General features: G+C 61.5%; 51 protein-coding genes, 1 other RNA gene, 1 pseudogene and 1 riboswitch (1 of these 54 cut by a window edge). Of the genes and pseudogenes, 32 read left to right on the forward strand and 21 right to left on the reverse strand.

What is annotated here, in order from left to right; all coding sequences use genetic code 11:
• The 10 genes from Q4P21_RS00375 to ssrA all read left to right on the forward strand — a co-directional run.
• Positions 1-363: hypothetical protein (locus Q4P21_RS00375; protein WP_303386888.1), on the forward strand; the 363-nt coding region annotated here is incomplete at its 5' end.
• Positions 364-419: 56 nt separating this feature from the next.
• Positions 420-1538, forward strand: a complete 1119-nt coding sequence (prfB, locus tag Q4P21_RS00380) for a peptide chain release factor 2 (protein WP_303386889.1) — start codon at positions 420-422, stop codon at positions 1536-1538.
• Between the two features lie 110 nt (positions 1539-1648).
• Positions 1649-2509 (forward strand): VanW family protein, encoded by an 861-nt coding sequence (locus Q4P21_RS00385; RefSeq protein WP_303386890.1) that lies wholly within the window; start codon positions 1649-1651, stop codon positions 2507-2509.
• A 143-nt stretch (positions 2510-2652) separates the two neighbouring features.
• Complete coding sequence (gene ftsE, locus Q4P21_RS00390) at positions 2653-3600, forward strand: cell division ATP-binding protein FtsE (protein WP_303386943.1); 948 nt, start codon at positions 2653-2655, stop codon at positions 3598-3600.
• A complete protein-coding gene (gene ftsX / locus Q4P21_RS00395; protein WP_303386891.1) occupies positions 3597-4511 on the forward strand; it encodes a permease-like cell division protein FtsX in 915 nt (304 codons plus the stop codon). Before ftsE ends, ftsX begins: the two co-directional genes overlap by 4 nt.
• Before the next feature lie 89 nt (positions 4512-4600).
• Complete coding sequence (locus Q4P21_RS00400; RefSeq protein WP_303386892.1) at positions 4601-6121, forward strand: M23 family metallopeptidase; 1521 nt, start codon at positions 4601-4603, stop codon at positions 6119-6121.
• 118 nt (positions 6122-6239) lie between these two features.
• Entirely contained in the window at positions 6240-6713 is a 474-nt protein-coding gene (gene smpB, locus Q4P21_RS00405) for an SsrA-binding protein SmpB (protein WP_207344054.1), read from the forward strand.
• A 3-nt stretch (positions 6714-6716) separates the two neighbouring features.
• Positions 6717-7598 carry a cytochrome c oxidase assembly protein gene (locus Q4P21_RS00410; protein WP_303386893.1) on the forward strand — a complete coding sequence of 294 codons (882 nt, stop codon included), beginning with the start codon at positions 6717-6719 and terminating at the stop codon, positions 7596-7598.
• Between the two features lie 15 nt (positions 7599-7613).
• Positions 7614-8888: a glycoside hydrolase family 3 N-terminal domain-containing protein gene (locus tag Q4P21_RS00415; protein WP_303386894.1), complete on the forward strand. Its 1275-nt coding sequence runs from the start codon at positions 7614-7616 to the stop codon at positions 8886-8888.
• 116 nt (positions 8889-9004) lie between these two features.
• Positions 9005-9371, forward strand: a transfer-messenger RNA (tmRNA) gene (gene ssrA, locus Q4P21_RS00420).
• 271 nt (positions 9372-9642) lie between these two features.
• Here the strand turns inward: ssrA and Q4P21_RS00425 are convergent.
• From Q4P21_RS00425 to Q4P21_RS00435, 3 genes are all read right to left on the reverse strand, one after another.
• Entirely contained in the window at positions 9643-10350 is a 708-nt protein-coding gene (locus Q4P21_RS00425; RefSeq protein ID WP_303386895.1) for a hypothetical protein, read from the reverse strand.
• Positions 10347-11081: a hypothetical protein gene (locus Q4P21_RS00430; RefSeq protein ID WP_303386896.1), complete on the reverse strand. Its 735-nt coding sequence runs from the start codon at positions 11079-11081 to the stop codon at positions 10347-10349. Before Q4P21_RS00430 ends, Q4P21_RS00425 begins: the two co-directional genes overlap by 4 nt.
• 66 nt (positions 11082-11147) lie before the next feature.
• Positions 11148-11540, reverse strand: coding sequence for a hypothetical protein (locus Q4P21_RS00435; RefSeq protein ID WP_303386897.1), 393 nt, complete (start codon positions 11538-11540; stop codon positions 11148-11150).
• Positions 11541-11831: 291 nt separating this feature from the next.
• Between Q4P21_RS00435 and Q4P21_RS00440 the strand changes: the two genes are divergently transcribed.
• From Q4P21_RS00440 to Q4P21_RS00450, 3 genes are all read left to right on the forward strand, one after another.
• A complete protein-coding gene (locus tag Q4P21_RS00440; RefSeq protein ID WP_203313340.1) occupies positions 11832-12131 on the forward strand; it encodes a DUF4193 domain-containing protein in 300 nt (99 codons plus the stop codon).
• An 84-nt stretch (positions 12132-12215) separates the two neighbouring features.
• Positions 12216-13865 (forward strand): AMP-binding protein, encoded by a 1650-nt coding sequence (locus Q4P21_RS00445; protein ID WP_369598832.1) that lies wholly within the window; start codon positions 12216-12218, stop codon positions 13863-13865.
• Between the two features lie 15 nt (positions 13866-13880).
• On the forward strand, positions 13881-14282 hold the full coding sequence (locus tag Q4P21_RS00450) for a YrdB family protein (RefSeq protein WP_303386899.1): 402 nt from the start codon (positions 13881-13883) through the stop codon (positions 14280-14282).
• Positions 14283-14332: 50 nt separating this feature from the next.
• Here Q4P21_RS00450 and Q4P21_RS00455 read toward each other — a convergent pair whose 3' ends face one another.
• From Q4P21_RS00455 to Q4P21_RS00490, 8 genes are all read right to left on the reverse strand, one after another.
• A complete protein-coding gene (locus Q4P21_RS00455; protein WP_303386900.1) occupies positions 14333-15100 on the reverse strand; it encodes a metal-dependent transcriptional regulator in 768 nt (255 codons plus the stop codon).
• A gap of 17 nt (positions 15101-15117) precedes the next feature.
• Positions 15118-16371, reverse strand: a complete 1254-nt coding sequence (locus Q4P21_RS00460; protein ID WP_303386901.1) for an Nramp family divalent metal transporter — start codon at positions 16369-16371, stop codon at positions 15118-15120.
• A gap of 120 nt (positions 16372-16491) precedes the next feature.
• Positions 16492-17262: a class I SAM-dependent methyltransferase gene (locus Q4P21_RS00465; protein WP_303386902.1), complete on the reverse strand. Its 771-nt coding sequence runs from the start codon at positions 17260-17262 to the stop codon at positions 16492-16494.
• 279 nt (positions 17263-17541) lie between these two features.
• Complete coding sequence (locus tag Q4P21_RS00470) at positions 17542-18957, reverse strand: aminotransferase class V-fold PLP-dependent enzyme (protein WP_303386903.1); 1416 nt, start codon at positions 18955-18957, stop codon at positions 17542-17544.
• A 42-nt stretch (positions 18958-18999) separates the two neighbouring features.
• Positions 19000-19113: riboswitch (SAM riboswitch) on the reverse strand.
• A 146-nt stretch (positions 19114-19259) separates the two neighbouring features.
• Positions 19260-20075 carry a histidinol-phosphatase gene (hisN, locus tag Q4P21_RS00475; RefSeq protein WP_303386904.1) on the reverse strand — a complete coding sequence of 272 codons (816 nt, stop codon included), beginning with the start codon at positions 20073-20075 and terminating at the stop codon, positions 19260-19262.
• An 86-nt stretch (positions 20076-20161) separates the two neighbouring features.
• A complete protein-coding gene (rsgA, locus tag Q4P21_RS00480) occupies positions 20162-21280 on the reverse strand; it encodes a ribosome small subunit-dependent GTPase A (RefSeq protein ID WP_303386905.1) in 1119 nt (372 codons plus the stop codon).
• Positions 21281-21284: 4 nt separating this feature from the next.
• A complete protein-coding gene (gene aroA, locus Q4P21_RS00485) occupies positions 21285-22604 on the reverse strand; it encodes a 3-phosphoshikimate 1-carboxyvinyltransferase (RefSeq protein WP_303386906.1) in 1320 nt (439 codons plus the stop codon).
• 6 nt (positions 22605-22610) lie between these two features.
• Positions 22611-23126: a DoxX family protein gene (locus Q4P21_RS00490; RefSeq protein WP_207344068.1), complete on the reverse strand. Its 516-nt coding sequence runs from the start codon at positions 23124-23126 to the stop codon at positions 22611-22613.
• A 327-nt stretch (positions 23127-23453) separates the two neighbouring features.
• Between Q4P21_RS00490 and Q4P21_RS00495 the strand changes: the two genes are divergently transcribed.
• On the forward strand, positions 23454-24164 hold the full coding sequence (locus tag Q4P21_RS00495; protein WP_303386907.1) for a sigma-70 family RNA polymerase sigma factor: 711 nt from the start codon (positions 23454-23456) through the stop codon (positions 24162-24164).
• 2 nt (positions 24165-24166) lie between these two features.
• Positions 24167-24427 (forward strand): mycothiol system anti-sigma-R factor, encoded by a 261-nt coding sequence (gene rsrA, locus Q4P21_RS00500; protein WP_303386908.1) that lies wholly within the window; start codon positions 24167-24169, stop codon positions 24425-24427.
• Between the two features lie 11 nt (positions 24428-24438).
• Here the strand turns inward: rsrA and Q4P21_RS00505 are convergent, their stop codons facing one another.
• The 4 genes from Q4P21_RS00505 to Q4P21_RS00520 all read right to left on the reverse strand — a co-directional run bounded on the left by Q4P21_RS00505 (position 24439) and on the right by Q4P21_RS00520 (position 30249).
• Complete coding sequence (locus Q4P21_RS00505; protein ID WP_303386909.1) at positions 24439-24963, reverse strand: group III truncated hemoglobin; 525 nt, start codon at positions 24961-24963, stop codon at positions 24439-24441.
• On the reverse strand, positions 24964-25431 hold the full coding sequence (locus Q4P21_RS00510) for a hypothetical protein (RefSeq protein WP_303386910.1): 468 nt from the start codon (positions 25429-25431) through the stop codon (positions 24964-24966).
• A 328-nt stretch (positions 25432-25759) separates the two neighbouring features.
• Entirely contained in the window at positions 25760-26404 is a 645-nt protein-coding gene (locus Q4P21_RS00515; RefSeq protein ID WP_303386911.1) for a GDSL-type esterase/lipase family protein, read from the reverse strand.
• 38 nt (positions 26405-26442) lie between these two features.
• Complete coding sequence (locus Q4P21_RS00520; protein ID WP_303386912.1) at positions 26443-30249, reverse strand: multifunctional oxoglutarate decarboxylase/oxoglutarate dehydrogenase thiamine pyrophosphate-binding subunit/dihydrolipoyllysine-residue succinyltransferase subunit; 3807 nt, start codon at positions 30247-30249, stop codon at positions 26443-26445.
• A gap of 333 nt (positions 30250-30582) precedes the next feature.
• Here Q4P21_RS00520 and Q4P21_RS00525 point away from each other — a divergent pair, with 333 nt between their 5' ends.
• The 10 genes from Q4P21_RS00525 to Q4P21_RS00570 all read left to right on the forward strand — a co-directional run bounded on the left by Q4P21_RS00525 (position 30583) and on the right by Q4P21_RS00570 (position 40942).
• Positions 30583-32082, forward strand: coding sequence for a GuaB1 family IMP dehydrogenase-related protein (locus tag Q4P21_RS00525; protein WP_303386913.1), 1500 nt, complete (start codon positions 30583-30585; stop codon positions 32080-32082).
• A gap of 114 nt (positions 32083-32196) precedes the next feature.
• Positions 32197-32796 carry a gluconokinase gene (locus Q4P21_RS00530; RefSeq protein WP_303386914.1) on the forward strand — a complete coding sequence of 200 codons (600 nt, stop codon included), beginning with the start codon at positions 32197-32199 and terminating at the stop codon, positions 32794-32796.
• Positions 32759-33328 carry a redox-sensitive transcriptional activator SoxR gene (gene soxR / locus Q4P21_RS00535; protein WP_369598833.1) on the forward strand — a complete coding sequence of 190 codons (570 nt, stop codon included), beginning with the start codon at positions 32759-32761 and terminating at the stop codon, positions 33326-33328. Before Q4P21_RS00530 ends, soxR begins: the two co-directional genes overlap by 38 nt.
• 135 nt (positions 33329-33463) lie before the next feature.
• A complete protein-coding gene (locus Q4P21_RS00540) occupies positions 33464-33982 on the forward strand; it encodes a flavin reductase family protein (RefSeq protein ID WP_303386916.1) in 519 nt (172 codons plus the stop codon).
• Between the two features lie 321 nt (positions 33983-34303).
• Positions 34304-35665 carry a hemolysin family protein gene (locus Q4P21_RS00545; RefSeq protein ID WP_303386917.1) on the forward strand — a complete coding sequence of 454 codons (1362 nt, stop codon included), beginning with the start codon at positions 34304-34306 and terminating at the stop codon, positions 35663-35665.
• Complete coding sequence (locus tag Q4P21_RS00550; protein WP_303386918.1) at positions 35662-36720, forward strand: hemolysin family protein; 1059 nt, start codon at positions 35662-35664, stop codon at positions 36718-36720. Before Q4P21_RS00545 ends, Q4P21_RS00550 begins: the two co-directional genes overlap by 4 nt.
• 76 nt (positions 36721-36796) lie before the next feature.
• Entirely contained in the window at positions 36797-37738 is a 942-nt protein-coding gene (locus Q4P21_RS00555; RefSeq protein ID WP_303386919.1) for a metal ABC transporter solute-binding protein, Zn/Mn family, read from the forward strand.
• Positions 37735-38565, forward strand: a complete 831-nt coding sequence (locus tag Q4P21_RS00560; protein WP_303386920.1) for a metal ABC transporter ATP-binding protein — start codon at positions 37735-37737, stop codon at positions 38563-38565. Before Q4P21_RS00555 ends, Q4P21_RS00560 begins: the two co-directional genes overlap by 4 nt.
• The gene (locus Q4P21_RS00565; RefSeq protein ID WP_303386921.1) at positions 38562-39437 is read left to right on the forward strand and encodes a metal ABC transporter permease; all 876 of its coding nucleotides are present in this window, start codon (positions 38562-38564) and stop codon (positions 39435-39437) included. Before Q4P21_RS00560 ends, Q4P21_RS00565 begins: the two co-directional genes overlap by 4 nt.
• 74 nt (positions 39438-39511) lie before the next feature.
• Entirely contained in the window at positions 39512-40942 is a 1431-nt protein-coding gene (locus tag Q4P21_RS00570) for a lipase maturation factor family protein (protein ID WP_303386922.1), read from the forward strand.
• On the opposite strand, the gene Q4P21_RS00575 is transcribed toward Q4P21_RS00570, so the two are convergent.
• Positions 40911-41351 (reverse strand): Fur family transcriptional regulator, encoded by a 441-nt coding sequence (locus Q4P21_RS00575; protein WP_303386923.1) that lies wholly within the window; start codon positions 41349-41351, stop codon positions 40911-40913. The genes Q4P21_RS00570 and Q4P21_RS00575 overlap by 32 nt on opposite strands.
• A 112-nt stretch (positions 41352-41463) precedes the next feature.
• Between Q4P21_RS00575 and Q4P21_RS00580 the strand changes: the two genes are divergently transcribed.
• Entirely contained in the window at positions 41464-42120 is a 657-nt protein-coding gene (locus Q4P21_RS00580; RefSeq protein WP_303386924.1) for an MBL fold metallo-hydrolase, read from the forward strand.
• Positions 42121-42156: 36 nt separating this feature from the next.
• Here the strand turns inward: Q4P21_RS00580 and Q4P21_RS00585 are convergent, their stop codons facing one another.
• Positions 42157-43299, reverse strand: a complete 1143-nt coding sequence (locus tag Q4P21_RS00585) for a PLP-dependent cysteine synthase family protein (RefSeq protein ID WP_303386925.1) — start codon at positions 43297-43299, stop codon at positions 42157-42159.
• Positions 43300-43385: 86 nt separating this feature from the next.
• Between Q4P21_RS00585 and Q4P21_RS00590 the strand changes: the two are divergent.
• The 4 genes and pseudogenes from Q4P21_RS00590 to Q4P21_RS00605 all read left to right on the forward strand — a co-directional run.
• A pseudogene (locus tag Q4P21_RS00590) lies at positions 43386-44153 on the forward strand (sulfurtransferase); the annotation flags it as partial.
• Between the two features lie 63 nt (positions 44154-44216).
• Positions 44217-45266 carry an NAD(P)-dependent alcohol dehydrogenase gene (locus tag Q4P21_RS00595; RefSeq protein WP_303386944.1) on the forward strand — a complete coding sequence of 350 codons (1050 nt, stop codon included), beginning with the start codon at positions 44217-44219 and terminating at the stop codon, positions 45264-45266.
• Between the two features lie 67 nt (positions 45267-45333).
• The gene (locus tag Q4P21_RS00600) at positions 45334-45762 is read left to right on the forward strand and encodes an HIT family protein (protein WP_303386926.1); all 429 of its coding nucleotides are present in this window, start codon (positions 45334-45336) and stop codon (positions 45760-45762) included.
• A 243-nt stretch (positions 45763-46005) separates the two neighbouring features.
• Complete coding sequence (locus Q4P21_RS00605; protein ID WP_303386927.1) at positions 46006-48000, forward strand: BCCT family transporter; 1995 nt, start codon at positions 46006-46008, stop codon at positions 47998-48000.
• A gap of 102 nt (positions 48001-48102) precedes the next feature.
• On the opposite strand, the gene Q4P21_RS00610 is transcribed toward Q4P21_RS00605, so the two are convergent.
• The 3 genes from Q4P21_RS00610 to Q4P21_RS00620 form a co-directional block, all read right to left on the reverse strand.
• Positions 48103-49158 (reverse strand): 2,3-butanediol dehydrogenase, encoded by a 1056-nt coding sequence (locus Q4P21_RS00610; RefSeq protein ID WP_303386928.1) that lies wholly within the window; start codon positions 49156-49158, stop codon positions 48103-48105.
• A gap of 320 nt (positions 49159-49478) precedes the next feature.
• Entirely contained in the window at positions 49479-53453 is a 3975-nt protein-coding gene (gene hrpA, locus Q4P21_RS00615; protein ID WP_303386929.1) for an ATP-dependent RNA helicase HrpA, read from the reverse strand.
• A gap of 136 nt (positions 53454-53589) precedes the next feature.
• The gene (locus tag Q4P21_RS00620; RefSeq protein ID WP_303386930.1) at positions 53590-54546 is read right to left on the reverse strand and encodes a hypothetical protein; all 957 of its coding nucleotides are present in this window, start codon (positions 54544-54546) and stop codon (positions 53590-53592) included.
• A gap of 210 nt (positions 54547-54756) precedes the next feature.
• Between Q4P21_RS00620 and Q4P21_RS00625 the strand changes: the two genes are divergently transcribed.
• Together Q4P21_RS00625 and Q4P21_RS00630 are read left to right on the forward strand one after the other, a co-directional pair.
• Entirely contained in the window at positions 54757-55026 is a 270-nt protein-coding gene (locus Q4P21_RS00625) for a hypothetical protein (protein ID WP_303386931.1), read from the forward strand.
• Positions 55027-55207: 181 nt separating this feature from the next.
• The gene (locus tag Q4P21_RS00630) at positions 55208-57166 is read left to right on the forward strand and encodes an HNH endonuclease signature motif containing protein (protein WP_303386932.1); all 1959 of its coding nucleotides are present in this window, start codon (positions 55208-55210) and stop codon (positions 57164-57166) included.
• Positions 57167-57195: 29 nt separating this feature from the next.
• On the opposite strand, the gene Q4P21_RS00635 is transcribed toward Q4P21_RS00630, so the two are convergent.
• On the reverse strand, positions 57196-57671 hold the 3' portion of the coding sequence (locus Q4P21_RS00635) for a bifunctional 2-polyprenyl-6-hydroxyphenol methylase/3-demethylubiquinol 3-O-methyltransferase UbiG (RefSeq protein ID WP_303386933.1). Its footprint extends 169 nt past the window's final position; 476 of the gene's 645 nt are visible here — the last part of the coding sequence; its start codon lies off the right edge, out of view — the gene reads right to left on this strand; its stop codon occupies positions 57196-57198.

Raw genomic sequence — 57671 nt, forward strand, 5'->3', positions numbered from 1 at the left:
ACGGTGGTGGCGGCCGCCGGGAGCCTCTACCTCGGCCAAAAGCGGCTGCTCTCCGTTGCCGACAGTGCCGCGCTCGCAGCCGCAGACACTTTTGAACTCAACGGCGGCAGCGCCGGAAGTGACCCCGGAACACTGCTCACCCACGAAGGAGTCTTCGCGGCGGCCCAAGTCTATTTGTCTGGCATTGAAACCCACGAAGCGCTGGGGAACATTGTGCTGAACCCGTCCACCGGAGCCGGGGACGGGCGAACAGCGCACGTGAGCATGAGCGCCGTCGTGCATCCCCTGTTCATCAACTTTTTGGTGCCAAGTGGCATCCCCATCACCGTGACGAGCACAGCCCGGGCCAATCTGGTGTTGTGAACGGTCCGGGTGGCCCCGCAGCCACCACGCCCGCTCATGCCGTAGGCTTGAATATCATGGCAGAGATTGACTTTCCCGCAGAACTCCGGGCGCTTCGCGCCACTTACACTTCGATCGAGCAAGTCTCCGAGGTGGAAAAGCTCATGGAGGACATCGAGGATCTGTCCGACCAGGCAGGCTCGCCCAATTTGTGGGACGATCCCGCCGCCGCACAAAAAGTTACCTCCAAGCTCAGCCACGCCCAGTCCAAGCTGGAGAAACTGCGCACGCTGGAGTCGCGGATTGACGACCTTGAGGTGCTCGTGGAGTTGGCGCAGGAAGAGGGCGACGCCGACGCCCTGGCCGAAGCTGCCAAGGAACTTCCGGGATTGCAAAAATCGCTGCAGGACTTGGAGATCGTGACGCTGCTGGCGGGGGAGTACGACGAACGCGAGGCCGTCATCACCATCCGTTCCGGCGCAGGAGGGGTGGATGCTGCCGACTTCGCGCAGATGCTGCTGCGCATGTACCTGCGCTGGGCCGAACGCCACGGCTACCCAACCTCCGTCCTGGACACGTCCTACGCCGAAGAAGCCGGGCTGAAGTCCGCCACATTCGAAGTCAAAGCCCCTTACGCCTTCGGCACGTTGAGCGTCGAAGCCGGCACCCACCGCCTGGTGCGCATCAGCCCCTTCGACAACCAAGGCCGCCGCCAGACGTCCTTTGCCGCGGTGGAAGTCATCCCGCTCATTGAGTCAACAGACAGCATTGACATCCCGGACAACGACATCCGCGTTGACGTGTTCCGCTCCTCCGGCCCCGGCGGGCAGTCCGTGAACACCACGGACTCCGCCGTACGCTTGACCCACCTTCCCACCGGCACCGTGGTGTCGATGCAGAACGAAAAATCGCAGATCCAGAACCGTGCCGCAGCCATGCGCGTGCTGCAGTCGCGACTGCTTTTGTTGAAGAAGGCAGAGGAAGACGCCACGAAGAAGGCCATGGCAGGGGATGTGAAGGCATCGTGGGGCGACCAGATGCGCTCGTACGTCCTCAATCCGTACCAAATGGTCAAGGACCTGCGCACCGAACACGAGGTGGGCAACGCCGCGTCCGTGCTCGACGGGGAAATCGATGACTTCATTGACGCCGGCATCCGCTGGCGTGCAGACCAGCGCAACGCGGCGAAGGACTAACCCCCGCGTAGCCAGCGCAGCACGCGAGCAACAAGCTACCGGGGGCCGTCGGGGACAGGCCGTTGTCTGCCGGGGCAATCCCAATGATTGCCGTTAAAGGAGGTAGTTGGGTGGGCCGGAAATTGTTTGGGGACATTTCCCCGCTGACCTATGCCATCGCCGTCAAGCGCCAAATCCTGCAGCGAAAGCTGAACGACGTCTTGAAGCGAACACGACTTTCGCAAACACGTGACACTCTTGATCTCCCCGTTGTTGTGTACCGGCACAATTCCTTGATTCGCCGCAAACTTGGTGACGTTGACCTAGCATTGCAGGAAAACAAGGCCGTCAGTTTGGGTTTGGCCGCCCCTCACATTGACGGCATCCTCATCCGACCCGGTGAAACTTTTTCGTTCTGGAAGCTGGTGGGTCCCTGCACGGCGGACAAGGGGTATCGAACTGGTTTGACCATCAACAACAACGGGCCTGCTTCAGGGATTGGCGGCGGCCTGTGCCAATTCACGAATCTGCTGCATTGGATGGTGCTCCACAGCCCCTTGGATATTGTTGAGCACCACCACCACGGTGAAATTGACCTGTTTCCTGACTTCAACCGGCAAATCCCTTTTGGCACGGGAACTTCTGTTGTGTACAACTACTTGGACTACCGTGTACACAACTCCACGGACAACACGTTCCAATTCCGTATTGCGCTCACACAGGAGCACCTGCGCGGGGAATTGCGGGCAATGGTGGCGCTGGGAGTGAAGTACCACATCAAGGAGGGTGAGTCATACTTCCAAGAAGTGGGAGACACGGTCTACCGGCACAACACGGTTTATCGCAGCGTCAGGGACAAGCGCACCGGCAACGAGATTGCGAATGAACTCATTGTGCAGAATAACGCCAGAGTTTTGTATGACCGCAAACTGATCAATGCCCCCATTCGCCAGGAGCAGGGCGACACATCCGATGGCCCCGCTTTGGGCTAACGCCGCCCTTAGACACACCAGCACGGAAGCGGCATTCAGGGGCCGCTACGCGTATAGTCATTAAGCTGGTGGTTTCTTCCCCCGAGCCCCTGCCCGGCCGTCAGCTTCCCGGCGCGATCCGCTGGACGGGCAATGAAAAAGTCATGATTCGTTTTGAAAATGTGAGCATTGCCTACGACCGCAAGTCCCAACCTGCGCTCGATGACGTTTCCATCGATATCCAACGCGGCGAGTTTGTCTTCCTCGTTGGCTCCTCGGGGTCAGGGAAGTCGACCATGCTGCGGTTGGTGCTACGTGAGTACAAGACCCCGCACGGTCAGATTTATGTTGCCGGCCAGAATGTGGCCAACGTGCCTAGCTGGCGCGTACCCAAGTTCCGCCGCGGCATAGGCGTGGTTTTCCAGGACTTCCGCCTGATCCAGACCAAGACTGTTTTTGCCAACGTCGCCTACGCCATGCAGGTGGTTGGGACGTCCCGGGCTGCCATCCGTGCCGAGGTTCCGCGCGTCCTTGAACTTGTGGGCCTGGCAGGCAAAGGCCACCGCAAGCCGACGGAACTCTCCGGCGGCGAGCAGCAGCGCGTCGCCATTGCCCGCGCCATCGTCAACCAGCCCGCCATTCTGCTGGCCGACGAGCCTACCGGAAACCTGGACCCGATCACCAGCGCCGGCATCATGGACATTCTGGAGGAGATCAACCAAAATGGAACCACCGTGGTCATGGCCACCCACGACGATGACATTGTCGACTCCATGCGCAAGCGCGTCATTGAGCTGCGCCACGGCAAAGTTGTGCGCGATGAGGCCATGGCCCAGTACACCTCGCTGATCCCGATTGTGCCGGCGGCCAGTTGGCAGTCCGCCGTCGGTCCCGCAGAGAAGCCCAATGCCGAAAAGCCCGACGCCGAACTTCAGACCGGCCGTGAACGTGCCGACAGCGTCCTGGGAGTCAGTGACGGGCCATCAAGTGAGACCACTGCGGAGGAAGAGTTCATGCCACAGAGGTTGGAACGCCAGCGGGATCGGGAGCCACCGCTGGACGGGGACGCGCAGACAAGTACCGGTAATTTCATGGATGAGGACCAAAAGTGAGACTTGCTTTCATTATGAGCGAGTTGGGCAGCGGCCTGCGCCGTAACCTGACAATGGTCATTTCGGTGATCCTGGTGACGTTCGTGTCGCTAACATTTGTTGGCGCAGCGGGACTGTTGCAAATGCAGATTGGCCAACTCAAGGGTTTTTGGTATGACAAGGTGCAGGTCACCATCTACCTGTGCAACGACGTACCGGCCAATACCAATTGCATCGCGGGTCCGGTTACCGACGAGCAAAAAAAGACGATTGAAGGGCTTTTGGAATCCGAGGCAGTCAAGCCGTACATTGAGACATGGAGCTATGAAAGCCAGGCCGAGGCCTTGGTTCACTTCCAGGAGCAGTTCATCAACTCGCCCATGGCCGATTCAGTTGAGGCCGCGAACTTGCCTTCGTCCTTCCGTATCAAGCTGACGGACCCGGAAAAGTACCAGATTATCAACGAGACATTCTCGGCCACGCCCGGCGTTGATTCGGTGGTTGACCAACGTGCTGTCCTCGAGAAGCTATTTTCATGGATGTACATAGCCACGTATGTAGCCGTTGGTGTGGCCGGGCTGATGATTGTCTGCGCCGCATTGTTGATTGCCACCACCATTAGGCTCTCGGCCCAGTCGAGAACCCGGGAAATTGAAATCATGCGCTTGGTGGGCGCCTCCCGAACAGTCATCCAGCTGCCGTTCGTGCTCGAAGGTGTCATTGCCGCAACCATCGGGGCGCTGTTGGCTTCGGGCGCCGTGTGGGCCATTGTGCAATTTTTCGTGGGTGGCGAGTTGGCGAGAACCAACTCCGGTACGCCGTTCATTTCCACCAGTGATGCCTTTGTCATTTACCCCGTGCTGGTCCTGCTTGGCGTGGTGCTCGCAGGCGTTGCTTCAGCGGTGTCTTTGCGAAAAAACCTGAAAGTGTAAGATTGGTGATGGCCATGTTCCGCGAGTGGCCCATGTGACTGGTGTTGGCGCGTTGCCCCCCGACAGTATTTTTGAAGGAGCTCTACGGCATGTTTTCGAAATCAAGCGGGGGAATTGGATCCGTGAAATCCCCCCGGCTTGGGCAAACCATGCCCGCCGCCCAACCAGCGGCCCAACCCCACGCACTCCGTCGCGGACCCGTATTGACCAGGCGCTTGACGGTGGCCGTGGCGGCCGTTCTTACCGTCGGAATGTTGGGCCTCGTACCATCTGCGCATGCCAACGATTTGAACGACCAGGCAGCGGCGCTGGAACAGCAAGCCCACGAAGTGCAATCGTCGTTGGAGTTTGTTGATTCAGGAATTGCCAAGTCGGCTGCAGACCTGGTCATGTACCAGGGTCAGCTTCCCGGCGCCCAGGCTGCCTTGGTGGACGCCCAGAAACGGGTCAGTGTTGCCACCGGTGAAGTGAATGCGCTTGCGGGGAGGATCGCACTGGCGCAGCAGAGCAAAGATAAGATCACAGCTCAAATCGCCACCGATGCCAAGCAGTCCACGGAAACGAAGGCGCTGATCGGGCAGATCGCTGCACAGTCCTATAAAGCTGGCGGACTGCCAGTGAACCTGAGGTTGATTCTCGGGGCAGATTCAACAAGCGACCTGGCCAACTCCATTGATTTGGCCGAGCAGGCGCTGCGCAGCCAAACTGCTGCACTTGAGAAATTGACTGCACAGAAGGCCACCAACCAGAATGCTCAAGCCCGCCTGGTAGCCGTGGAAGCAGAGATTAAAGATCTGAAGAAGCAGGCGGACGCCGCGCTTGTTGCCGAGCAGGTGGCGCGTGATGCGGCCGCTGTGAAGAAGGCTGCTGTAGACAAGCTCATTAGCGACTCCGCCGCCTTGAACGCCAAGCTTGAGGCAGAGAAGCCGCGCATCCAAAAGCAGCTCAAGGCAGTTCAGGTGCAGCAGGATTCCGTCTCTGCACAGATCGCCGAGATCCAGCGCAAGGAACGTGAAGCCGCGGCAGCTGCCGCTAAGGCTGAAGCCGAGCGCGCCGCCCGCGAGCAGGCTGCCGCGCAGGCAGCTGCCGATGCTGCCGCCAACTCCGGCAACAGCGGATACGTGCCGCCTGCGTATGTACCACCGGCATATGTCCCGCCGGCACCGGGAAACGTTTCGGCCTTTGGCCTGCAGCATCCCTTTGCTGCCAACGTTCCCATCACGTCCCCGTTTGTGCGCAACCGCCCCGTTCCTACGGGAACGGCTGATTTCAATGGCACCGGCTTCTACGACCACACAGGAATTGACTTCGGCGCCCCCTGTGGCACCCCCATCTACGCTCCCGCGGATGGCACCGTCACCCTCGCTGGCCAGACAAACGTGGTTTCCGGCGGTGGCAACGTTTTGTGGATCAGTCATGGCGTCGTCCAGGGCAATGCACTGATGACCGTTTACTACCACAACTCCTCCGTCCTGGTCTCCGCAGGGCAAAACGTGAAGCGCGGCCAGCTCGTTGCCTACTCGGGCAGCACCGGAAATTCCACCGGCTGTCACGCCCACTTTGAAACGTGGCTCAACGGAACACCCGTGGATCCCATGGGGCTGCTCTGATCCATTGCTAAACTAGGGGCTTGTGCCGGGGAAATTCCTCCGGCGCAAGCCCTCATCCATTTCCAGCTTCTCGGCCAGCAGTAATTATGTGGTCGTGTCAAACAAAAAGGAGTCAGCTGTGCCCAAGGAAAGTGGCCTGAAAGTGGTGGCCACCAATCGCAAGGCCCGGCATGATTACCACATCATGGACACCTACGAGGCCGGCTTGGTGTTGATGGGCACCGAAGTGAAGTCGCTGCGGGAAGGCCGCGCCTCGCTTGTGGACGGCTTTGCCACCTTTTACAACGACGAGTTGTGGCTTGAAGCTGTCTACATTCCGGAGTATCTCAACGGCAGCTGGACCAACCACACCGCACGCCGCCGTCGGAAGCTGTTGTTGCATCGCGAAGAGCTGGAGAAGATCGCCAGCAAGACGCGTGAATCAGGATTCACCATTGTGCCGCTGCGGCTTTACTTCTTGGACAGCCGCGCGAAGGTGGAGATCGCCATTGCCCGCGGCAAGAAGGATTACGACAAGCGCCAGTCACTGCGGGAGAAACAAGACAACCGCGAGGCCTTGCGGGCCATGCGTGAGAAGAACCGCGGACAATGACAGATGCCGACACTTGGTGATTTTCTTGGAACATGGAGCCTGGACGCTTGGGCGCTGGGCTTCATACTGGCCCTAGGCGGTCTCTATGCTTGGGGCCTGGCCACGGCCTCCCGTGTTGGTGTCAGCTGGCCGCTTTGGCGAATTGCTTCTTTCTACATTGTGGGATTGGGCTGCTATGCGGCCATCAGTTTTGGTTTCCTTGGTACCTATTCCCTTGAACTGCGCTGGGCGTTCTCCATCCGGATAGCACTTCTGCTATTTGTGGTCCCCTCAGGTTTGGCCTTGGGGCTGCCCTTGGGCTTGGCCAGGCTGACGATTCACCAGGGACGTGTGCGCCGTTTTCTAGCCGCACTAGTCCGCAAGCCGGTACAGCTATTTTCCAACAGTGCCGTCCCCCCGATTCTTGGGCTGCTGGTGCTCTCGATGATGTTGACGCCACTAGCGGGGATCACCCGCATGAGTCCGTTCTGGGAAGGTCTGCTGGGAATTGGCATCCCATTGCTGGGGTTGCTGATGGTACTGCCCATGGTGGAAGAGAAGACTCGCGTCAGTTCGGCGCTGATCATGCTCCAGTTCGTATTTGCGTTCATTGAGCTGCTGGCAGATGCCATCCCAGGCCTGTTGATGCGCCTGACCCCCACAATTTTTGATGGTGCCACAGTTGTGGGCGGTGCCCGGGCAAGCTGGTTTCCCAGCGCATTGGCGGACCAGCAACTGGCAGGTGACTGGATGTGGTTCATTGCCGAGATCATGGACTTGCCGATCCTGATTCTGCTCCTTGTCCGCTTGGCTAAATCTGACAAGGGCGAACGCAAGATTTTGGACGAACTCACTGACGAGCAGATGGACGAACTCAATGCCGCCCACCTGCACCTGCGCGGATAAGGAGATCCCATGGCCATGAGCGGCAAACGCTGGTGGATTATTGCTGTGTCTGCAGTGGTACTTGTGGCCTTGGTTGTTTGGGTGGTCGTTGGCTTCAACTCGCCACGTTCGACGTCGGCCAACTCCAGTCCGCCTGTCTCCACCGCCACCACGGTGCCCGGCGCCTCAACAGCGGCGCCGCAGCCGAGTTCGACAACACAAGCTCCGGCGTCGAGCCCCTCAGCATCACCGGCGCATGACCAAGTTGTTGCCACCCAAAAGTTGGCGGCCATGACGCTGGAACAAAAAGTGGGCCAAGTGCTGATGGTGTCCTCGCCTGTTACCGGTGCCGATGCAGCTTCCCTGTACGCACTTGACACGTTGTACGTAGGCAATGTGTTCATGAAGGGGCGCAGCGAGGCTGGGACGGCGGGGATTGCCGCCGAAATCAGTGCGGTGGCGGGGCATGTTTCCGGGGCACGAACGGCAGGTGTGCGCCCGTTTGTGGCGACGGACCAGGAAGGCGGTTTCGTGCAGATCATGCGCGGACCGGGTTTCTCCGACATGCCCCAGGCCATTGTGCAGGGACAGCTCCCTGCCCCTGAACTGTTGGCTGATGCAACGATTTGGGGGCAGCAGTTGGCGTCCGTTGGTGTGAATGTGAACCTGGCCCCGGTCCTGGACACTGTGCCAAGTGCAGAATTTGCGCCGCAAAACGCGCCGATTGGTGCGTTTGGACGTGAGTACGGCTACACGCCTGAGGCCGTCTCCAGCCATGGCATAGCCTTCGCCCAAGGCATGGCTGCGGCCGGTGTCGCAGCGACAGTGAAGCACTTCCCAGGATTGGGCCGCGTGACAGCGAATACGGACGTTGCCGCCGGGGTGGTGGATAGCACCACCGTCCGCAACGATTCGTACATTGGCCCGTTCCGTGATGCTGTGCAGGCAGGGGTCCCGTGGCTGATGGTCTCCAACGCTTCCTACCCGTTGATCGATCCCAACGCCATGGCCCCGTTTTCTTCCGTGATCGTGCATGACATGGTGCGTGGGGACCTTGGCTTCAAGGGCGTCATCGTCAGCGATGATATTTGCGACGCCGTGCAGGTTGCGGTGGTTCCGGTGGGTCAACGCGGCGTGCAGTTCATAGCCGCTGGCGGGACCATCGCTCTGTGCACGAACCAGACGCTGCTGCCGCAGATGTATCAGGGGATGGTGGCTGCTGCGCAAAGTGATCCAGCTTTTGCCAAGCAGGTGGATGCTGCGGCGCTTTTGGTGTTGCAGGTCAAGTCGGTCAACGGACTCATCGACTAGGTGCGTCGGCCAAGGATCTGGCAGGCCGGGAATAATTGCTACCCGGGATGCGCTATGCTGAGTAGTCCACGAGCAGTTCCGTCACAGGTGCTGGGCGTGGGTTTGAAAAAACAATAGGGGATGATCGGTTTCGACGGTGTTTGTCGAGACAGGTGAAGCGGGTCGAGGATACAGGGTTATCTCGTTAACGATCTCTGTAAAACAATAAGTGCTGAATCAAATCGCACTGACTTCGCTCTTGCTGCCTAAGCAGTAAGACAGTCCGTCAGCCCGGGAATGCTCTCGTCCCGGATCCTGGCGTCATTTAGAGGGCCACTGCTCTAAGTTCTTGTTGTAGGCGCTTAGGGGACTTTTATACAACTGGGCCTGGCAGCTACTTGTTTGCGAGATAGCTGGGGCCGAGAAAAACCGACGCAAACTGCACCCGGAGAAGACCTGACAACACAACATCGGACGGGAGTTCAATTCTCCCCATCTCCACATCCCTATTGGGACCTGTTCCTCGCCACAGCGGCGGGGGACAGGTCCTTTTTCGTGCTCATTGGGCGCCTCAGCTCGGTCCGCAGCGTATGGGTTTTGGACGTTCAGTAGTGCTTAAAAACTTGAGTGGTGGCCCGGTCACGAAGACCTGGCCACCACTCACCCCCAAAGATCGTGTAAGACATCTGGCAAACTTTGTTCACACAATCATTATTATGTCAGAAACTAATGGATATGTGTACAAATGACAGCTACGATGCCCAAATGTGACCAGCTAGGACCTGGCTACGCCTTGCATGGGCTTGCGTATGAAGGACAGCCACACGATCACAAAGCCTGTCGCGACGAACAGAATCGAACCAAAAGAGACCAGTTTGACGATGAAGCCATCGTTTGACTGCAACAACTTCAGCGGAATGGTGAGGAAGATGAGAAAAAAGCCGATGCAAAGGCAAGATGCTGCTGCTCGGTCAATCATCCGCCTGTTTGAAAGCGCGGCCTTGGCGGTGGGTTGCACGAGGCAAGCCGATGCATAAGCTGGATAACTCATGCCAAACCACATATAGGCAATCGCCAAGGGTTGATCTCCGAACGCTACCAACCCTGGACTTGACCCGTTGAAGTCGGTGAAGAAGTAGGTGGCTAAAATGCCCGACGAGCAGACGGCGATGACTGCAAAACCAATGGGGCCACGGATGAGTCTCAGCGCAGAAGAGGAATCGTACGCGGCCGCCACTTTGACAGCCATGAGGTAGAAAACCGCAAACGAGCTGAACCTAAGGATCACATTGGCAAGATTCGCTTCGCCCAAGAGAGCATCAATCGGCAGGTACAGGGCCGGAATACTCAGAGCCACGCAGACAGAAGCCAAGAGACAAACCCAGAACAGGCCGCGGTTGCGGCCCTTGACCATACTGGGAACGCGCCAGACGGTGCAGGCGAAGCAGGTGCCGAGCGCTGTCCATTGCAAAGCGGCGATCATCCGAGATTCTCCCATATGCTTCGTGTAGCCGCGGAGTCAGCTTCCGTGCGCCGCAATGTCCGGCTCAGGGCTTCCAAACGCTGAGCCGCAAGAGAAACCAGCGCACTGTTGGAAATTTCCAGCAAGGCCCCTTCCCGTGCCCCAGGGGCCCACCCGGCCTCTGCGGGTGAGAGGAGTCCTGTTGCTACAAGGCCGTTCGTCAGGCCAACGTTGGATATCCGAGCACTCTCGATGGCCAACTCTGCTGTGAGGCGGTTAGCGCTAATTTGAGCAGACAGATTCTGTGGAGCGATCTCCGCCTGACGGGCAACTTTCTGCCGCAGATCGGCGGGGCCCACGGCGTCCAGCCACGCACGCACTGAAGACCTGTGGGGCACGGGGGACAGGTGCACGCGATTTGACTCGGAGAGGTTTTCTGCCGCAACATTACGGTTCAGAATTTCCTGCAGAAGGTCGGTATCGGAAATTTGGCTGAGCAGCTCGGCTGTGCTTGGCGGCCTCATCCCAGCCGTCAAGTTGGTGAAAGTGGGAAAAGCAGCCAGCGAGGCGACCACGGGCAGGTCAAGGGAGCGGCTCACGGCTGCCACCGTTGCCAAGGACACCCGCCCGCGCACCAGTTGTTGCGCCAAGGTTGAGCGCTTGATCCCCGCGGCCCTGCACACCGCTGCGTGGCTGGTGGTGCCGGCAACGCTTGTTAACCACTGTTGAAAGAGTTTTGCCGGGACAGTCACGGCTTGTTTCCTCCTCACGGTTGATCTTGTAAGTGATGGTGCACGCTGTGTTGAATCGTTGCTTGGCTATTGATCCTGGGTATCGACGATGCCGCGGAACCGGCTGCCGACGCCGTCGTACTCGCTGCGGCGCCAACCGGCGGGAGGCTCAGGTAGTTCGTCATTGTTGTGGAAGTCGCAAATCACATAGGTGAATTCGGGCCACCACTTCTTCGGGCGGGCAACTTCCAGAAAATCACACAGGTAGCAGCGCAGGTCCACCCATACGGGGCGCTTACCGGTGAAATTTGCCCGGGACTGTGCCAGCCAGGCAGGGGGATTCGCATCCATGGCAGCGACTTCGGCGGCACTCATGCGTGAGGGAATACCGTTTCGCGTTGCCATTTCAGGAGGAATGTTCAAAGCCTGCGCCACCTGGCGGCGGTTCAGTGAAGAGCGGGGAGAATTGTTGTTTACCATGTTCCTCTAAGGATAAGGCGCCCCATGGCCGATGGCGATCCGTAGCGCAAGTAATGGGCTCATCCGTAGTTCGGAAGCCACCTTGGCCAGCGTGAGAATCACCACTTTGGAAGGACATTTTAGTGTGTAATTGGCAGAAATTTCGCGACAATACACCAAAGTTGCTCCTCGTATCCTATGCTGTGGGAAAACAATACGGAGTTTAGTGCGCAATTCCCGCCTTCAAGGGCTATGATGGGGCGCTGAAACACCCCGCCAATACCACGAACACTTCAGGAGTTTGAAAACCGAATGGCAACGGATTACGACGCACCCCGCAACAAGGACGAAGACCACGAGACAGAGTCACTTCAGGCGCTGCAGGTCCAGCGTGGCGGTGCCCAAACGGCGCATATTGACGTCGAAGACTCAGACACCGCCGAAGGCACGGACCTTCCCGGCGCAGACCTCTCCAACGAGGAACTCATCATTCAGGTCATTCCGGCCCAGGACGACGAGTTCACCTGCGCATCATGCTTCCTGGTTCGCCACCGAAGCCAGGTGGCACGTGAAAAGAACGGTCTGTTCTACTGCAAGGACTGCGAAGGCTAAACTGCGCTTAACACCGCAGCACAGCTAAGCGGTGCAGCGAAACAACGTGGAGAGTGGGACACGATGGTGGATGTGCAGGAGCTATTGGACACGTTCGCAGTGCCCGGGGCCAATGCAGCGCAGCTTTTGTGCGACCGGCATCCGGCAGAGGACACTGCGTTCACCGTCATCGCAGCCGATCTGAGCTTCGTTGACCTCAGCTACGGCGAACTGCGGGAGAAGTCCACACAGTTCGCCGCTGCCTTGACTTCGCTGGGAGTCAAGCGCGGCGACCACGTTGCCACGCTCATGGGCAAATCGGCGGAGCTCGTCATCGCCCTGTTGGGCATTTGGCGTGTGGGGGCCATCAACGTGCCGCTCTTCACCGCGTTTGCCCACGACGCCATTGACTTCAGGCTCCAGGCCAGCGGTGCGCGCCTTGTCATTTGCGACGCCGACCAGCGCACGAAGCTGCTCCCACCCGGGGAAGTTCCCACTGATGCCTCCCGGCCTGTGGTGGTGGCCCGCGGCGAGGCGTTTGGTTATGACCTCTCACTGGCGGAGATGGTGGCTGGCACAGGTTCCTTCTCCGATCTTGAGCCCTTCGCTGTGAAGCACGACGGCGACACCACCGACGGCGGATCTGTCGCTGTCGGTGGTGAGGGGGCACTCGTGCAACTCTTCACCTCCGGAACCACGGGCACGCCCAAGGGTGTGCCGATTCCGCTGAGCGCGGTGGCTTCCTTTGTTGGCTATCACCGTTTTGGTCTTGACGTCAGCGATGACGATGTCTTTTGGAACGTTGCCGACCCCGGCTGGGCATACGGACTGTATTTTGCGTTGCTGGCACCCATGGCTGTAGGTAACCGTTCTCTGCTGCTGTCCGCCGGATTCTCCCCGGAGCTGATGTGGGCCGTCATGGAGAAATTTGGTGTCACCAATCTTGCCGCAGCCCCCACCGTGTACCGTGCCCTACGTGCAGGATCTACTGGTGGCCAAGGCCATGCACTCCGCTGTGCCTCAAGTGCCGGTGAGCCGCTGACTCCGGACGTCATTTCTTGGGGACGTGAGGCGTTTGGGCTCGAGGTTCGGGACCACTATGGTCAAACAGAACTGGGCATGGTTGCTGGAAATGCTTGGGCGAAGGGATTGCAGGAGCCCCTTCGGCCCGGCTCCATGGGACGGACATTGCCGGGCTGGAGCGTTGACGTGTTGGCCGCGGACAATGATGAGCCTGCCGCTGACGGCGAGCCTGGCCGTGTCGCCGTCAATGTGCCAGACAGCCCATTCATGTGGTTTGGGGCCTACGTTGATGCGCCGGAAAAAACAGCCGAGCGTTACAGCGTCGACGGGTGTTGGTACATCACCGGCGATTCCGGACGCCGGGATGCGGACGGTTACATCTACTTCTCCTCCCGTGACGACGACGTGATCATCATGGCCGGGTACCGCATTGGTCCCTTCGACGTTGAATCCGTTCTTGTCACCCATTTCGCTGTTGCTGAAGCTGCCGTCATTGGCGCTCCCGATGAAATCCGTGGCGAAGTTCTTGAGGCTTTCGTTGTGCTCCGCGACCCGGAGACCGCCTCGGATGACTTGGCCCATGAGCTGCAGCAATTGGTCAAAACTGGTTTCGCGGCCCATGCTTATCCCCGCCGGATCCATTTTGTTGCCGAACTGCCCAAGACCCCGAGCGGAAAAATCCAGCGATACGTGCTGCGCCAGGACCGTGCGGCCATGACGGACCTTGACTAGGAGTACTGGTAAATAGTGGGACGTCGCAGTGTTGTCGGGGCGAGGGCCGACCGGATAGACCGTGAAACCGTCACGCCTGTGGTGGACATGGCCAACAAGGTTGTAGGATTTTTGCTTGAAGTCGCCATGCTGGCAGCTTTTTTGTGCTGGGGATTTCAGCAGGTTGTGCCCTGGAACCTGATCCTCGGACTCGGGGTTCCAGCAGCAGTGGTGGTGCTGTGGGGCGCATTTTTGGCCCCGCGCAGCTCACGCCGTCTGCCTGAGATCACAGCCAGCTGGGCCTCGTTGGGACTGTTCCTGGCTGCCGCCGCAGCATTAGCCGGAGCCGGACTGACCGGGTGGGGCATCGCGATGGCTCTCCTGTCCATAGCCCACTTTGCGGCCGCTCATTGGTTCAGCGGAACCAGCCAAGGCTGAACCAGTCGGCCAGTGCTGTCCAGCCCAGATTCTGAGCCTTGATCCGCAGCCTACTGTGTGGCGTGCGAATTCATCAGTGAACCGCCAGTCAACTCTTGAACGATGCAACCCTCATGGTTTTCCGTCGAGGCCAGCCACAAGGAGGCCGAGACTTCCTCGCCCAAGGTCAAGGGTTCGACGTCGTGCGTGGAACCAGGCTGCGTGGAATCAAGAAGGGTGACTTGCAGATCGCCGCCAAAAGGCAGGCGAGGGCCGACGCATAGCCGGGTGTCAACGCCGATGCCAAGTTTTTCAAGGTGGCGCAGCAATTCGGGGCTGTGGTCGCTGATGCGGGTGATGCGGCCCGTGTGCCCGGGGTCGAGCTCATCGAGGCGGTGTGACGGCGCCATGATGATCCGGCCCTGCGCATCGGGGATGGGATCGCCGTGCGGGTCCCGGTCGGGGTGCCCCAGCTTGGCGCTCATGCGTGCGATAAAGTGCTCGGATACGGCGTGTTCAAGCTGCTCGGCTTCATCGTGCACCTCGTCCCAGCTGTAGCCAAGTTCCTGGACCAGATACGTTTCCAGCAGCCTGTGCCGGCGCACCATGGACAGCGCCAGCGCCAGCCCTTGCTCGGTGAGCCGAATGGGGCTGTAGGGCTGGTGGTCAACGAGGCCCTGGTCCTTGAGTTTGCGCACCATCTCCGAGACGGAAGAATTTGCCACACCCAGCCGGGTGGCCAGCGCGGTGGACGTGATGGGTTTGTCCTGCCACTCCGTGTAGGCGTAGATGACCTTGACGTAGTCTTCGATGCTGGAGGAAGTGGCAGAGTGTTTCACGGCACCAAGCCTACCGGTTAGACGTGTCCGGTGAACGTCAGCCACAGCAGCAACACATTCAAGGCTACGATGAGTGCCACGCTGATCAGTGCGGCGATGCGCAGAACCAGTCCGTCGCGGTGGTCACCCATGACCTTCTTGCTGGCGGTCAGGCGCAGCAGCGGGATGAGCGCGAAGGGGATGCCGAAGCTCAGCACCACCTGGCTGACAATCAACGCCCACGTTGGGTCCACCCCCACCCAGAGCAGGATGATGGCGGGAATGAGGCTGACGAGACGGCGTGCCTGCAACGGGATGCGCACTTTCAACAGGCCGTGCATGATCGTGGCGCCGGCGTACGCACCGACCGAGGTGGAAGCCAGCCCCGATGCGAGTAGGCCCACGGCGAAAATGATGCCGATCGCAGGGCCGAGGCTGTTCACGATCGCCGCGTGGGCGCCTTCGATGGAGTCGGTACCGGAGACCCCGCTCAGCGTGGAGGCGGCTAGCAGGAGCATTCCAATGTTGACCGCCCCGGCGAGGACGAGTGCCACGACCACGTCAATGCGTGTGGCCTTTATGATCCTGCGCAGCTTCGCGGGGGTGCTGCGGGCATCAGGGTGGCGGTCCTTCGCCAGTTGCGAATGGAGGTAGATGGCGTGCGGCATCACGGTTGCGCCCAGCATTCCCGCCGCCAGCGTGACGCTTTCAACGCCGTCAAAGCGCGGGATGAGCCCGCTCACCACGCCTGCCGGATCCGGCGGGCTCAGCACCAGCCCCGCCAGGAAACCGATGGTGATGATCACGAGCAGAAAGATGATGATCGTCTCAAAGTGTCGCTGACCGTGGCGGTTTTGCACCGTCAGCAGCGCCATGGAGGCCAGCCCCACGATGGCCCCGCCCAGCGGGAGCGGGATGTGGAACAACAGGTACAAGGCGATGGCCCCGCCCACCACTTCCGCCAGGTCGGTGGCCATGGCTACCACCTCGGCCTGCACCCAGTAGAGTCTGCGGGTTGTTGTTTTGTAGCGTTCGCCCAGGTGTTGGGGGAGGGACTTGCCCGTCACCACGCCCAGCTTGGCTGATTGGTATTGGACCAGCATGGCCATGAGGTTCGCGGCCACCAAAACCCACACCAGCAGGTAGCCGTAGCTGGCGCCCGAGGTCAGGTTGGCGGCAACATTTCCAGGGTCAACGTAGGCAATGGCAGCCACGAAAGCAGGCCCCAGCAGCAGGAGCAACCCTCCGCGGGGTTTACGACGTGGCTTTACCTTGACGGTGTCCAGCACCATGCACCCTTCGCCTAGCCTGTGCCCAAAGTTTAGGCCTACCGAAATAATAGGCGCTCTAAGGTGCGGTTGTCGAGACGGCCTGCAGCGGTGGACAGTATTGGCAGTGCACCGGAAGGTGCGCTAAAGCTTGTGCGTTCGCCAGCTTTGGCTGATGTACGGCAGTTCAAGCTCCGCACCCGGGGCATGGCCCAAATGCTCGAACAGGTACCATTGCAAATTGCCCATGACCTTGGCGCGGATGTGCTCGCCGGCCTTGAGGTAGTAACTGCGCGACTTGGCCAACTCCATGATGTCTTCCGGCGTCGTGACGTTTAGCCACCGGGTGGTGTGGGGCTGTGCCGGGGCGAACTCGTGGCCGATGTCCGGCCGAAAATCCGGCTTGTGCACGTCACCGGCGTGCATGATCCGTGCCAGCCGGTGCACCCAGGGCACGGCGACGTCGAGCTGGTTCCATACCAATCCCAAGGTACCTCCGGGGCGCAGCACGCGCGCAATTTCCATACTGGCCGCAAGGGGGTCGCACCAGTGCCAAGCTTGCGCGCTCGCTACCAGGTCCATGGACGACGCCGGCAACTCAAGGTGTTCCGCGGTCCCCACCATGGTGGTGACGTGAGGGAGGTTCCTGGCTAGTTCTGCCAGCATGTCCGCCGACGGGTCCAAGGCAGTCACGTTCCAGCCACGCTCTGCCAACAGCTGGGTGTATTTCCCCGTCCCGGCGCCCACATCCAGCGCATCGCGTACAGGGGTTGTAGTGTCCTCCAGTAACCAATCGAGGGATTCCCCCGGGTAGCCCGGGCGGACCTTCTGGTAGTGGTTGCCCCCTGCCAAGAAAGCGGCGGCCATGCGTTTGCGTCGTGCCGCGTCGAAGACCGGTCCGCCGGTGCCTGCCATGCCGCTCCCTGAAATCAAGCCGAAAAGTTGTGCAATAGTGCCCCACAACTTTACCCCGCACACCCCCACCTACCGACGCTCCCGCACTTTCGGGGCAGTCCTTTGCATCGCTCCAGCGCCTTTAGGGCTAGTTTTAGGAACGCTTTGGCAGCTGCTGAAAAAGCGTTCGGGAGACTGTACCCGAAAGTGCTGGAGGGTAGGAGAGAAGACACCCAAACGTGCCGGAGGGTCGAGGGAAAACGGCCGAAAGGTGCAGGAGCGTCGGTAGGGGTGGTGGGGTTAGTCTTCGGTGGCGCAGGGGGCGGCGCCTGCTGTGCCTGGTGTGTTCGGGGCCCAATCGGGGTAGATGCGGTTGTCGTTTGCGGGCACCCAACGGCCGGCATCAACCACGTAGTCCCACTTCAGGCCATCGCGGAGCAAAGCGGAAATGCCGTCGATCAGTCGCTGGGCGTCCTCACGCTGTGAACCGACGCCGAAGCTGGCGCGCAGCGAACCGGACGGCAGTCCCAGGCGGTTGAGCAGCGGGTGGGCGCAGAATTTGCCGTCGCGCACACCCACGCCGTGCTCGGCTGACAAATATGCGGCGACGAGTCCGGCGTCGTATCCCGTGACGGAAAAGTTCACCACGCCGATGCTTCCGCATTCCGGGTAGTCCTGGCCATCGGTGAACAACGAGTGGACGTTGACGCCCTCGAGCCCTTCCAGGCCGTCAATGAGATGCTTGCGCAGCAGCTGTTCGTGGTGGTGCCAGTCGTCGGCGTCCAGCGCGGCCAGGGCCGAGGCCGCTTTGGCCAAGGTGGCGGCACCCAGTACGTTGGGGGAGCCTGCCTCGTGGCGGGCCGGGCCCTCGGTCCACAGGACCGACTCGAGACGGACCTCCTTCACGGCTCCGCCACCGGACAGATGCGGTGTGCCACTGTTGAGCCAGTCGGGACGGCCCACCAGCACACCTGCGCCAAATGGGGCGTAGAGCTTGTGGCCGGAGAAGGCCAGGTAATCGATGCCGGTTGCCGCCAAATCGATCCGGCGGTGCGGAGCCAACTGCGCGGCGTCCACCACAATGCGGGCACCATACTGGTGTGCCAGAGTGGCCAGTTCCGCCACGGGCAGTACCTCGCCGGTGACATTGGAAGCTCCGGTGACGGCCAACAGCAGGACATTGCCGGCGCGCAGTTGCGTTTCAACCCGTGCCAGTGTGGACGCGATGGAGTGTGCGGCCACCACTGAACGGTGCGGCAGGCCCTGCCACGGCAGCAGGTTGGCGTGATGTTCAATGTCCAGGTACAGCACTTCACCGTGGACGTTGGAACGGCCCTCGGCAAAACCGCGCTGCTTCAGGAGGCTCTCCACGCAGCCGGCCAGCAGGTTCAGCGAATCTGTGGTGTGGCGGGTGAAGATGACGGTGTCATCGGGGCGGGCACCCACGAATTCGGCCACGATCTTGCGGGCATTTTCGTACACCGACGTGCTGACCTGGGAGGCGTAGCCGGCCCCGCGGTGCACGCTGGCGTAGTAGGGCAGGATCTCGTTCAGGTGTGCGGCCACTTCCGCAATGGCGGGAGCCGATGCGGCGTAGTCAAGGTTGGCGTACCGCACCTGCCCGCCCTGGATCAGTGGGGCAGGCAGATCCTGTCCCACCACTGGGAGCAGGGGGGAATCGGCAAGGGAGGTTTTTTCCAGCAGGGCGTAGCTCATCAGTCAATCCTTTGACACCAAGAACTCTTGGGGGTGCCAAGAAGTCCGCGCTTGCCAAGACCGCTCCGGCCTGGCCAGGTCGTCACCCGGGGCACCCCGCCGCGAAAGGAGGGTTGCCGGCCAGCAAACCGGGGTTTAGCGCTGGCACTCGTGACCTATGCACCAAAGATTAGCCCAAGAATCTCGAGGATGCATTTATTACGTTTCGTCTCGGGCCTTCATACTGCAGCCGATGCGGGTGCGCCTGAAGATTACCCGCATCGACTGCAGTTTGAGCCTCGGAGGCGGGCAAAAAGCTCGGATCAGCCCAGCAGGTCATCCCAGTTGGGATTCAGCCGCTGCAGAACCTCGGAGTGGAGGATGGAGTTGGTGGCGAGGGCGTTGCCACCGAACGGGCCGTCCACCCCTTCGAGGGAGGTGAAGCGGCCGCCGGCTTCGGTGATGATCGGGACCAGCGCCGCCATGTCATACAGGTTCAGTTCGGGTTCGCAGGCGATGTCCACGCTGCCCTCGGCGACCATGCAGTAGGACCAGAAATCGCCATAGGCGCGGGTGCGCCACACATCGTCGGTGAGGGAGATGAAATCATCGCGGTTGCCGCGTTCGGCCCAGCCGGTCAGGGATGAGTAGGACAGTGAAGCGTCCTTGAGCTCTGCCACGTTGGAGACGCGGATGCGTGTGGCGGCCGCCAGTGACTTGCCCATGTAGGCGCCTGTGCCCTCCGCGGCCCACCAGCGCTTGCCCAATGCGGGGGCGCTGACCAGGCCCACCACGGGGCGTCCGTCGTCGACGAGCGCAATGAGTGTTGCCCAGACCGGGACTCCGCGCACAAAGTTCTTCGTCCCGTCAATGGGATCGATGATCCAGCGCCGTGAACCGTGCCCGGAGCTGCCGAACTCCTCACCCAGCACGGCATCGCGGGGGCGAACCCGTGACAGCTGGCTGCGGATGGACTCCTCGGCGGCCTTGTCTGCATCCGTGACCGGGGTCAGGTCCGGCTTGGTTTCTACAGCCAAGTCGAGTGCCTTGAAACGGGACATGGTCAGTGAATCCACGCTGTCCGCCAGGACATGGGCCAGGCGGAGGTCGTCGTTGTATGTCTGGGGTTCTGCGCTCATACAGATCACGCTATCGCGATTTATGAAAAACCCTTGACGTGACGCAGCCGGTTCCTTGCACGGTTTTGATCCCGACCCGGGCGAGGCTAGTCGATGCTGCCCAGTTCCTTCGCCTCCGCACGGCCTTCGGTGCGGTCGCTGGTGCCCAAAAGGCGGCGCAACGAGGCCAGGCGAGCCGGTCCGGCGTCGCCTGCGTGTCCGGCAGCCACATACGGGTCCAGACCACAGTTCACGGCGACACTGTCATGCTTGCAGCCGCGTTCGCAGTCGTCGGTGCCCGGTTGCAGATCTGGGAAGGCCTGCAGGATCCTGTCGGCATTCACGTGAGCCAGTCCAAAGGAGCGGATGCCCGGGGTGTCGATGATCCATGAGCCGCGCGTGCCACCCTGTAGTTGCAGCGCCAGCGCCGAGGAAGACGTGTGGCGGCCGCGGCCCGTGACGGCATTGACGCCGCCGGTGGCCCGCTGCGACCCCGTCAAGGCGTTGACCATGGTGGACTTTCCCACGCCCGAATGCCCCACCATGACGCTGACCTTCCCGTCGAGATAGCCGTGCAACTGCTCGACGGCGCCGCCGGCCAGCAAGGCCGAGTCGCCGTCGTCGCTGCGCGCATCAATGCCCGACGCGCCTTCGGCCGCCGTCCGGCTGATGATGACGGTCATTTCCAGGTGCTCGTAGTTGGCGAGCAGTTCGGCGGGATCCTTGATGTCCGTCTTCGTGATCAGCAGCAGTGGTTCGATCCCGGAGTCATAGGCCGCAACCAGCGCCCGGTCGATGAAGCCCGTGCGCGGTTCCGGGTTGGCCGCGGCCACCACAATGACCAGTTGGTCCGCGTTGGCGACGACGACGCGCTCCACGGGATCGGTGTCGTCGGCGCTGCGGCGCAGCAGTGTGCGGCGCTCCTGAATACGGACGAGCCGGGCCAGCGTGTCCGGTTTTCCGGAAACGTCCCCGACCAGTGCCACAAAGTCACCGGCGACCACGGGGGAGCGGCGCAATTCCCTGGCCCTAGCGGCGATCAAGATGCGTTCGGTGCCCAGGTCCTCATCCACGATGGCCGTGTACCTGCCGCGGTCCACCGTGACGATTCGCCCGATCACGGCATCCTCATACGCCGGCCTGTCCTTGGTTCTGGGCCGGCTGCCCTTCTTGTTGGCCCTGACCCGAACATCGGATTCGTCCCAGTTGCTGTAGTCCTTTGCCATGCGCCTACGCCCTGGTTTCAGCCGCCGCGGTCTGGGCGACCATGGCCGCCCACATGGCAGGGAAATCAGGCATGGTCTTCGCCGTGGTGGCGATGTTCTCAACTTCGACGCCGGGCACGGCCAGCCCGATGATCGCCCCGGCCGTGGCCATGCGGTGATCGTGGTAGCTGTGGAACACGCCGCCGTGCAGCGGGGCGGGGTTGATGATCAGCCCGTCCGCTGTTTCTTCGGCGTTGCCTCCGAGTGCATTGATCTCCGCCACCAGCGCAGCCAGACGGTCGGTTTCGTGCCCGCGCAGGTGCGAGATCCCGCGCAAACGCGACGGCGTTGTTGCCAACGCACAAATGGCAGCCGCCGACGGGGCAAGCTCGCTGGTGTCTGAGAGGTCCACGCCTTGGATCTCGGGGCCTCCGGTGACAGTCAGAACACCGTCGTCAAGGCTTACGGTGGCACCAAACTGGGGGAGTATTTCACGCCATTTGTCACCGACCTGGGTGGTGTTGGCCGGCCAGTTGGGGATGCGTACAGTGCCGCCCGTGGCCAATGCGGCGGCCAGGAAGGGGCCGGCGTTGGAGAGATCCTGTTCCAGGACAACGTCGAAGGCCGACACCGGGCCGGGCTGCACCACCCAGCGGTTCGGGGTGGAGTCGTCCACCACAACGCCCACCGAGCGCAGGATCTCCACCGTCATGGAAATATGGTCGCGGCTGGGCACTGAATCACCAATGTGTTCCAGCTCCAAGCCGTTGGCGAAGCGTGACCCGACCAACAGCCACGCGGAGATGAACTGCGAGGAGCCCCCGGCGTCCACTGCCACGTGGCCGCCCTCCACCACCCCGGTGCCGTGCACCGTGAAGGGGAGCAAGCCGTCGCCGCCGTCCTCCACACGGACACCCAACGCTTCCAACCCCACCACAATGGGACCCATGGGACGCACCAAGGCCGACGCGTCGCCGTCGAACTTCACCGCCCCGGACACCAGCGCGGCAAGCGGCGGCACAAAACGCATCACCGTCCCGGCGAGCCCGCAATCAACGCTGATGCCGGAGGACCCAGCACCAAAACCAGCCGGGATGGGCGTGACCACAAGGTCGGGGACCGCGCCACTGCCGGGCACCTCGGAGATTACCGCACCCATGGCTCGCAATGCGCCGATCATGAGGTCGGAATCGCGGGACTGCAAAGGTGCCCGGAGGCGGGATTCACCGTCGGCAAGGGCTGCGAGGACAAGATACCTGTTGGTCAGCGATTTGGAAGCCGGTATGGTGACGGTGGCATCCAAGGGTGTTGGAGAAAATGGTGCGGGCCAATGAGCGGCGGTCATGGGTAATTACTGTCCTGTCACGTCGTGGGCAAGGGCACGGACGCTCTTGTCGGCACTCTTCAATTGCTTCTTCGTGTTCTTCTTGCCGCTCTCAATGAGCTTTTCCGCCCGCCACGCCAAACCGGGACGTCCGGCCGTGTCCACGCTGGCCAGCAGTGCCCCGCCAATAAGGCCGATGTTCTTCGTCAGCTGATTGCGGCGGTGCGCACGATTTTCCTTCGTGGAAGTGTCGGCGTTGCGGTACTCCACCACAGTGGTCAGCGCGGCGGTCAGGGCGAGAATGACGGCCGCGGGCCGGGCAAGCTTGCCGGTGGCCAGCAGCACGCCGGCGCCAACCTGGGTGGCTGCCAGTGCACGCGCCAGCGTCTTTTCGCTGGCCTCAATGGGCAGCGCGGAACTGAGCGGGCGCAGGACAGGTGCCAGCTGGGCCACAGTTTGATCTGCGTGGCGCAGGCGGTCGATGCCGGCGAGGATGAACGATGATGCCAACATGGGGCGGGCTAGGGCGCGAACAATGGACAACGGGGCCTCCTTAGTGGTGCTTCGAACATCCCGTTGACGGTCGGTGCGGCCGCACGGGAGACTCATGCTGTCTCCAAGTCTCCCATGACTGCCCGGTGTGATGCAGTCTTTGCTGCAGTGTTGGCGCAGTGGCTGCGGAATATACGACGGCGTTGGCAGGTTTACATGGATAGCGGCGGCCCCACAACGGGGCCGGCCAAGGGAGCAAGGATGTGAAGGGAGACGGCCATGCAGACACTTAGCCATCCGGTGGAACAAAGTCTGCTGTCGCGCCCGAGCCTTTCCCCCTCGCCCCTAAAAGCCAGTGTGCGCATAGACTCGTCTGTGATGAACATTTCCGAGCCTGAGCAAACCATCGAGCCAGCCGCGGCGGGACTTGGCACGATCCCCCCTCCCGTGCGAACCACCGACATGGTTGAGGTGGATGTTGCCAATGAGAGCGTAGAAGAACGGCGAGCCCGTTTTGAACGCGACGCCATGGTGTACGTAGATCAGCTCTACTCTGCCGCCATGCGCATGGCCCGCAACCCCAGCGACGCTGAGGATCTGGTCCAGGAGGCATACACGAAGGCCTTCTCGGCCTTTCACCAGTACAAGCCTGGAACAAATCTGAAGGCCTGGCTGTACCGGATCCTGACCAACACCTACATCAACCTGTACCGGAAGCGGCAGCGCGAACCCCTGCAATCCAATGCCGACAGCATTGAGGATTGGCAGCTGGCCAGGGCTGAATCACACACGTCGCGCGGGCTTCGCTCGGCCGAGGCAGACGCCTTGGACCATCTTCCTGACTCTGATGTGAAAAAGGCGTTGCAGGCCATCCCGGAGGAGTTCCGGCTGGCGGTGTACTTTGCCGACGTGGAAGGCTTTGCGTACAAGGAAATTTCAGAAATCATGAATACCCCCATCGGGACGGTCATGTCCCGGCTGCACAGGGGGCGGAAACTTTTGCGGGAAATGCTGTCCGACTACGCCGTGGAACGCGGATACGTCAAAGGCGTCAATGGGTCAGGACAAATGAAGGAAACGGAGAATTAGACATGGGTGACTGCCAAAGCCTGGGCGATTGCGACGACGAACGCATTGCACGGATTTATGAATACTTAGATGGTGCACTCTCCTGCGATGACCTCAATGAGATCAAGGTGCACTTGGATGACTGCACGGATTGTTCACACGAGTATGACCTTGAATGCGTCATCCGCTCCGTCGTGAAGCGTTCCTGCAAGGAAGCTGCCCCGGAGAATCTCAAGGCTGCCATCCTTGCCCGGCTGCACGAAGGCAAGCCAGCCCAGGTTTAGCCCTCCCAGGTTCAGCCTGCGGCGTCGGGCCGCAGCGAGATGGTGCTGTACTGGCTTGCCGGACGTCCTGTCACGCGGCGGTGCAGCGAACCGGCAATCAGGTGGGCCTGCACTTTTGCCATCTCCGCCTTTTCCCCGCTGAAGAGTTCGTCGACGGTGTTCGTCCACACTTGCAGCCACCGGTTGAAATGCTCCAGCGTGAGCGGTTCCCGGGCATGGACGTCGAAATGGATTTTCAGCGCATTCCTGCTGTACAGGCCGGCTTTGAACAGCACGGTCTGCCAAAAGTCGGCCATGATGGGCATGTGGCGCGGCAGGTCCATGTGGACAACGTCGGTGAAGATGCGCCCGATCAAGTCGTCGGCAAAGGCCCTGGTGTAGAACGTCTCCACCAGTGTCAGGATGTCTTCCCTGCTGGAAATGTCCTTGCGTTCAGCGTCCTGGATAGTTGCCGTGGCCGGTTCATAGCGAACCAGGTGCGACGCCGTTCGTCCGGAACGCTGGGGTGCGGTGCCCTGCGCTGTTTCCCCGGCCATTTACGCCGCCACTTCCAGCAAGACAAGGATTCCGGCGATGGGCAGTGCCGCAACTTTCAACAGCTCAGCGCTGATGTACAAGATGTGCGTGAGCGTGGCTACTTTGGCTTTCACCGCCAGGCTCCCACTGTGCGTCAGTGCCGTGTCAGAGAGCGCTTTGGTACGGTGACTCATTGCGGGGCGCAGCACCACTGTTTGCAGCACCAGCGCCACCATGGACAGCGCCAGCAGGATGCCTGCTGGCAGGCCCACCATGTCTGGCTGCTGAGTCCACGCACCGAGGATCAGCACTGCCAGTACGGCCTCCACCAGGTTCAGTGCCTTGAACACAATCCGTCCGATGCCCACGCCGAGTGCGTGGGTCATGCCGGGGGCCCGAAACTTCAGCGGTGTCTCGATAAACGAGATGGCCGTGATCATGCCAAACCACACAAAGGGAAGGATGACCAGCAAAACGACGGCGAACATTTTTCAGCTTTCTGTCTGCGCGAAGACGGCGATGTTCCCACCCTAGCTTTGAAACAGTATTTTCCGTGTTTAATGCCTTGACTGGTTGGTCACATCACTGATTGGTGGCATGCAAAAGCCCGCTCTGCCTGGTGGCGGAGCGGGCTTGTGCTTTGTTACGTCAAGATTTAAGTGTTGGGACGCTTACCGTGGTTAGCGCCGCCACGCTTACGATCCCGACGCTTGCGCGAACGCTTGGACATAGCTGACTCCAATCTTCTCAAAGATCTTCAAAATCGATCCGCATCTAGTTTCGCATAAGTGGCGCACCTGCACCTAATGAAGGGCCTCAGGCGGCCTCGGGCAGGTCCAGCCACTGGTACCAGCCCCGGTGCAGCACCAGCCACGCCATCAGGCCGTAGCCGGCCTGTCCCGGGGATCCTGCGTTTGCGGCAACGTCGTTGCGCCATTGCTCATGGTTTTGCAGGGGTGTAAATGTGTCAACGTAGTGGTGCTTGCGGCGCGTTGTGACGTCGGCGAAAGCGGTGTTGAGTTCTGCCAGTTTGCGGTTTAGCGCCGGATCCAGTGATGGAGGTGGGCCCACGACGAACACCGGGATGTTCAGCTGAGTTGCGCCGTCCAGGATGTTGGCCAGGTTGAGCCGGCTCCTGGCCGTGGAAAGCCCATATTCAATGTCTCGACCTGAAAGGCCAATGACGAGGCGGTTCTCATGGAAGTCGTCAAAACGGCGGCTGGCTTCGATCAGCCACCTGCTGGCCAGGGCCTCGGTGCCTTCACGCGGGCAGGCAAGCACAAACGATTCCACCGAAACTGCCTCTGCGGGCGTCCTGGCCAGGACGCGGCCAAGCCAGCCCAGCGCGCGGGGATCACCCACACCGGCGATCAATTCCTCGCCCACAGATATTATTCGCAGTTCCCGTTTTTCCACAGCGCCCTCTTCCTTGTCTACGAATATTGAATCTACATGAAACATGCCCGGCCTGTTGGTGCAGGCCGGGCATGTTTCACGTGCTAGTTGCGTTCAAACGCCTGCATGACCAGCAGAGTCTGTTCAACGGCATGGTTCTTGGCCGAGCCCGTTGCTGTGGCGGCGGAGGCCGGACGTGAAACACGGCTTAGCTTCCTGTCCAGTTCCGGTGCCAGGTTCAAGCCCATGAACGGCCACGGTCCCTGGTTTGCCGGTTCGTCCTGAGCCCACACGACTTCAGCGTTCGGGTACTTGGCCAGTTCAGCCTTGATCTCAGCCAACGGCAGCGGGTACAGCTGCTCGACGCGGACAATGGCAACCTTGTTGTCCGCGTGCTTGTCCCGCGCTGCGAGCAAGTCGTAGTACAGCCGGCCAGAGACCAGCAATACGCGGTCGACGGCGTTGTTGTCCACCGCTGCATGCTCACCGATGACGGTACGGAAGCCGCCCTGGGTGAAGTCCTCCACCGAGGAGGCGGCGGCTTTCAAGCGCAGCAGCTGCTTGGGCGTGAAGATGATCAACGGCTTGCGCGGACGGCGGTAGGCCTGGCGGCGCAACAGGTGGAAGTGCGAGGCCGGAGTGGTCGGGTTGGCCACGATCATGTTGTCTTCGGCGCACATTTGCATAAAGCGTTCAATGCGCGCAGAGGAGTGGTCCGGGCCCTGTCCTTCGTAGCCGTGCGGCAGCATGAGCACCAGCGAGGAGCGCTGGCCCCACTTCTGCTCGGCTGAGGAGACAAACTCGTCGATGACGGTCTGGGCGCCGTTGACGAAGTCACCGAATTGGGCTTCCCAGACGACCAGTGCGTCCGGGCGTTCCACGGAGTAGCCGTACTCGAAGGCCATGGCGGCATATTCGCTGAGCAGGGAATCATAGATCCACAGCTTCGCCTGGTCCTTGCTGAGATCGCGCAGGGGCGTCCAGACGTTGCCGTTGGCGCGGTCGTGGAACACTGCATGGCGCTGCACGAACGTGCCGCGGCGTGAGTCCTGGCCGGCCATGCGAACCGGGACACCTTCCATCAACAGGGAGCCGTAGGCGGCGAGTTCGCCAAAGCCCCAGTCGATGCCGCCTTCGCGGGACATTGCATCGCGCTTTTCCAGCAGCGGCTTGAGCTTGTGGTGTACCTCAAAGCCTTCAGGAACGGCCAGGTGTGTTGCACCTATGTGGGCCAGGGTGTCGGCGCTGATGGCAGTGACCTGGGGATCGTTCACACCACTGTCCTCCTGTTGCGCCGTGGGGCGCTCGAGGTCGGACACGGCCTGCGAATCCTTCGTGATGATCGGGATCGGGGACGTCTGTGCCGCATGTGTTTCGGCGAAGACGCGTTCCAAGCGTTCCTGGTAGTCGCGCAGCAGCTGCGTGGCTTCCTCTTCAGTGATGTCGCCGCGGCCAATCAACGCTTCCGTGTACAGGCGGCGCACTGAACGCTTGGCCTCGATGAGGTTGTACATCAGCGGCTGCGTCATCGAGGGGTCGTCGCCCTCGTTGTGGCCGCGGCGGCGGTAGCAAACCATGTCGATGACAACGTCCACGCGGAAGCGCTGCTGGAACTGGTATGCCAGCTGGGCGGTGCGGACCACTGCTTCAGGGTCGTCACCGTTGACGTGGAAGATCGGCGCCTGGATCATCTTGGCAACGTCGGTGGAGTACACCGATGAGCGGGATGAGGACGGTGCCGTGGTGAACCCGACCTGGTTGTTGACAACAACGTGGATGGTACCGCCCGTGCGGTAGCCGGGCAGCTGGGACAGGTTCAGCGTTTCCGCAACCACGCCCTGGCCGGCAAACGCGGCGTCGCCGTGCACCATGAGGGGCAATACGGGGTAGTTTTCACGCTGGTCCAGGCGGTCCTGCTTGGCTCGCACAATTCCCTCAAGGACGCCGTCCACGGCTTCCAGGTGGGAGGGGTTGGCGGCCAGGTAGACCCTGGTCTCATTGCCGGAGTCGGAGGTGAAGGTGCCTTCGGTGCCCAAGTGGTACTTCACGTCGCCAGAACCCTGGACGCTGCGTGAATCCTGGGTGCCTTCAAATTCACGGAAGACCTGAGCGTAGGTCTTGCCGGCGATGTTGGTGAGCACGTTCAGGCGCCCACGGTGGGCCATGCCGATCGCAACCTCGTCCAGGCCGTCGTCGGCGGCGTCGGAAATGATCGAGTCAAGCAGCGGAATCAAGGATTCGCCGCCCTCAAGTGAGAAGCGTTTCTGGCCCACGAACTTTGTCTGCAGGAACGTCTCAAACGCCTCTGCCGAGTTCAGCTTGGAAACAATGCGCAGCTGCTCCTCGCGGCTCGGCTTGGAGTAGGGGTGTTCCAGCTGTTCCTGGAACCATTCGCGCTGTTCCGGCTCCTGAATGTGCATGTATTCAATACCGGTGGTGCGGCAGTAGGCGTCGCGCAGAACTCCGAGGATGTCGCGTAGCAGCAGCTTTTGCTTGCCGCCAAAGCCACCGGTGGGCCATTCGCGGTCAAGGTCCCACAGCGTCAGGCCATAGGTCAGCACATCAAGGTCGGGGTGCTTGCGCTGGACGTATTCCAAGGGGTCGGTGTCAGCCATGAGGTGGCCGCGCACGCGGTAGGAGTGGATGAGCTGCTGGATACGGGCGACCTTGTTGATCTGGTCGGCCGGGTCCACCTGCAGGTCCACACTCCAGCGCACGGGTTCGTACGGGATGCGTAGGGATTCGAAGATCTCATCGTAGAACTTGTCGGCGCCGAGCAGTAGCGCGTTGATCCGCTTCAGGAACTCTCCGGAACCGGCACCCTGGATGACACGGTGGTCGTAGGTGCTTGTCAGCGTCAGAATCTTGGAGACAGCGTTGCGGGCAATGATTTTTGCGCTGGCACCCTGGAACTCGGCAGGGTAGTCAAGGGAACCGACGCCGATGATGGCGGCCTGGCCCTTGGACAGACGCGGCACCGAGTGCACTGTGCCAATGCCACCGGGGTTGGTCAGCGAAACGGTGGTGCCGGCGTGGTCGTCAGCGGTGAGCTTGCCAGCGCGGGCACGCTTGATCAAGTCCTCATAGGTGCGCCAGAACTCGGCGAAGTTCATCGTCTCTGCACGCTTGATGTTCGGCACGATCAGCAAGCGGGTGCCGTCGGGCTTGGGCAGGTCGATGGCGATGCCAAAGTTCACATGCGGTGGCTGGACCGAGACGGGCTTACCGTCAATTTCCTCGTAGTGCACGTTCATGGACGGGAACTCGCCCAGTGCCTTGACGACGGCGTAGCCGATCAAGTGCGTGAAGGAAACCTTGCCGCCACGGGCACGGGCAAGGTTGGAGTTGATGACAACGCGGTTGTCGATGAGCAGCTTGGCCGGGATGGCGCGCACGCTGGTGGCGGTGGGCACCTCCAAGCTTGTGACCATGTTGGCGGCAATGGCCTTCGCCGGTCCGCGCAGGATGCTCTTGACAGCCTCGTCAGGAACGGACTTGTCCTTGGCTGTCTTGGGCAACTGGGCCGGGATGGGCACGGCGCCGGTGCGGGCTGCGTCCTTGGCGGGGGCAGGACGGCGCGGGGCGCTCGGTGCCTTGGGGGCTGCAGCGGGAGCTGCCGCAACGACGGTAGGAGCTGCCGGCGTCGTTCTCGGGGCAGCGGCGCTCGGGGTAGCGGCCGCAGGAGCTGCGGGTGCTGGAACGACGGGGATCTGTGCCGTGATCGGGGCAACGTTGGCTGCAGTGTGGCGACCATTACCGTCTGCATCATCGGCTGCGAACCCGTTGAAGAGCGGCCACCACTTCTTGTCTACGGAGTTCTTGTCGCTTTTGTAGCGCTCATACAGTTCATCGACGAGCCACTCGTTGCCGCCAAATTCTTCGGGTAGACGGTGGATGGATTGCTCTGGCACGTGTATTACGCCTCTTCCATGAGTTCTTGTTGCCCGCTGTGCAAGTATCAGCACGGCGGCATCCGACCGGGGCTGGGTGCGCGCGTAGCGAACTTGCGTAGTCTATTTCAAAAGTGGGTGGGGTCCAACAAACCCCGTCCGGCAGCAAGTCTAGTAAGCAAGATAGCCTGTAGGCCAATCTTTGCTGCGGCGCGCCTGCGGAATCAACAAAATTGATCGATTTTGCGGTGAACGGCTGCAGGCGGACAGCTAGACTCAAAATCTGGCGGCCCGGCAGTGCGCCAGAGGGCAGCAGGGGAGCTGCTTCGGGGCCATTTCAGCTAAGGGAGTGCCATGCGTTTTCTACACCAAGCGGTCACCGATTTGACGTATTCGGATGTGTTCCTGGTTCCGTCGCGTTCCACCGTCACTTCACGCATGGACGTTGACCTTTCAAGCGGTGACGGCACCGGGACCACCATTCCGCTGATGGTTGCAAACATGACGGCGGTTTCCGGAAAACGCATGGCCGAAACGGTAGCCCGGCGTGGCGGCATGGCGATTTTGCCGCAGGACGTGCCCCTGGATGTGTTGCGCTCGGTGGTCAGCTGGGTAAAACAGCGCGACAGCCTCTATGAAACGCCGCTGCTGATGACGGCCGGTGACATTGTCATTGACGCCGTTCACCTGATGTCCAAGCGTTCCCACAATGCCGTGGTGGTGGTGGACGGCCAGGACTTTGTCGGAGTGGTGCGCGGTGCCGACTGCGAGGGGGTGGACAGGTTCGCCTCATTGGCCTCGGTCATGCGCTCAAATGTGCTCACCTTGGACGCTGTGCCCTTTGACGAGATCCGGGCCCAGGCGGACTCCGGCGACCTTGACTATGCCCAGGCCAAGAAACTCACGGACGAGGCCCTGCGCGAAGCCTTTGCCGTGCTTGACGCCGCTGGAACCGACTTTGCCCCTGTGCTGCGGTCGGGGGAGGTGGTGGGTGTACTCACCCGCACCGGGGCGCTGCGTTCCACCATTTACCGGCCGGCCCTTGATGACTCTGGACGGCTGCGGCTCGGTGTTGCCGTGGGCGTCAATGGGGACGTGGGAAAGAAGGCCGCGGCGTTGTTGGAATCCGGAGTTGACACGCTGGTGCTGGACACGGCGCACGGACACCAGAAAAAAATGCTCGACGCGTTGCGGGCCGTGCGGCGGCTTTCCCCTTCCGTCCCTGTTGCTGCCGGAAACGTTGTCAGCGCAGCGGGTGTGCGGGATCTGGTGGACGCCGGGGCCGACATCATCAAAGTGGGTGTGGGACCCGGAGCCATGTGCACCACACGCATGATGACCGCCGTGGGCCGACCGCAGTTTTCGGCCGTGTTGGAATGTTCTGCAGCGGCGGCCGAGCTGGGTGCCCACGTCTGGGCCGACGGCGGGGTGCGGTATCCACGCGATGTTGCCCTGGCGCTGGCAGCGGGGGCGAGTCAGGTCATGATTGGCTCTTGGTTTGCCGGCACCTACGAAAGTCCAGGTGATCTGCAGGTCGATGCCAGCGGACGCCAATATAAGGAGAGTTTTGGCATGGCCTCGGCACGGGCCGTGCAAAACAGAACCTCGGGGGACGCGGCATTTGCGCGGGCCCGAAAGGGCCTGTTCGAGGAGGGTATCTCCACGTCGAGGATGTACCTTGACCCAGCCCGCCCCGGCGTGGAGGACCTGCTGGATATGATCACGGCCGGACTGCGCAGTTCGTTGACGTATGCGGGGGCATTGTCTCTTGCACAGTTCCGTGAACGTGCCGTAGTCGGTGTGCAGTCTGCTGCCGGATATGAGGAAGGACGGGCGCTGCCACAGAGCTGGTAGCGCGCAAGCCGTGTTCAACGAGAGGGCCACGCGCATTCAACTCACTTTCAACTCTCTTTCAACGAAGGGCACCCTGTTCGGTGATGTGCGCCACCTCTTGATATACAAGAAGGTATGAGTAGCCATGACTTCGTGCCCGTTCCCGACAGTGCAGTATCGGCGAATACCTCCGGGCGCGCACCAACGCCGGTTGCAGAGCCCCGGTGCGGCACTCCCCGGATCGTTGTCATGGGAGTGTCTGGGGCGGGTAAAAGCACCATTGGCGCGTTGGTGGCGGACGCCATGAATTTCCCATTTGTGGATGCTGATTCGCTGCACCCCTTGGATAATGTTCGTAAAATGGCGGCAGGAGTGCCGTTGAACGACGCCGACCGACAGCCATGGCTTGAACTGGTGGGCCATGAGTTGGCGACCACCAGGGCGCCGGGAATCGTCGTGGCATGTTCGGCCTTGAAACGCCGCTACCGCGACATCATCCGGGAACAGGCTCCGGACACGATTTTCCTGCACCTTGAGGGGACCGCCGAGGTGCTCAGTACACGCCTTGAAGGCCGTTCTGGACACTTTATGCCCGTCTCACTGCTGACGTCGCAAATCGCGGCGCTGGAGCAGCTCACTTCTGATGAGCGGGCGGTCGTCGTTGACATCTCCGGGGGGATCGGAAAAATCGTCACCGATGCCGAAGCCGGGATCAGGCGTCTTCTTGGCTGCTGAACCAGCAAAACCAGCAGGGAAGCACGACTCTGCGACTGCACAGTTTGAACCGACTCGGTTAGAACCTGCAACGTCAGAGCCCGTTCACCTTGACGAAGAGTTAAGCGTGGGCCAGGTGGCGGCACGTAGCGGTGTCAACGTCTCAGCGCTGCATTTCTATGAGCGACAGGGGCTGATTTTCAGTAGCCGGACAACCGGAAACCAGCGCCGATACAATCGTTCGGTGCTCCGCAGGGTAGCCGTCATCCGGGCAGCGCAGCGAGCGGGCATACCGCTGGCCCTGACGGCAGAAGTATTTGCTGAACTGCCACGCGAAGATGTCCCGGGGAAGGACGACTGGAGCAGGCTCTCCGAGGCTTGGCAACACGAATTGGATGCCCGCATTTCCGCTCTGGAAAAGCTGCGCGGAAGCCTCAGCGGCTGTATTGGCTGCGGTTGCCTGTCGCTGGCTGAATGCGGTTTTGTGAACCCGGACGATCAAGTTGCCGGTGCAGGGCCGGGTGCCCGAGCCTTCGATGACCCCGAAATGTGACGGTGTAAGAGGCGAACATGCCCAATTGTGACCACGGTCACGGGCCTTCGGCTTGACCTGAACTATAGTTGAGGTTCTAGAGTGCCTTAAGGATCTTGCCGCCCAGGCAAGTCAGGGTGAGAGGATTTTGTGGTCATGACCGTGCAGCTTCAGGAGACCAGACTGGCCCGAGATTTCAAGGCGGCGTTCGGTGCCCATCCTGCTGGCGTGTCCATCATCACAGCGGATTCTCCCACCGGACCGGTGGGGATCACCGCATCTTCGGTGGCGTCCGTCTCCGTAGATCCGCCACTTCTGGCTTTTTCGCTGGCCGCTGGCAGTGGATCTGCCGCAGCCATTGCCGTTGCCGACACTGTGGTTGTCCACCTTTTGCGCGTTGGCGATCTAGAGTTGGCCAAATGCTTCGCCAGTTCGACTTCAGAACGCTTCAACGGCTCCATGGTGTGGACGCGTCTGGATACGGGAGAGCCGCTGCTGGCGCACAGCGGCCATGCGCTGCGCTGCAAAGTTCTTAGCCGTACCCCCGCTGGCGGCTCACTGCTGCTGGCCGCCGAGGTGTTGGAGATTGTGGTTGCCGAAACCACCGGTGAGGCCATGGTGTACCACAGCCGGGCATTCCACCGCCTGGGCGGGCACAGCATCCTTCCCGGCTAGAGCCATACCCCCACCAGTTCGTTCCCGGCAGTTTCCCAGCTGTTGTTCATTTTCTGCACACCTGTTCCCACAAGGTCCCGCACTGTCCTGATGTACACTAAAAATCCTATGAAAAGTAAATCTAGGGGCCGGCGCACTGGCTTGCAGGGCATAAAAATGCCTACTTGCAACCCCGCTGCCCATGCCGGCAAACCCCGCACTCGTGACCACAGCTCCGCAGCCCCAGCAGTGGCCGGCCCCAGCGCCGACCACCCCCCGCCGGCGGCCAACCCCAACTTACGCGCAGTAACACAACGCGTCGTGACAGGGGGGGAACTGTAAGTGGAATGGATATTGTTGGCGGCAGGCCTGCTGCTCATCCTTGGTACAGGGTTTTTTGTTGCCGTTGAATTCTCCCTCATAGCCTTGGACCAGACGGCCGTGCAACGCGCCGTCAACGAAGGTGACAAGGCGGCGGTTCCGCTGCTGCATTGCCTCAAAAGCCTCTCCACGCAGCTATCCAGCTGCCAGTTGGGTATTACGCTGACCACGCTCCTGACAGGTTTCTTGATGGAGCCCTCGCTTGGTGCACTGTTGGCCGGACCGTTGGGGGCGCTGGGGGTTCCCGCGCCCGCCATAGCCGGGGTTGCCCTGGCCGCCGCCATGGTTGTGGCCACGCTGCTGTCCATGTTGATTGGCGAACTGGTGCCGAAGAACATGGCCATCGCCAAGTCCTTTGAAATTGGCAAGGCAGTGGCCAAGCCGCACTTGGTGTTCACCATGATCTTCAAGCCGGCCATCGTTGTTCTCAACGGATTTTCCAACAAGGTCCTGCACCTCTTCGGCATGGAAGCCAAGGAGGAAATCTCGGGTGCGCGTTCGCCGGCGGAACTGGCTTCCCTGGTCCGCCGCTCCGCCGTCATGGGCACCCTTGATAAAACAACGGCGACATTTGTGGCCCGCACCCTGAGCTTTTCCGAGCAGACTGCCGCAGACGTCATGACCCCGCGCATGCGGGTGGAGACGATCGAAAGCACCAAGTCCGTCACGGAGATTGTCGACGTGGCCCGGCGCACCGGCTATTCACGTTTCCCCGTCATTGGCGAATCCGCCGACCAGATCCTCGGCGTCGTCCACTTGAAGAAAGCTGTCTCCATCCCGTTCCACAAGCGCCCCGACATTGAAGTGGGCGCCATCATGACAGATGTCCTGCGTGTGCCTGAAACCCTTCACCTGGATGCACTGATCCTTGAACTGCGTGAAGGCAACCTGCAAATGGCCGTCGTCCAGGATGAATACGGCGGCACCGCAGGGGTGACGACCCTTGAAGACCTGGTGGAGGAAATCGTGGGCGAAGTCTCCGACGAGCATGACAGGGCCAAGCCCGGCATCCTGCTCAACGCTGACGGCACCTGGTTCCTGCCTGGCCTCATGCGCCCCGACGAAGTCTCCGAACGCATCGGCCAGCTCAATGTGCCCGACGAGGCCGGCTATGAAACCGTGGGTGGCTTCATGATGGCCGAGCTGGGCCGGATCGCCGTGGTGGGCGACACTGTTGCCGTTGAAGGCGGCTTGTTGGTGGTGGACAGGGTGGAACGACGCCGGATCGACCGGATCCGCTTCATTCCGGCACCTTCCGCTGACGGCGCGCAGGAAGACGGCAGGGAAGCTGACGGCACGTCTTCGGCAGGTGGTTCGCTGTGAGCCCGTGGGCAGGACTTGCCTGGCTGGTGGTGCTGTTGCTGGGCAACGCCTTCTTCGTGGCGGCTGAATTTGCCGTGATGACCGCCCGGCGCAGCCAGATTGAACCGTTGGCCGACGCGGGCTCCAAACGGGCCAAGATCACCCTCGGCGCCATGGAAAACGTGTCACTGATGCTTGCCTGCTCGCAGCTGGGCATCACCGTGTGTTCGCTCTTAATCCTGAACGTCTCCGAACCTGCCATCCACCACCTGCTGGTCCAGCCACTTCATGCGATCGGCGTGCAGGACAACGTCGGTGCTCCCGTGGCTTTTGTGCTTACGCTTGCGCTCGTGACGTTCCTGCACGTGACCTTTGGCGAGATGGTGCCCAAGAACATGAGCGTGTCCGCTGCGGACAAGGCGGCACTGCTGCTGGCGCCTCCGCTGGTGCTCATTGGCAAGGTGGTGCGCCCCGTTATTGTGGCGTTGAACTGGACGGCAAACCACGTGGTGCGGCTGTTTGGCATTGTGCCCACCGACGAAGTTTCCTCCAGCTTCACCTTGCAGGAAGTGCAGTCGATCGTGGAGGAATCCACGCGCAGCGGAACGGTGGATGACCAAACCGGGCTGATTACCGGTGCGCTGGAGTTTTCCTCGCAAACAGCCCAGGGCGTGATGGTGCCATTGGAGGCGCTCGTCACCCTTCCTGCCGACGCCACCCCCGTGGACTTCGAGCACATGGTGGGAAAGACGGGCTTCTCACGGTTTATTTTCGCTGATGCGGAAGGTTTCCTGCTGGGCTATCTGCACCTGAAGGATGTGCTGCGCATACCGCTTGAACGTTATCAAACGCCCATCGGCGAAGGTCGCGTGCGCTCCATGGTGAACTTGCAGGCGGGGGAGGAGATTGAGGACGTGCTGGCAATCATGCAACGTACCGGCTCCCACATGGCCCGGGTGATTGACGACGCCGGCCAGACCGTGGGCGTCTTGTTCCTCGAGGATGTGATTGAGCAGCTCGTGGGTGAAATTCGCGACGCCACGCAAACGCAGATTCAGGACCGCCGTAGGGCTTGATGCGAATGGTTCCCAATATGGGCTATGCTGGTTCTTATTGGTAACAATTCTCATTAGCATGATTTCAAGGAGTTGCATGTTTCATCCCCGCCGCACCGTTCTCCTCATGGGAGCAGCTCTCGCCGCATCATTGGCGCTGGCAGCCTGTGGCGGTGGCGGGGATGCTCCGGCTGCGTCCACGGGAGGGACCATCCCGGTGGTGGCTTCCACGAATGTGTATGGCGATATTGCCAAGGCCATTGGCGGCAGCCACGTCACCGTGCATTCCATCGTTTCCAAGGCAGGGGCGGATCCCCACGGCTATGAGGCCAACGCCCAGGACAAGCTGGCCGTCTCCAAAGCGCAGATCGGGATTGAAAACGGCGGCGGCTACGACGACTTCTTCACGCAGCTGGCCAAGGGCCAGCTTGACCCGGCACAGGTGGTGAACGTCAGTGCGCTTTCCGGCCTTGATACGGGCGCGGACTTCAATGAGCACCTGTGGTACTCCTTGCCCACCATGGCCAAGCTGGCGGATGACCTGGCCGGCCGCTTCAGTGCCGCAGCACCCGCCGAAGCCGCAAGCTTTGCAACGCAGGCCGCCGCTTTCAAGGAAAAGCTGAAGCAACTTGATGACAGGCTGCAACTTCTCAAGGGCGTCCACGGCGGCTCGGCCGTTGCCATCACTGAACCCGTCCCGCTGTACCTGCTGGAGCAGGCAGGGCTGGTCAACGCGACCCCGCAGAAGTTCACCGAGGCCGTGGAGAATGGCAGCGACGTCCCGGCGGCCGTGATGACGGAGACGCTCACGCTCATGAAATCCGGAACCCTTGTCTTGTTGGCCAACAACGAACAGACCGAAAGTCCGCAAACCATAGAGGTCAAGCAGGCCGCGAAGGCAGCAGGGATTCCCGTCGTCGACTTCTCTGAAACCCTCCCCGCAGGCATCTCCTACTTGGACTGGATGGGTGCCAACGTCACCGCGCTGGAACAGGCACTGGGGGCCCCTGCCGCCAGCTCCGGCGGGACCGCCAAGTGAGTTCCCCGGCAGCTATCAGTCTCAAGCGGGCCACGCTCAGCTATGGGTCACGGACGCTCTGGCAGGACCTCAACCTTGAAATCCAGCCGGGTGAGTTCCTGGCCGTGCTGGGGGCCAACGGCAGTGGGAAGACCAGTTTTCTAAAGATCCTGCTCGGACTGTCGCAGCTGAGCTCCGGCACCCTGAGCGTCGACGGCGGGCCCGCCAAACGCGGCAACCGCGCCATCGGCTACGTTCCCCAGCAAAAGAACTTTGCCCCCGACACCGCACTGCGCGCCCGTGACCTGGTGGGCTTGGGCGTAGACGGGAACAAGTGGGGCGTGCGCATCCGTGGCAGGGAATACCGCCAGCGCGTAGACGAGCTTCTGGAACAGGTCGGCGCCACCAGCTACGGGCGCATCCCCGTCGGCATGCTCTCCGGCGGTGAACAGCAAAGGCTGCGGATTGCCCAAGCCATCGCCGCCAAACCAAAAGTGCTGCTGTGCGATGAACCGCTGCTTTCCCTTGACCTTTTCCACCAGCGGGCGGTCAGCGCATTGGTGGGCCATCAAGCGAAGGCCAACGGGGCCGCCGTCGTATTTGTCACGCATGAAATCAACCCGATTCTGGAACACGTGGACCGGGTGCTGTACCTGGCAGGCGGTCGGTTCACACTGGGCACGCCGGAGGAGGTCATGCGCACCGACGTGCTGTCCAATCTGTACGGAACCCATGTCGAGGTGCTCAACATGGACGGCCGGCTGGTGGTGGTGGGGCGCCCGGACTCGGTGGTGGACGGGCACGGCCCGCACACCGGGGATGCCGCCAGCATGGTGGAGGCCTCGTGAGCTGGGCGGACTTTTCCGACGCGGTGCTGAACTTCTCCAACTACGGGGAACTGCTGCCGCTGTTCACGGATACCTTGCTGGCCGGGGCAATCCTGGGCGTGGTGGGCGGTCTGATAGGCACGTTCGTCATGATGCGCGACCTTGCCTTCGCCGTCCATGGCATTGCCGAGCTGTCCTTTGCCGGGGCGGCCTTCGCACTGCTGGTGGGTGCCGACGTGATCATGGGCTCGCTGGTTGGCTCCATCCTGGCAGCACTGCTGCTGGGGGTCATGGGCGTGCGGGCGCGGGAGCGGAACTCCGTCATTGGCGTCATCATGCCGTTTGGCCTGGGTTTGGGCATCTTGTTTTTGTCGCTGTACCAGGGCCGTTCGGCCAATAAATTCGGACTGCTGACGGGCCAGATCGTCTCGGTGGATTCAACCCAGCTTTCCGCGCTGGCCGGCACGGCGCTGGTGGTTGTCGTGGGGCTTGTGCTGATTTGGCGGCCGCTGACGTTTGCCAGTGCGGATCCTGACATCGCCACGGCTCGCGGGGTACCAGTGCGGACCCTGTCACTGGCCTTCATGTTCCTGCTCGGCATAGCGGTGGCACTGTCCATTCAAGTGGTGGGGGCACTGCTGGTCTTGGCGCTGCTGATCACCCCGGCCGCGGCGGCTCTGCAGATCACGGCCACCCCGCGCATGGTGGTGCTGCTCAGTGTGGCCTTTGCCATGATCTCCACCGTCGGCGGGATCATGCTGGCGCTGGGCGGCAGCATCCCGATCAGCCCCTATGTCACCACGTTGTCCTTTGCCATCTACGTGTTGTGCCGGCTCGGTGGGGCCTGGCGCCGTCGCCGCGGCTGGTCCGCACGCCCTGCTGCCGTCGTGTAGACAGCGACTTTGCAGACGACAACCGTGTTGGCATGACCTCACCACGGGCGGGCATGGTGGTCTAGCGTGGGGTCATGGACTGGTTGGGTGCCGGCTGGTTGAACGTCGGCTGGTTTGCTGCCGAAGGGGGCTTCGCCGCCCGCTTTGTGCTCCAACACGGCATTGCGGCCGTCTTCGTGGTGGCGTTCGTGTCGAGTGCACTGCAATTCCCGGCCCTGTTGGGGGAGCGCGGCCTGCTGCCGGTACCCCGTTACGTGCAGCGCATTTCCAGGCTTCCGGGCCCCAGTTTGTTTCGCCGCCACTATTCGGATGCCCTGCTGCGGGTTGTCGCGTGGGGCGGCGCGGGCATTGGCGTGACGGTGGTGCTCGGCCTGCCGCAGCGCGGGCCGCCGTGGCTGCCCATGCTCGCGTTCTTCGCCATGTGGCTGCTGTACATGTCGATCGTGAATGTGGGGCAGGTCTTTTACGGCTTTGGCTGGGAAATCCTACTCCTGGAGGCGGGCTTTTTGGCTGCCTTCCTCGGCTCGAACCAAACCACGACGCCGGTCATCACGCTCTGGCTGTTCCGCTGGCTTGTGTTCCGGCTGGAGTTTGGCGCCGGCATGATCAAGATGCGCGGAGACACAGCCTGGCGCGACCTCACGGCCTTGTACTACCACCACGAGACCCAGCCCATGCCCAATCCGCTCAGCTGGTGGTTCCACCACCTGCCCAAGCCGCTGCACAAGGTGGAGGTGCTGGGCAACCACTTCGCCCAACTGGTGGTGCCCTTCCTGCTTTTTGCCCCGCAGCCAGTTGCCAGCTGGGCTGCGCTGGTTGTTGTTATCACCCAACTGTGGCTGGTGCTTTCGGGCAACTTTGCCTGGCTGAACCTGCTCACCCTTGTACTGGCGTGCTCGGCTGTCGGGGATTCGGTACTGGTGGTGCCTGGCAGGTTGCCGGGCGGCGCTCCGGGCAATGCAGGCAGCCCGCTCTGGTTCGTGTTGGTGGTCCTCGCCATGGGCGTGCTGATGGTGGTGCTCAGCTGGCGGCCGCTGCGGAACCTGTTCTCCCGCCGTCAGGCCATGAACGCCAGCTTCAACCGCTGGCGGCTGGGCAATGCCTACGGTGCGTTTGGCAGCATCACCCGCGACCGCTTCGAGGTGGTGGTGGAAGGCTGGGACGGGCAGCAGTGGCTTGAATACGGATTTCGGGGCAAGCCCGGAGATCCGGCCCGCATGCCGCGGCAATGGGCCCCCTACCACCTGCGCCTCGACTGGATGATGTGGTTCCTTGCCCTGGGGCAGCCTGGCATGAACTGGTTTGTCCCGTTCCTGCACCAATTGCTGGCTGCCGACCCGGCAACGCTGAAGCTACTGCGCCGTGACCCCTTTGCCGGTCAGACACCGCAGCAGGTCAGGGCGCAGGTCTATGCCTACCGCTTCACATCGTGGCGTGAATGGCGACGAACGGGCAACTGGTGGGTGCGCGAGCCTATGGGGTTGCTGGTGCCGCCGCTTGGGTGACACAAGTAGCGGAGCACTCCGGACACAGTCCGTAAATTTCCACGGTGTGCTGCACCTGGGTGAAACCATGGGCTTTGGCCATGGATGCGGCCCAGCTCTCCACTTCGGGGGCTTCGAATTCCACCGTTTTCCCGCATACGCGGCACAACAGATGGTGGTGGTGGCTGGTGGCCGAACAGCGGCGGTAGACGGCCTCACCCTCGCTGTTGCGCAGGGTGTCGAGCTCGCCGTCCTCGGCCATGGAGGCCAGAATCCGGTACGTGGTGGCCAGGGATACCGGCGTTCCCTGTTCGTGCAGCAGACGGTGGAGTTCCTGGGTGCTGACAAAGTCGTCCAAGGTGTCCAACGCAGCACTGATGGCTGTGCGCTGCTTGGTGACGCGCTGCTCCTTCACCGGTGCACCCGACATTGCCGCAACCCACTTTCCTCTTGCTGGATCCAATTATCCAGCCTAGCGCACCGGCTGCGGGGAAGCTTGCGGGCCCATGGCCCGGGCGGTGCAACAGGCATATGCTGGGGCCATGTTGCTGACAAAATTCACCCACGCCTGTATCCGACTCGAGCAGAATGGGCGGGTCCTTGTCCTTGATCCGGGAATCTTTTCCGAATCCGCCGCCGCCCTTGAAGGTGCCGACGCCGTGCTCATCACACACGAGCACGCCGACCACTACGACCCTGCGGCGCTCACCCAAGCCCTGGCAGATTTACCGGAACTGACCATATACGCCCCTGCATCAGTGGTCCGCGACCTGCACTCACATGCCCCAGAGCAGTCCGCCCGGGTGGTGGAGGCCGCGCCTGGCGACAGTTTTGCGGTGGCCGGTTTTGCCGTGCAGTGCTTTGGCGGCCAGCACGCGGTCATCCACCCCACCATGGCCGCGGTGGCCAATGTGGGCTACCTGATTGACGACGACGTATACCACCCCGGCGATGCCCTGATTGTTCCGCACGGGGTCAGTGTGGGAACGCTTTTGGTTCCTGTCCACGCGCCCTGGTCCAAGGTGTCCGAAGTGGTGGACTTTGTGGTCTCGGTCAGGGCCCCGCATGCCTACCAGATCCACGACGGGCTGCTGAACGAACAAGGGCTGGCGTTCACGGAATCCCACATTGAACGTATTGGCGGCCTGCACGGGGTGAAGTTCCGTCACCTGCACCCCGGGACATCGGTGGAAATCTAGGATGCTGGCGGGCCCAGCGGTTTGTGGGCCTGAGGATCAGCCTTGCCAGGGCCCGCCCGCAAAGAAGTTGTTGATCGCCGTCAGATGCGGGGCCGGATCCAAGCCCTTTTCAGCCAACCAGTCAGGGTTGTTGTAGCTGCCCGCGTAGCGTTCGCCGCCGTCGCACATCAACGTCACGATGCTGCCCTTTTCGCCGCGGGCCACCATCTGCGCCACCAATTGCCACACACCCCACAGGTTGGTGCCGGTGGAAGGGCCGGCGTGCATGCCGGTCAACTCCGAAAAGTGCATCATGGCCGCCACGGAGGCGGCGTCCGGGATGACGGCCATGGCGTCGATGACGCCGGGGACAAAGCTGGGCTCCACGCGCGGGCGGCCGATTCCCTCAATGCGGGAGGACGTGCCGGTGACAGTTGCGGGGTCGTGGTTCTTCCACGCCGGGTAAAACGCTGAACCTTCGGGGTCAACCACCAGCAATTGCGTGTCGTGGCCGTGGTAGCGGATGTAGCGCCCGATCGTGGCGGAGGTGCCGCCGGTGCCTGCGCCGACCACCACCCAGGACGGCTCGGGGAAGCGTTCGTGCCCCAGCTGGCTGAAGATTGATTCGGCAATGTTGTTGTTGCCGCGCCAGTCGGTGGCCCGCTCGGCATAGGTGAACTGGTCCATGTAGTGGCCATTGCACTGCGCGGCAATGTCCGCCGCCGCCGAATACACTTCATCCGCCTTGTCCACGAAATGGCAGCGGCCGCCAAACTGCTCGATGAGCGCAATTTTTTCCGGGCTGGTCGTGCGGGTCATGACAGCCACAAAGTCCAAACCCAGCAAGTGTGCAAAGTAGGCCTCGGACACGGCCGTGCTGCCGGAACTGGCCTCCACCACCGTGGTGCCTTCGTTGATCCAGCCGTTGACCAGGGCAAACAGGAACAATGAGCGGGCCAGCCGGTGCTTTAGGCTGCCTGTGCGGTGGCAGGACTCGTCCTTCACATACAAGTCCACCCCCCACTTCACCGGCAGCTCGACCTTGTAGAGGTGGGTGTCGGCCGAGCGGTTGCTTTCCGCTTGGACCGTGCCAATGGCGCTGCGTGTCCACGCCCGGGTGGATGCCCGGTGGTGGGCAGCAGGGTGGGTGGCTGCTGGGGAAACGAGGGTTTCGGCGGCGTCGCCGGCTGCGGAGTTCATACTGCCAAGTGTAGGCTTGCCGCGTCGGACCGCAGCAGCTGTGGCAGTGCGGGAAACTTGAATGAAGGAGTCCCATGACCGTCTTGATGAGTGTTGCCGCGCTTAGTGCCCGCATGAACAGCGGCGCCCGCACTGTTGTGTTGGATGTGCGTTGGGCGTTGGGGGATCCACACGGGCATGACCACTACCTGACCGCTCATATTCCCGGTGCCGTATATGTTGACATGGACACTGAACTTGCCGCCCACGGCCTGCCGGCGGAAGGTCGCCACCCCTTGCCCGCTGAGGCAGACTTTGCCGCCTCGGTGCGCCGTTGGGGCATTAATGCACAGGACACGGTGGTGGTTTACGACGACGCAGGTTCCGCCTCCGCCGCCAGGGCGTGGTGGCTGCTGGGCTACGCCGGGCTCCCGGAAATTTACCTGCTCGACGGCGGATTGGCTGCCTGGCGCGCTGCCAGCCTCCCGCTCGCCCAAGGTGAGGAACAAGCCGTGCCAGGTGACGCCGTCGTGCGTTTCGGGGCTAAGGGAACTATCGACTCCGACGGTGTTGCCAGCTGGAAGGGGATTCTGCTCGATGCCAGGGCAGGGGAGCGGTATCGGGGCGACGTCGAACCGATGGACCCCAGGGCCGGGCACATACCCGGGGCCGTGAGTGCTCCGACCAGTGAAAACGTGAAGGTGGATAAAACGTTCCTTCCAGCAGAACAGCTGCGTGCGCGGTTTACGGCCCTGGGTGTGGAGTCGGATACCGCAGTGGCCGTGTATTGCGGTTCCGGGGTGACCGCTGCGCACCAAATTGCGGCGCTGGAAATTGCCGGGTTCAACGCGATGCTGTTCCCGGGGTCGTGGTCGGCATGGTCGAACCAGCCGGGGCGTCCAGTTGAGACGGGAGCGAACGGCGATATGCTAAACGGCATGACTGAAGTAAAGGCCTACGCAGCCAACTCTGCTACGTCCGGATTCGCGCCGAGCACCATTAAGCGCCGTGAGCCCGGCGCCCACGACGTCGAAATTTCCATTGAATTTTGCGGTCTGTGCCACTCGGATGTGCACTCGATTCGCTCCGAATGGGGGCCGGCAAAATATCCGCTGGTCCCAGGACACGAGATTGTTGGCACCGTCAGCCGCATTGGCGATGCCGTGGAAGGCTTCAGCGTTGGCCAGCGTGTGGGCGTTGGCTGTTTGGTGGACTCCTGCCGCGAGTGCGACTCCTGCCTTGAAGGCTTTGAACAATACTGCGAAGGGGGCAACGTCGGAACGTACGGGGTGGTGGACCGGCGCAATGGCGGCGCCATCACCCAGGGCGGCTACTCGCAAGGCATTGTGGTGGATGAAAACTATGTGCTGCGCATCCCTGACGGCATGGACCCGGCCGCTGCCGCGCCGCTGCTGTGCGCCGGCGTCACCACGTATTCGCCGCTGAGTTACCTTGACGTTCAGGAAGGGGACAAGGTGGGCGTTGTGGGTCTGGGCGGGCTGGGTCACATGGCTGTCAAGATCGCCAAGGCACTTGGCGCCACCGTCACCGTGTTCACTACGTCCCCTGACAAGGAGGTTGCAGCCAAGGATCTAGGGGCCGATGCCGTGGTGGTTTCCACCGACGCAGCCCAGATGGCGGCCGTGAAGGGGTCACTGAACGCAATCCTCGACACTGTGGCAGCCGTGCACGACATCAACGCCTACCTGCGCACCCTGGCCCGCGACGGAGCCCTCATTCAGCTGGGGCTGCCACCGACCGACATGCCTCCGGTGGATCCGGGCCTGCTGATCCGCAAGCGTTTGGCTTACGGGGGATCGGTTATTGGCGGTATCGCCGAAACTCAGGAGATGCTTGATTTCTGTGCCGAGCACGGCATTGTCTCCGACATTGAGATGGTCACCGCCGCGGACCTGGACAACGCCTACGACCGGATGGTTGCGGGGGACGTGCGCTACCGCTTTGTCCTTGACAACAGCACTATCTAGACTGCATCAGCAACTGAACTGCACTACCAGCTAAGCAACCTGCCAGCATAGTTTTAAGGAGCAATTCTTGAGCACACTGTTTACGAAGATCATCAATGGCGAGATTCCCGGCCGTTTCATCTGGCAGGACGATACCTGTGTGTCGTTCCTGACCATCGGCCCGTTGACGGACGGGCATGCCTTGGTGGTGCCGCGTGTGGAAGTGGACAAATGGACGGATGCTGCCCCGGAACTGGTGTCCAAGCTGATGACCGTTGCACAGATTGTTGGTCAGGCACAGGTAGCAGCCTTTGGTGCGCCGCGGGCCGGACTCACCATCGCTGGATTCGAAGTGGAACACCTGCATGTGCACGTGTTCCCCGCGTACGGGATGGAAAACTTTGATTTCGGCACGGTGGACAACCATCCTGATCCGGCTGCCATGGACGCCAACGCCGAAAAACTGCGCGACGCGCTGCGTGCGGCCGGCCACGGTGAGTTCGTTCCGGGAGCATAAAGTCCGTAACATAACGAAATATTGGCGCGATATTCCACCCAGAATGGTTGAATATCGCGCGTTTGTATATTCCCGCTACGGATGCCACATGCCCCATTCCGTATGACGTGCGCAGGATTGGCGGTGCGTCAATTGCGTCATGTCAAGCCCGTTTCCCCGCATTACCAAGCCTTCCTACAGGCCGGTAACGTTGAACCCTGTTAAGTTCAAAGACAATATTCTCCGCGGACGGGAACTCGATCGATGACGGAAAAAAAGGCTTCTGAGCAGGTCAAAGACGACGATGATCATCTGATTTCAGATGATCATCCGGTCCTGCAAAAAATTGAGGAAAACTACCCGCACGACATTCACCCGGGGCTTGTCCCTGGCATCTCGGTGGATGAGCAGCGCATTAAATACGGCACTGACAGACTCGTTTTTACTTTGGCTGCGGTGCTTATTCTGGGATTCATTGCCTGGGGTGTCATCTCCACCGACTCACTGAAAAGCGTTTCGGATGCCGCTTTGAGCTGGGTGGTCCAGAACACCGGATGGCTGTTCACCTCCTTGGTATCGCTGGTCCTGGTCTTCATGATCTTCCTGGGGTTCAGCAAATACGGCCGCATTCCCTTGGGTACCGATGGCGAGAAGCCGGAGTTTTCCAAGTTTTCCTGGATTGCCATGATGTTCTCAGCCGGCATGGGTATTGGGTTGTTCTTCTTCGGACCCTACGAGCCACTGACATACTTCATTACCCCGGCGCCCGGAACTGCTGAGCCGGAAACCTATGAAGCCATTCACAAGGCCATGGCACAAACCATCTTCCATTGGGGTCTGCATGCATGGGCGCTATACGCCCTCGTGGGCGCAGCGGTTGCCTACGGTGCGTATCGCCGCGGCAGGGTTCCTTTGATGAGCTCGATTTTCACCAGCCTGTTTGGGAAACGTCAAACAGAAGGTGTCCCGGGGCGTCTGATTGACATGTTTGCGATTGTCGCCACACTCTTCGGTACCGCAGCCTCGCTGGGCATCGGCGCACTTCAGGTGGGTCGCGGAGTTGAAATTGTCAGCGGCATAGGAAAACTTCCCAACGCGGGATTGATCGTCATTATTGCCATTCTGAGTGCCGCATTTGTGGCCTCAGCCGTGTCCGGTGTGGGACGCGGAATTCGTTGGCTTTCCAACATCAACATGTCACTGGCCCTGGTTCTGGCCACTTTCATTTTTGTTGCCGGACCCACCCTGTTCCTGCTGAACCTGGTGCCGGCTTCGTTGACCGAATACCTCTCTGAGTTACTGCACATGATGAGCAAGGGACCTTCATGGGGTCCTGAAGCAGCGGACTTCTCCGGCGCATGGACCGTCTTTTACTGGGCATGGTGGATCTCGTGGTCACCCTTCGTAGGAATCTTCCTTGCACGCATCTCCCGCGGGCGGACGCTGCGCGAATACGTGCTGTACGTGTTGGGTGTTCCCACAGTGGTGTGCGCACTTGCTTTCAGTGTCTTCGGTGGGACGTCCATGTGGCTGCGTATGAATGGCGCCGACATTGGTACCAATTCCTCACCACAGGACCTGTTCTTTGCCATGCTCGATCAGCTGCCGCTGGCGCAGCTCACTCCGTTCCTGGCCATGACCTGCGTTTCAATCTTCTTCATCACGTCCGCTGATTCGGCGTCCGTGGTGATGGGAATCCTGTCACAACGAGGCAAGGCGGAACCTGACAAGAAGGTTGTTGTGTTCTGGGGACTGGCAATGATGGGCATCGCCGTCGTTATGCTCCTTGTGGGTGGAAACACAGCATTGGAAGGCCTGCAAAACCTGATCATTGTCTCGGCATTGCCCTTTGCCATCATCTTGCTGCTCATGATGGTCGCCTTCGCCAAGGACTTGCACACGGATCCGATGATGATCCGGCAGGAGTTTGCAGAACAAGCCATCGAGAACGCTGTCAAGGCCGGAATTGATGAACACGGCGACGACTTTGCCCTCACCATTGAAAAGGCCGCAGTCGGGCATGGAGCCGGGGAGGACTTCAACTCCCACGGAAGCGACGTCACCGAGTGGTACCAACGCCATGATGAGGAAGGCGAGCCCGTCGACTACGACTACAAGGCGGGCGAATATGCCGACGGATGGGTGGCAGCAGATGCGGCAGTTCACGAGTCGCACGAACCAGCAACGGATCCGAAGCCGGCTCCAGAGCTGGATGCCGACCAGGAACCCGAACCGGATACGGGCCTTGTGAAGGCATAGCCCGCCCCATGCGGCTCCGCGGACATCGGTGCTAAGCCCGATCGCCGTAACAGGCTCGATCACCGAAAATCGGTGGTCGAGCCTGTCTGGGTGCCGACGCTGCTAGGGGTGCACGAGGATCTTCACGGCCGTGTCATTGTGGTTGATGAGCGTGTCAAAGCCCTTGTCGATCAATTCGTCCAACGCAATGCGGCCGGTGATGAACGGCTTGAGATCGATCTTCCCGTCTTGGACGAGCTTGATGACTGCCGGGTGGTCGCGTACGTAGGCGATGGTTCCGCGCAAGTCGATCTCCTTCAGCACGATCTTCTGCATGTCCACCGTTGCCGGACGGCCCCAGATCGAGACGTTGACCACCACTCCGGCGGGCTTGACGACGTCGAGCATGGAATCGAGCACGGCGTTCACGCCTGCGCATTCGAAGGCGCCGTCGGCACCCACGCCGTTGGTCAGTTCCAGAACCCGCGCTGTGACGTCCTCGTGGCTGGGATCCAGGACGTAATCGGCAACGCCTGAAGAAATGGCCTTGTCCTTCCTGGCTTGTGACAGCTCAGTGACGATGGTGGTCACGCCCATGCCCTTCAGCACGGCGGCCGTGAGCAGGCCGATGGGTCCGGCGCCTCCCACCACTGCGAAGTTGCCAGCCACCAGTCCGCCTCGAACCACAGCATGATGGGCCACGGCCAGAGGTTCAATCAGGGCGGCCTCATCCAGGGGGATGCTGCCCACGGGGTGAACCCAGCGGGCTTCCACCACGACCTTCTCGCTCAGGCCTCCACCACCGCCGGCCAAGCCGATGAAGCCCATCTTGGTGCAGAGGTTGTAATTTCCGGCCAGGCAGGGCGGGCACTCGTTGCAGACAAAGTACGGTTCGACGACGACGCTCTCACCCACGCGCAGGCCCTCCACGCCCTCAGCTATTTCCTCGATGGTGCCGGAGAATTCATGCCCCATGGTGACGGGCGCTTCCTCTGTGCTGAGCGGGTGCGGGTGGCCCGGGGCCGGGGTGAAGATGGGCCCTTCAAGAAATTCGTGCAGGTCAGTACCGCAAATGCCGCACCAGGCGATGGCAACCTTTACCGTTCCCGGGCGGAGCTCCGGCTCAGGAATGTCTTCAATTCGGAGGTCCTTTTGTGCGTGGAAACGTGCTGCTTTCATGACTTGCCACCTTGGGTTCGGTTTTACGAGGTAGATTTGAAGATCTGCCGGCTTCGGCATCAAAATTGACCATATCCCGGCAGCGCGGCTCTGGCATGGGGCTTTCGTCCCGACTATCGGTGCTTTCTGGGCGTCTCCGCCTGAATCCGGACAATAGCGGTCGGCACAGTGTGACGCGTGCACACGATGACGGATGTCTACATCTACACCGGCCGAAATCAGTCTCAAATGGTGTCCCGTATATAGCCCGTGGCAGCCGCAGTGATGGCTCGACGGTTCCATTCCGTCCGGATTTTCCGTTTATTGCCCCTTCAAGGTAGTCAGCCCGCCATGGCTTTGCCCAACGCGACTCGAATCCGCTTCTCGGACACGGAATAGGCCGTGCCCAGCTCCACCGCGAACAAGCTCACGCGGAGTTCCTCAATCATCCAGCGCACATGTTCAAGCGCAGCCGTGGACCGCTGCCCGGGCACCAAAGCTGCCATGGCGTCGTCGTACTCGTCTTCCAGCGCCTGCACGGCAGCCATCGACTGCCCGTCCCGCGCCACGTTGCTCGGCAGCTTTTCCAGCCGCCGCTCAATGGCGGTCAGATAGCGCGGCAGCTGGCTGAGCTGGGCAAAGCCGGTCTTGGCCACAAAACCAGGAAACACCAGCAGGTCCAACTGCTGGCGGATGTCGTTCAGGGCACTGATCAGCGGCAGGCTCGAGGAGGACTTCAATGCCTTGTCTATGCGCAGTTTGGACGCCAGGACACGTTCGACGACGGCCGTCACCGTGAACACCGAGTCAAAGAGTTCCGCCCTGACGACCTCATACAACGCATCAAAGTCTTGCCTGTTCCATGGCAGCTCGGCCGGAGTGAGCTTGTCGATCGTGGCCAGCGTGCAGTCGGCAATGAGCTCCGTGACGCTGCCATGTGGGTTCTGGCTGAAGGTGAGCTTTTCCTTGTTGCTCAAGTGATCCAGCACGTACCTGTCGGGAGAGGGCACGCGCAGGGCGAGCAGCCGGATCACGCCACCGCGCATGGCCAGATCCTGCGCCGCCTGACGCTGGAACACGCGGATTCCCGCAGTTTTCCCCTCGTCGACCAGTGCCGGGTAGCCGGTGACGGTGTGCCCCGAGACCAGGCGCTTGACCTCCCGCGGGAGTACGCCCACGGTCCAGTCGGTCAGCCCGGAGCGTTCGGCTATGCCTGAGGTGGTCTCCGCCGCCACTGTGCCCGGCCCGGTGGTCCCGGGACGGGACTTGCCAGTTTTGCTGGAGCCCCCTGGCGCAAGCGGTGTCCGCCCGGCCTGCGTCGTTTTCGGAGTTGCTCCGAGCGACTCGGCAATGGCTCGGCGGGTGGCACCGGCCAGCTTGGCCTGGAGATCGGAAAGGTCCTGGCCCTCCTCCAGTATGCGGCCGTTCTTGTCCACGACGGAAAACGTCATGCGCAGGTGAGTGGGCACGGCTTCCCAGTTCCAGGAGCCGGGCGGAATGATGTGCCCCTTGATCCGGCGCAGTGCCAGTTCAAGTGACGGCTCCAGCGCGTCCACCGACGGATCGAAGTCGGCCGCCAGTGCTGCGGCCGCCTGGCGAGCCACATCCGGTGCCGGGATGAAGTTCTTCCGCACTGCCTTCGGCAAAGACTTGATCAGCGCTGTGACCAGCTCGGCCCGCAGGCCGGGGATCTGCCACCTGAAAGGGGCTTCGTGCAGCTGGTTCAGGAACAGCAGCGGCACTTGGACACTCACGCCGTCGGACGGGTTGGGGGCCGAACCTGGAGCCGTGGGGTGGAACTCGTAGGACAGCGGCAGCTCAAACTCGCCCTGCATCCAGATCTTCGGGAATGCGGCCTCGTCGAGGGCGGGTTCCTCGGACATGACCACATGCGTGTCAAAGTCCAGCAGGGCCGGGTTCTGGTGCCGGGCGTCCTTCCACCACTTGTCAAAGTGCCGTTCGGAGACCACGTCCTGGCCGATGCGCTCATCGTAAAACTCAAAGAGCGTCTCGTCATCCACGCGCAGGTCGCGGCGGCGCATGCGGGTTTCCATTTCCTCGACCTCGGCCAGCACGGCCTGGTTGCGGTGGAAGAACTTGTGGTTGGTGTGCCAGTCACCCTCCACCAGGGCATGGCGGATAAACAGTTCGCGGCTGAGTTCCGGATCGATCCGCCCATAGTGGATGCGCCTGTCCGGCACAATCGGCACCCCGTAGAGGGTCACTTTCTCATGCGCCATGACCGAGCCCATCTTCTTGGACCAGTGCGGCTCGCTATACGTGCGCTTCACCAAGTCCGGGGCAACCTGCTCAGCCCACAACGGGTCAAACTTGGCCGCCACCCGGGCCCAGAGCCGGGACGTCTCCACCAGTTCGGCGGCCATGACCCAATCGGGCGACTTCTTGAACAGGGCTGAGCCCGGGAACACCATGAACTTCGTCCCGCGTGCTCCAGCGTATTCACGTTTGCGCTGGTCGTAGAGGCCGATGTGGCTCAGCAGCCCGGTCAGCAGCGACATGTGGATGGCGTCGTGGTTGGCCACTGGGTCAATGTCCTTGCCGGAGACCTTGATGTCCAGCGACTTGCCCATCTGCTTGAGCTGGGCGAACAGATCCTGCCACTCACGCACACGCAAATAGTTGATGAATTCGGCCTTGCACAGACGCCGGAACGCACTGGAGGAAAGCTCAGCCTGCTTTTCCTTGATGTAGCGCCACAGGTTCAAAAAGCCGGTGAAGTCCGAGTTCTCATCCTGGAACCGCTTGTGCTTTTCCGTGGCGATCTGTTGCTTGTCCGTGGGGCGTTCGCGCGGGTCCTGGATGGTCAGCGCTGCGGCGAGCACCATGACTTCGGCTGCCACGCCGCGTTTGGCGGCCTCCACGATCATCCGGCCGAGCCTCGGGTCCACGGGCAGTTGCGAGAGTTGGCGTCCGACGCCGGTGATCCCGCCTTGGGCATTCACGGCGCCCAGTTCACGCAGCAGCGTCACGCCGTCGGTGATGGCACGGGAATCCGGGGGCTGGACGAACGGGAACTTCTCCACGTCCTTGGGCCCCTTGGCCACGCCCATGGCCGTCATGGCCAGGATGACGGCGGCCAGGTTGGTGCGCAGGATTTCCGGGTCGGTGAACTCGCTGCGGGCGTTGAAGTCCTCTTCGGAGTAGAGACGGATGCAAATACCGTCCGAAACACGCCCGCAACGGCCCGAGCGCTGGTTCGCCGACGCCTGCGATACCCGCTCAATGGGCAGCCGCTGGACCTTCGTCCTGTGCGAGTAGCGGGAGATTCGGGCGGTGCCCGGGTCAATGACGTACTTGATTCCCGGCACTGTGAGGGATGTTTCAGCAACGTTCGTGGCTAACACGATGCGACGGCGGGAGCCCGGTGTGAACACGGCGTGCTGCTCGGCTAGTGAGAGGCGGGCAAACAAGGGCAGGATCTCGGCATTGCGCAGCCGCGGGTTTGTTTTAACACGGCCGTGCAGGGCGTCGGCGGCGTCGCGGATTTCACGCTCGCCGGAGAAGAAGATCAGGATGTCCCCGGGCGCTTCCTTGGACAGTTCATCCACGGCGTCGCACACGGCGTCCAGCGGGTCCCTGTCCTCTTCGCTGTTGCCGCCGTCCCGTTGCCGGTCGATGAAGCGACGGTCCGCAGCCGGGACGTGTTCGTCGTCGTCCCCATCATCTTCTTCAGCGCCGGATGCGGGGCCGGAGAGCGGGCGGTAACGGATGTCCACCGGGAAGGTGCGCCCGGAAACCTCGATGATGGGCGCCGGGCCGTCTGCGGACGAGAAGTGTGTGGCGAAGCGTTCGGGGTCGATCGTGGCCGAGGTGATGATGACCTTCAAGTCCGGGCGCTTGGGCAGGATCTGCCGCAGGTAGCCGAGGATGAAGTCGATGTTCAGGGAGCGCTCGTGGGCCTCGTCGATGATGATGACGGAGTATTTGCGCAGCAGGCGGTCGCGCTGGATTTCCGCCAGCAGGATGCCGTCGGTCATGAGCTTGATCTTCGTCTGCGGCCCCACGTGGCCGGTGAAGCGGACCTGAAAGCCCACCTCTTCGCCGATCTTCACGTCGAGTTCGCTGGCGATGCGTTCGGCGACAGTGCGCGCGGCCAGACGGCGCGGCTGTGTGTGGCCGATCAAGCCCTTCTCGGCCAGGCCCAGTTCCACGCACATTTTCGGGATCTGGGTGGTTTTTCCGGAGCCTGTTTCGCCGGCAATGATGGTGACCTGGTTGGCGGCGATGGCGGCCATGAGGTCCTCGCGGCGCTCCGAGACAGGGAGCGCGGGCGGGTAGCTGATAGTGAAAGTCATGGTGCCTTCCAGTTTAGGCGCTTCCCGTCTCCACGCTTGCGGCTCGAGCGGGTGCGTGGGCGTGCCTTCACCGCACATACGCAGGTTTTCTGCTCATGCGGAGGTTTCTTGCTACTTGCAAGCGGGCAAGGTGCGTTTATACGGCAGGGGGCCGGTTGCCCCGGCGCACTGCTGCGCGAATGCCCAGCGCTGATCTGGCTGCCAGGACAAGAATCACGACGCCGGTAAGTGCCAGTGCTGCTCCCACGGCGACCGTGGCCATGCCCCAGTCATGAACCGAGGACAACGCCGCCATGGCCTGCCCTGCGACGATGGCCGTGCCACCCAGATAGCCTAAGAGGATTCCCGTGGTGATCCTGATCAGCACACGGCTTGCAATCTCACGCCAGCAGCTGTCAAGGGCCGCCATTGCGGGGTTGGGCAGGGAAGCGTTCCTGGAAATACGTATATAGGCCAGCAAAGCCGATCCAGTCAAGAGCACGGCCACCACCAGCAGTGGCACTCCATAGAACCAGCCGGGATACGGGGTAGCCGCGGATGATCCGTCTGCGTTCACCAATCTCAGCACGCGGTGTCGGCCAAGTTCGTCAGGGGACGACGTCAAACCTGCAGCAACAATGAGAGCGGCGTACGCCAACAAAACGACGATGGGCAGGGCAAACGGCCAACGTGACGCGATCGTCCGTGCTTTGTGCGGAACTCCTGCGGTGCGGCCGCCGGTGGTTGCCGGTTTTTGCGACGGTAGTTGATGGGAACCCGGTGCCTTGGCCGTGGGGAGGGCCGAGAACAGCAGCAACCCGCCACTGGCCGACAACCCTGCTGTGAGGGCAAGTGGCAGCCCCACCTGTCCTGTCAGGCCGATCGAAGCGCGGAACAGGGCAAGGAACATGACCATGGCAAACACCAGGGCGGCCACCGCACGAATCTGGGCGGCGAGCATGGCCCTGTCTTCGGCATGTTTGGTCGACGCCGCGGAAGCCGGTCCGGTGCCCAGAGCGCGTTGTGGCTTCCGGCGAGAAATCCAGGATGCGACGGCGGAAACAGCCATGGCGGCGAGGAGCAGCCCAAGGGCCAGGGCAATCATGCGTGTCATGGAAAAGCCTTTCGGGTACTGCCCAAGTGTGGCAGGACAGGCCATTGCCGGGTTAATTCACGCACGTACTTCAAACATTGAAACGGTGGCTTTGGAATGGGCCAGATGTTTCTTGCGGTACGCACGCCGCGCCCAGGGTGGGACTTGAGAGCCAAGGCTCGTGACCGACGTCGCACTGGGACTGAAGACTGGAAAGATGGAGGAAGGACATTGGAAACCTTCGCGCTCGCAGGCCGGAAATTTCAGCTCAGGAAAGCAGTTGAGTCCAGTGCCCTCGAAGACCGGCCCCCTTACGACGCGGCGCATCGGGCTATTGACGCAGATCCGGCACATTGGCTGTGTGTGGTGGACGATCCTGACGGTGCCGTGGTGGCAACAATGCAGCTCACGAGCGACAATTCACGCACCGATGCACACAGCTTCTACGATTGCCTCGGGTTTAGCCGCTCTCATGCCGGATTCAAGCTGCAACTGGGGTAGAGCTTGGCGCATGTGGATGAGGAAAATTGTTATCCACAATTTGGCTGCGGGGCCTGTTTTCCAGGTTGAATGTCCGTGGTATTTCGTAGAATGGGAGTATCAAAGGATGTTGGAGTAACCGTACAAAGTTTCTCTTTTGGTTACTGGGAACTCTCGCTGGACGGACAGGGAGGTGGGAGGCATGGCAACACGGGAATGGTTCTTTACCAGCTCCGGTGATGCGTCCGGTGGCAACGGAGCGCCCCGAGGGGAGACTGCTGTGCAAGCGAACGGCGGTGCTGCTGTGGTTCCGTGTGAGTCTTTGTTGGTGGCGGGTGCCAGCGCACTGGAACAGTGCCAGAACTTTTTCAACCCAGTGGTCTTGGCGCAGCTTGATGCGGCCCTGGCGGGTGAACTTGCCCAACAAGCCCGGAACCAGGCGGATGAATCTGCCTGTGCGGTGGAGCAGGCAATCCGAGAGGGGCGCAGCACCGCAGGATTGGCCCATTTTGCCCGGAAGTCGTCTAGAGATAAGTCGGCCGCCACGAAGGCAGATGCACAGGCATCCCTTGCCTCAACCGTCGTCACGTCTCTTGGCGGAACTATTGCGGAACGTGGATTCGACCCTTCTGTGGTGGACCAGGTCAACGGCGCCGCCCTGATTGATGTGATCGAGCGCCTTGAACAAGTGAAAAACGCCATGTCGGCTGTGCAGGCGTACGCCCAAACAATATTCGTCGCCCAGCAGCGGCTTTCCCAGGCCAGGCTGGGGGTGCCCAAGGAAAAACTGGGCACCGGGGTTGCCGCACAAGTGGCGCTGGCTCGGCACGAATCCGCACACCGCGGACGGCAGCTGTGTGAACTTGCCGAAGTCCTGGTGCGGGAGATGCCCTGCAGCATGCACGCCTTCGCGACTGGAAAGATCAACGAGTACCGGGCGTCACTGGTAGCCAGGGAAACCGTGTTTCTGTCCTTGGCGGACCGTGCGCGCGTTGACCAGGTTGTCTGCGGCGACCCGGACGCCGCTGCGCTCCTGGGCAGCCGTGAATTGGCTGCGGCCAGCAGGAATACCGCCTATGGGCTTGATCCGGAGGCGTTCGTGAAGCGACATGAAAAGGCGGTTGGCGACCGTTATGTCTCACTTCGTCCGGCGGCAGACGGCATGACGTTTTTGACGGCGTTGATCCCGCTGAAACAGGGGGTGCGGATTCTCGCCACCCTGACGCGGGTTGCGGACAGCGCCAAAGCCTCGGGCGACCAGCGCGGGAAGGGCCAACTCATGGCCGATGCACTCATGCATCGCCTCATCCAGCACGCCCCCTGTGATGAGGGGGCGGGAACGCTCAGCGATCACCGAGGCATGCCAGTGGGAACCGGGAATGGAGCGGGGGCAGGGAATAGAGCGGGTGGAGAGCGTGCGGATGGATCGCGTGCGGGCGGTGGCAAGAGTAGCGGCGACGCCTCAGACACCTCCAAGACTGCGGCCGCTGCAGCGGCCGCAGAAGGTCACCGAGAGCCGGTTCAGGATGGCCGCACCGGGGCTTCGCGGGAGCCGTGGTGCACCACGGTGAACGAGCCGGACATTGCCCTTGAGCTGGTCATGACCGACCGTTCCCTGTTCGGCAGCGAAAACGATCCGGCAGTGCTTGTGGGATATGAAGCCATCCCGGCGCCGTTGGCCCGCGAGATGATTCTTGGCGGCTGCAATGGCAGTGGGCATGGCAGCGCTGATTGTCGTGGAGATGGCAACAAATCTCGAGTATGGCTGAAAAGATTGTTCACTCATCCGGAGAGTAATTCGCTTCTGGCCATGGACTCGAGAGGAAGACTCTTCCCGGAGGGAATGAAGGAATTCCTTCGGGTACGGGACCAGCGCTGCCAAACTCCCTACTGCGACGCTCCCATCAGGGAGTATGACCACATCAAGGCCTATGCGGCGGGCGGACCCACGACGACTGACAATGGGCAAGGGCTGTGCACTGCCTGCAACCAGGCGAAGGAAGCTCCCGGCTGGTCTTCGCAACGGGACAGCCACCCCAGCACGGGCTTGCCGAGCACTGACGTGGGCACACCAACAGGCCATCGCTACATTTCCACCGCACCGCCCCTGCCTGGACACTCCGGCCGTAAACCCAGTCGCAGGGCCAACAGGCGGTGCTGAAGTGTAATTCATTCATGTGCAATTCTCGGCTATGCCAAGCGGACTGCCCGCATGACCTCGTCATGGACGGTGATGGAGGCGCCGTCGTGTCCCTTGTCCAGCCTGGGCCGGGATTCGGCAACTTCAACCCTCCACCGGGCGGGTTCCAGCTTGGCGGCGACTTCACTGGCCGTGAAGAAGAGCTCTGGATTGTCGGGGCGGTGTGCTCCGGCAAGAACGTCCGACGCCGAGTGCCCCACAATCAGCAGGGTGCCGTTGGCGGCAACAGCCGCGGCAAGGCGGTCGTACACGCGCTCGCGGTCGTTCCGCGGAAGGTGCATGAATTGGACGTTGACCAAGTCAAAGGAGGATGGCGGGGGAGCCCACAGCAAAAGGTCATGGTGCTCCCACATGATGGAACCGGGCAGTGTCAACGAAGCAGCATGGTCGCGGGCCCGACGCAGGGCAACACTCGAAATGTCGACGCCGGTCACCTGCCATCCCTGCTCGGCCAGCCACACGGAGT

This window comes from Arthrobacter sp., from assembly GCF_030540645.1.
Taxonomy (GTDB): domain Bacteria; phylum Actinomycetota; class Actinomycetes; order Actinomycetales; family Micrococcaceae; genus Specibacter.

Excerpts from the sequence above, each read along its gene's own strand:
- Q4P21_RS00620 (WP_303386930.1), bottom strand. The coding sequence starts at position 54,546 with ATGACACGCATGATTGCCCTGGCCCTTGGGCTGCTCCTCGCCGCCATG.
- Q4P21_RS00575 (WP_303386923.1), bottom strand. The coding sequence starts at position 41,351 with ATGTCGGGTGCACCGGTGAAGGAGCAGCGCGTCACCAAGCAGCGCACA.
- rsrA (WP_303386908.1), top strand. The coding sequence starts at position 24,167 with ATGGGTGACTGCCAAAGCCTGGGCGATTGCGACGACGAACGCATTGCA.
- Q4P21_RS00435 (WP_303386897.1), bottom strand. The coding sequence starts at position 11,540 with ATGGTAAACAACAATTCTCCCCGCTCTTCACTGAACCGCCGCCAGGTG.
- Q4P21_RS00530 (WP_303386914.1), top strand. The coding sequence starts at position 32,197 with ATGAGTAGCCATGACTTCGTGCCCGTTCCCGACAGTGCAGTATCGGCG.
- Q4P21_RS00470 (WP_303386903.1), bottom strand. The coding sequence starts at position 18,957 with ATGAGCTACGCCCTGCTGGAAAAAACCTCCCTTGCCGATTCCCCCCTG.
- Q4P21_RS00630 (WP_303386932.1), top strand. The coding sequence starts at position 55,208 with ATGGCAACACGGGAATGGTTCTTTACCAGCTCCGGTGATGCGTCCGGT.
- hisN (WP_303386904.1), bottom strand. The coding sequence starts at position 20,075 with ATGAGCGCAGAACCCCAGACATACAACGACGACCTCCGCCTGGCCCAT.
- Q4P21_RS00540 (WP_303386916.1), top strand. The coding sequence starts at position 33,464 with ATGACCGTGCAGCTTCAGGAGACCAGACTGGCCCGAGATTTCAAGGCG.
- Q4P21_RS00555 (WP_303386919.1), top strand. The coding sequence starts at position 36,797 with ATGTTTCATCCCCGCCGCACCGTTCTCCTCATGGGAGCAGCTCTCGCC.
- Q4P21_RS00580 (WP_303386924.1), top strand. The coding sequence starts at position 41,464 with ATGTTGCTGACAAAATTCACCCACGCCTGTATCCGACTCGAGCAGAAT.
- Q4P21_RS00595 (WP_303386944.1), top strand. The coding sequence starts at position 44,217 with ATGACTGAAGTAAAGGCCTACGCAGCCAACTCTGCTACGTCCGGATTC.
- Q4P21_RS00440 (WP_203313340.1), top strand. The coding sequence starts at position 11,832 with ATGGCAACGGATTACGACGCACCCCGCAACAAGGACGAAGACCACGAG.
- Q4P21_RS00585 (WP_303386925.1), bottom strand. The coding sequence starts at position 43,299 with ATGAACTCCGCAGCCGGCGACGCCGCCGAAACCCTCGTTTCCCCAGCA.
- prfB (WP_303386889.1), top strand. The coding sequence starts at position 420 with ATGGCAGAGATTGACTTTCCCGCAGAACTCCGGGCGCTTCGCGCCACT.
- hrpA (WP_303386929.1), bottom strand. The coding sequence starts at position 53,453 with ATGACTTTCACTATCAGCTACCCGCCCGCGCTCCCTGTCTCGGAGCGC.
- Q4P21_RS00425 (WP_303386895.1), bottom strand. The coding sequence starts at position 10,350 with ATGATCGCCGCTTTGCAATGGACAGCGCTCGGCACCTGCTTCGCCTGC.
- Q4P21_RS00610 (WP_303386928.1), bottom strand. The coding sequence starts at position 49,158 with ATGAAAGCAGCACGTTTCCACGCACAAAAGGACCTCCGAATTGAAGAC.
- Q4P21_RS00400 (WP_303386892.1), top strand. The coding sequence starts at position 4,601 with ATGTTTTCGAAATCAAGCGGGGGAATTGGATCCGTGAAATCCCCCCGG.
- Q4P21_RS00465 (WP_303386902.1), bottom strand. The coding sequence starts at position 17,262 with ATGGCAGGCACCGGCGGACCGGTCTTCGACGCGGCACGACGCAAACGC.
- Q4P21_RS00505 (WP_303386909.1), bottom strand. The coding sequence starts at position 24,963 with ATGGCCGGGGAAACAGCGCAGGGCACCGCACCCCAGCGTTCCGGACGA.
- rsgA (WP_303386905.1), bottom strand. The coding sequence starts at position 21,280 with ATGGCAAAGGACTACAGCAACTGGGACGAATCCGATGTTCGGGTCAGG.
- Q4P21_RS00410 (WP_303386893.1), top strand. The coding sequence starts at position 6,717 with ATGCCGACACTTGGTGATTTTCTTGGAACATGGAGCCTGGACGCTTGG.
- Q4P21_RS00525 (WP_303386913.1), top strand. The coding sequence starts at position 30,583 with ATGCGTTTTCTACACCAAGCGGTCACCGATTTGACGTATTCGGATGTG.
- Q4P21_RS00605 (WP_303386927.1), top strand. The coding sequence starts at position 46,006 with ATGACGGAAAAAAAGGCTTCTGAGCAGGTCAAAGACGACGATGATCAT.
- ftsE (WP_303386943.1), top strand. The coding sequence starts at position 2,653 with ATGATTCGTTTTGAAAATGTGAGCATTGCCTACGACCGCAAGTCCCAA.
- Q4P21_RS00495 (WP_303386907.1), top strand. The coding sequence starts at position 23,454 with ATGAACATTTCCGAGCCTGAGCAAACCATCGAGCCAGCCGCGGCGGGA.
- soxR (WP_369598833.1), top strand. The coding sequence starts at position 32,759 with ATGCCGAAGCCGGGATCAGGCGTCTTCTTGGCTGCTGAACCAGCAAAA.
- aroA (WP_303386906.1), bottom strand. The coding sequence starts at position 22,604 with ATGACCGCCGCTCATTGGCCCGCACCATTTTCTCCAACACCCTTGGAT.
- Q4P21_RS00515 (WP_303386911.1), bottom strand. The coding sequence starts at position 26,404 with ATGTTTCATGTAGATTCAATATTCGTAGACAAGGAAGAGGGCGCTGTG.
- Q4P21_RS00570 (WP_303386922.1), top strand. The coding sequence starts at position 39,512 with ATGGACTGGTTGGGTGCCGGCTGGTTGAACGTCGGCTGGTTTGCTGCC.
- Q4P21_RS00415 (WP_303386894.1), top strand. The coding sequence starts at position 7,614 with ATGAGCGGCAAACGCTGGTGGATTATTGCTGTGTCTGCAGTGGTACTT.
- Q4P21_RS00510 (WP_303386910.1), bottom strand. The coding sequence starts at position 25,431 with ATGTTCGCCGTCGTTTTGCTGGTCATCCTTCCCTTTGTGTGGTTTGGC.
- Q4P21_RS00460 (WP_303386901.1), bottom strand. The coding sequence starts at position 16,371 with ATGGTGCTGGACACCGTCAAGGTAAAGCCACGTCGTAAACCCCGCGGA.